Origin of the sequence: Streptomyces halobius, assembly GCF_023277745.1 — a bacterium.
Taxonomy (GTDB): domain Bacteria; phylum Actinomycetota; class Actinomycetes; order Streptomycetales; family Streptomycetaceae; genus Streptomyces; species Streptomyces halobius.
On record NZ_CP086322.1, the window covers coordinates 5,285,571 to 5,343,241 of the forward strand.

At 70.0% G+C, this 57,671-nt stretch carries 40 protein-coding genes, 5 tRNA genes, 1 rRNA gene, 2 pseudogenes and 1 riboswitch (1 of these 49 only partly in view); of the genes and pseudogenes, 26 read left to right on the forward strand and 22 right to left on the reverse strand.

The window, feature by feature from the left end:
- Positions 1 to 29: 29 nt before the first annotated feature.
- The 3 genes from K9S39_RS24025 to hrpA form a co-directional block, all read right to left on the reverse strand.
- Entirely contained in the window at positions 30 to 263 is a 234-nt protein-coding gene (locus K9S39_RS24025) for a DUF6274 family protein (protein WP_248865409.1), read from the reverse strand.
- A 300-nt stretch (positions 264 to 563) separates the two neighbouring features.
- Positions 564 to 638, reverse strand: a tRNA-Asp gene (locus K9S39_RS24030).
- Positions 639 to 735: 97 nt separating this feature from the next.
- On the reverse strand, positions 736 to 4,785 hold the full coding sequence (gene hrpA / locus K9S39_RS24035; protein WP_248865410.1) for an ATP-dependent RNA helicase HrpA: 4,050 nt from the start codon (positions 4,783 to 4,785) through the stop codon (positions 736 to 738).
- A 140-nt stretch (positions 4,786 to 4,925) separates the two neighbouring features.
- On the opposite strand from hrpA, the gene K9S39_RS24040 reads away from it, so the two are divergent.
- A complete protein-coding gene (locus tag K9S39_RS24040; RefSeq protein ID WP_248865411.1) occupies positions 4,926 to 6,002 on the forward strand; it encodes an ABC-2 transporter permease in 1,077 nt (358 codons plus the stop codon).
- Positions 6,003 to 6,066: 64 nt separating this feature from the next.
- Positions 6,067 to 6,291 (forward strand): hypothetical protein, encoded by a 225-nt coding sequence (locus K9S39_RS24045; RefSeq protein ID WP_248865412.1) that lies wholly within the window; start codon positions 6,067 to 6,069, stop codon positions 6,289 to 6,291.
- Positions 6,292 to 6,403: 112 nt separating this feature from the next.
- Here K9S39_RS24045 and K9S39_RS24050 read toward each other — a convergent pair.
- From K9S39_RS24050 to K9S39_RS24065, 4 genes are all read right to left on the reverse strand, one after another.
- A tRNA-Phe gene (locus K9S39_RS24050) sits at positions 6,404 to 6,477 on the reverse strand.
- Positions 6,478 to 6,481: 4 nt separating this feature from the next.
- Positions 6,482 to 6,556, reverse strand: a tRNA-Asp gene (locus tag K9S39_RS24055).
- Between the two features lie 48 nt (positions 6,557 to 6,604).
- Positions 6,605 to 6,677: transfer RNA gene (locus K9S39_RS24060), tRNA-Glu, on the reverse strand.
- 82 nt (positions 6,678 to 6,759) lie between these two features.
- Complete coding sequence (locus K9S39_RS24065) at positions 6,760 to 8,400, reverse strand: metallophosphoesterase family protein (RefSeq protein WP_248865413.1); 1,641 nt, start codon at positions 8,398 to 8,400, stop codon at positions 6,760 to 6,762.
- A 115-nt stretch (positions 8,401 to 8,515) separates the two neighbouring features.
- Here K9S39_RS24065 and K9S39_RS24070 point away from each other — a divergent pair, with 115 nt between their 5' ends.
- Positions 8,516 to 8,866: a metallopeptidase family protein gene (locus tag K9S39_RS24070; RefSeq protein ID WP_248865414.1), complete on the forward strand. Its 351-nt coding sequence runs from the start codon at positions 8,516 to 8,518 to the stop codon at positions 8,864 to 8,866.
- A gap of 282 nt (positions 8,867 to 9,148) precedes the next feature.
- Here the strand turns inward: K9S39_RS24070 and K9S39_RS24075 are convergent, their stop codons facing one another.
- Positions 9,149 to 9,787 (reverse strand): hypothetical protein, encoded by a 639-nt coding sequence (locus K9S39_RS24075; RefSeq protein WP_248865415.1) that lies wholly within the window; start codon positions 9,785 to 9,787, stop codon positions 9,149 to 9,151.
- A gap of 272 nt (positions 9,788 to 10,059) precedes the next feature.
- Here K9S39_RS24075 and K9S39_RS24080 point away from each other — a divergent pair, with 272 nt between their 5' ends.
- Together K9S39_RS24080 and K9S39_RS24085 are read left to right on the forward strand one after the other, a co-directional pair.
- A complete protein-coding gene (locus tag K9S39_RS24080; RefSeq protein ID WP_248865416.1) occupies positions 10,060 to 12,264 on the forward strand; it encodes a DEAD/DEAH box helicase in 2,205 nt (734 codons plus the stop codon).
- A 406-nt stretch (positions 12,265 to 12,670) separates the two neighbouring features.
- Positions 12,671 to 12,743 (forward strand) — tRNA-Lys (locus K9S39_RS24085).
- Between the two features lie 111 nt (positions 12,744 to 12,854).
- Here the strand turns inward: K9S39_RS24085 and K9S39_RS24090 are convergent.
- Both K9S39_RS24090 and K9S39_RS24095 read right to left on the reverse strand, forming a co-directional pair.
- The gene (locus K9S39_RS24090) at positions 12,855 to 14,357 is read right to left on the reverse strand and encodes a site-specific integrase (RefSeq protein ID WP_248865417.1); all 1,503 of its coding nucleotides are present in this window, start codon (positions 14,355 to 14,357) and stop codon (positions 12,855 to 12,857) included.
- Positions 14,354 to 15,043 carry a helix-turn-helix domain-containing protein gene (locus K9S39_RS24095; protein WP_248865418.1) on the reverse strand — a complete coding sequence of 230 codons (690 nt, stop codon included), beginning with the start codon at positions 15,041 to 15,043 and terminating at the stop codon, positions 14,354 to 14,356. Before K9S39_RS24095 ends, K9S39_RS24090 begins: the two co-directional genes overlap by 4 nt.
- Before the next feature lie 95 nt (positions 15,044 to 15,138).
- On the opposite strand from K9S39_RS24095, the gene K9S39_RS24100 reads away from it, so the two are divergent.
- From K9S39_RS24100 to K9S39_RS24120, 5 genes and pseudogenes are all read left to right on the forward strand, one after another.
- Complete coding sequence (locus K9S39_RS24100; protein WP_248865419.1) at positions 15,139 to 15,369, forward strand: hypothetical protein; 231 nt, start codon at positions 15,139 to 15,141, stop codon at positions 15,367 to 15,369.
- Positions 15,370 to 15,722: 353 nt separating this feature from the next.
- Positions 15,723 to 16,922 carry a DUF3631 domain-containing protein gene (locus K9S39_RS24105; RefSeq protein ID WP_248865420.1) on the forward strand — a complete coding sequence of 400 codons (1,200 nt, stop codon included), beginning with the start codon at positions 15,723 to 15,725 and terminating at the stop codon, positions 16,920 to 16,922.
- Positions 16,923 to 17,413: 491 nt separating this feature from the next.
- Positions 17,414 to 18,262, forward strand: coding sequence for a DUF2637 domain-containing protein (locus K9S39_RS24110; protein ID WP_248865421.1), 849 nt, complete (start codon positions 17,414 to 17,416; stop codon positions 18,260 to 18,262).
- A 213-nt stretch (positions 18,263 to 18,475) separates the two neighbouring features.
- On the forward strand, positions 18,476 to 19,210 hold the full coding sequence (locus K9S39_RS24115) for a MobC family plasmid mobilization relaxosome protein (protein ID WP_248865422.1): 735 nt from the start codon (positions 18,476 to 18,478) through the stop codon (positions 19,208 to 19,210).
- Positions 19,207 to 20,912: pseudogene (locus tag K9S39_RS24120) on the forward strand (relaxase/mobilization nuclease domain-containing protein). Before K9S39_RS24115 ends, K9S39_RS24120 begins: the two are co-directional and overlap by 4 nt.
- A gap of 286 nt (positions 20,913 to 21,198) precedes the next feature.
- Here the strand turns inward: K9S39_RS24120 and K9S39_RS24125 are convergent.
- From K9S39_RS24125 to K9S39_RS24140, 4 genes are all read right to left on the reverse strand, one after another.
- Positions 21,199 to 21,693, reverse strand: coding sequence for a glycine-rich domain-containing protein (locus K9S39_RS24125; protein ID WP_248865423.1), 495 nt, complete (start codon positions 21,691 to 21,693; stop codon positions 21,199 to 21,201).
- Positions 21,690 to 21,971, reverse strand: a complete 282-nt coding sequence (locus K9S39_RS24130; protein ID WP_248865424.1) for a hypothetical protein — start codon at positions 21,969 to 21,971, stop codon at positions 21,690 to 21,692. Before K9S39_RS24130 ends, K9S39_RS24125 begins: the two co-directional genes overlap by 4 nt.
- Before the next feature lie 60 nt (positions 21,972 to 22,031).
- Positions 22,032 to 22,727 (reverse strand): hypothetical protein, encoded by a 696-nt coding sequence (locus K9S39_RS24135; protein ID WP_248865425.1) that lies wholly within the window; start codon positions 22,725 to 22,727, stop codon positions 22,032 to 22,034.
- A 453-nt stretch (positions 22,728 to 23,180) separates the two neighbouring features.
- Positions 23,181 to 23,453, reverse strand: coding sequence for a hypothetical protein (locus K9S39_RS24140; RefSeq protein WP_248865426.1), 273 nt, complete (start codon positions 23,451 to 23,453; stop codon positions 23,181 to 23,183).
- A gap of 410 nt (positions 23,454 to 23,863) precedes the next feature.
- On the opposite strand from K9S39_RS24140, the gene K9S39_RS24145 reads away from it, so the two are divergent.
- The 9 genes and pseudogenes from K9S39_RS24145 to K9S39_RS24185 all read left to right on the forward strand — a co-directional run bounded on the left by K9S39_RS24145 (position 23,864) and on the right by K9S39_RS24185 (position 36,914).
- The gene (locus K9S39_RS24145) at positions 23,864 to 24,793 is read left to right on the forward strand and encodes an XRE family transcriptional regulator (RefSeq protein WP_248868932.1); all 930 of its coding nucleotides are present in this window, start codon (positions 23,864 to 23,866) and stop codon (positions 24,791 to 24,793) included.
- Between the two features lie 14 nt (positions 24,794 to 24,807).
- Positions 24,808 to 25,386 carry an HD domain-containing protein gene (locus K9S39_RS24150; protein ID WP_248865427.1) on the forward strand — a complete coding sequence of 193 codons (579 nt, stop codon included), beginning with the start codon at positions 24,808 to 24,810 and terminating at the stop codon, positions 25,384 to 25,386.
- Positions 25,387 to 25,883: 497 nt separating this feature from the next.
- Positions 25,884 to 26,951 carry a hypothetical protein gene (locus K9S39_RS24155; protein ID WP_248865428.1) on the forward strand — a complete coding sequence of 356 codons (1,068 nt, stop codon included), beginning with the start codon at positions 25,884 to 25,886 and terminating at the stop codon, positions 26,949 to 26,951.
- 989 nt (positions 26,952 to 27,940) lie between these two features.
- On the forward strand, positions 27,941 to 29,488 hold the full coding sequence (locus K9S39_RS24160; RefSeq protein ID WP_406708003.1) for an FAD-binding oxidoreductase: 1,548 nt from the start codon (positions 27,941 to 27,943) through the stop codon (positions 29,486 to 29,488).
- Between the two features lie 82 nt (positions 29,489 to 29,570).
- Positions 29,571 to 29,817: pseudogene (locus tag K9S39_RS24165) on the forward strand (IS630 family transposase); the annotation flags it as partial.
- Between the two features lie 245 nt (positions 29,818 to 30,062).
- A complete protein-coding gene (locus tag K9S39_RS24170; RefSeq protein WP_248865430.1) occupies positions 30,063 to 31,121 on the forward strand; it encodes an aldo/keto reductase in 1,059 nt (352 codons plus the stop codon).
- 1,255 nt (positions 31,122 to 32,376) lie between these two features.
- Positions 32,377 to 33,456, forward strand: a complete 1,080-nt coding sequence (locus K9S39_RS24175) for a PP2C family protein-serine/threonine phosphatase (protein WP_248865431.1) — start codon at positions 32,377 to 32,379, stop codon at positions 33,454 to 33,456.
- Between the two features lie 803 nt (positions 33,457 to 34,259).
- Positions 34,260 to 34,403, forward strand: a riboswitch (cyclic di-AMP (ydaO/yuaA leader).
- 11 nt (positions 34,404 to 34,414) lie between these two features.
- Entirely contained in the window at positions 34,415 to 35,668 is a 1,254-nt protein-coding gene (locus tag K9S39_RS24180) for a M23 family metallopeptidase (RefSeq protein ID WP_406708004.1), read from the forward strand.
- 304 nt (positions 35,669 to 35,972) lie between these two features.
- Complete coding sequence (locus K9S39_RS24185) at positions 35,973 to 36,914, forward strand: aldo/keto reductase (protein ID WP_248865432.1); 942 nt, start codon at positions 35,973 to 35,975, stop codon at positions 36,912 to 36,914.
- Between the two features lie 88 nt (positions 36,915 to 37,002).
- Here K9S39_RS24185 and K9S39_RS24190 read toward each other — a convergent pair whose 3' ends face one another.
- Positions 37,003 to 37,305 carry a hypothetical protein gene (locus tag K9S39_RS24190; RefSeq protein WP_248865433.1) on the reverse strand — a complete coding sequence of 101 codons (303 nt, stop codon included), beginning with the start codon at positions 37,303 to 37,305 and terminating at the stop codon, positions 37,003 to 37,005.
- 191 nt (positions 37,306 to 37,496) lie between these two features.
- Here K9S39_RS24190 and K9S39_RS43065 point away from each other — a divergent pair, with 191 nt between their 5' ends.
- Entirely contained in the window at positions 37,497 to 37,715 is a 219-nt protein-coding gene (locus tag K9S39_RS43065) for a YDG/SRA domain-containing protein (protein ID WP_406708156.1), read from the forward strand.
- A gap of 224 nt (positions 37,716 to 37,939) precedes the next feature.
- Positions 37,940 to 38,353, forward strand: a complete 414-nt coding sequence (locus K9S39_RS24195) for an HNH endonuclease (RefSeq protein WP_248865434.1) — start codon at positions 37,940 to 37,942, stop codon at positions 38,351 to 38,353.
- On the opposite strand, the gene K9S39_RS24200 is transcribed toward K9S39_RS24195, so the two are convergent.
- From K9S39_RS24200 to K9S39_RS24215, 4 genes are all read right to left on the reverse strand, one after another.
- The gene (locus tag K9S39_RS24200) at positions 38,323 to 39,465 is read right to left on the reverse strand and encodes a PrsW family intramembrane metalloprotease (RefSeq protein ID WP_319949580.1); all 1,143 of its coding nucleotides are present in this window, start codon (positions 39,463 to 39,465) and stop codon (positions 38,323 to 38,325) included. The two genes, K9S39_RS24195 and K9S39_RS24200, sit on opposite strands and share 31 nt — an antisense overlap.
- A 427-nt stretch (positions 39,466 to 39,892) precedes the next feature.
- Positions 39,893 to 40,783 carry a tRNA (guanosine(46)-N7)-methyltransferase TrmB gene (trmB, locus tag K9S39_RS24205; RefSeq protein ID WP_248868934.1) on the reverse strand — a complete coding sequence of 297 codons (891 nt, stop codon included), beginning with the start codon at positions 40,781 to 40,783 and terminating at the stop codon, positions 39,893 to 39,895.
- 424 nt (positions 40,784 to 41,207) lie between these two features.
- Entirely contained in the window at positions 41,208 to 42,428 is a 1,221-nt protein-coding gene (gene lhgO, locus K9S39_RS24210) for an L-2-hydroxyglutarate oxidase (protein WP_248865436.1), read from the reverse strand.
- A gap of 325 nt (positions 42,429 to 42,753) precedes the next feature.
- Positions 42,754 to 44,202 carry an MFS transporter gene (locus K9S39_RS24215; protein ID WP_248865437.1) on the reverse strand — a complete coding sequence of 483 codons (1,449 nt, stop codon included), beginning with the start codon at positions 44,200 to 44,202 and terminating at the stop codon, positions 42,754 to 42,756.
- A gap of 731 nt (positions 44,203 to 44,933) precedes the next feature.
- Between K9S39_RS24215 and K9S39_RS24220 the strand changes: the two genes are divergently transcribed.
- Positions 44,934 to 47,015, forward strand: a complete 2,082-nt coding sequence (locus tag K9S39_RS24220) for an asparagine synthase-related protein (protein WP_248865438.1) — start codon at positions 44,934 to 44,936, stop codon at positions 47,013 to 47,015.
- Positions 47,016 to 47,299: 284 nt separating this feature from the next.
- Here K9S39_RS24220 and K9S39_RS24225 read toward each other — a convergent pair whose 3' ends face one another.
- Positions 47,300 to 49,255 carry a sigma-70 family RNA polymerase sigma factor gene (locus tag K9S39_RS24225; RefSeq protein ID WP_248865439.1) on the reverse strand — a complete coding sequence of 652 codons (1,956 nt, stop codon included), beginning with the start codon at positions 49,253 to 49,255 and terminating at the stop codon, positions 47,300 to 47,302.
- 348 nt (positions 49,256 to 49,603) lie between these two features.
- The gene (locus tag K9S39_RS24230; RefSeq protein WP_248865440.1) at positions 49,604 to 50,506 is read right to left on the reverse strand and encodes a TetR/AcrR family transcriptional regulator; all 903 of its coding nucleotides are present in this window, start codon (positions 50,504 to 50,506) and stop codon (positions 49,604 to 49,606) included.
- A 323-nt stretch (positions 50,507 to 50,829) separates the two neighbouring features.
- On the opposite strand from K9S39_RS24230, the gene K9S39_RS24235 reads away from it, so the two are divergent.
- Together K9S39_RS24235 and K9S39_RS24240 are read left to right on the forward strand one after the other, a co-directional pair.
- Positions 50,830 to 52,332 (forward strand): NAD(P)/FAD-dependent oxidoreductase, encoded by a 1,503-nt coding sequence (locus tag K9S39_RS24235; RefSeq protein ID WP_406708005.1) that lies wholly within the window; start codon positions 50,830 to 50,832, stop codon positions 52,330 to 52,332.
- A gap of 353 nt (positions 52,333 to 52,685) precedes the next feature.
- On the forward strand, positions 52,686 to 54,503 hold the full coding sequence (locus K9S39_RS24240; RefSeq protein WP_248865441.1) for an ATP-binding SpoIIE family protein phosphatase: 1,818 nt from the start codon (positions 52,686 to 52,688) through the stop codon (positions 54,501 to 54,503).
- Positions 54,504 to 54,589: 86 nt separating this feature from the next.
- Here the strand turns inward: K9S39_RS24240 and K9S39_RS24245 are convergent, their stop codons facing one another.
- The gene (locus tag K9S39_RS24245; RefSeq protein ID WP_248868936.1) at positions 54,590 to 55,885 is read right to left on the reverse strand and encodes an MFS transporter; all 1,296 of its coding nucleotides are present in this window, start codon (positions 55,883 to 55,885) and stop codon (positions 54,590 to 54,592) included.
- 165 nt (positions 55,886 to 56,050) lie between these two features.
- Here K9S39_RS24245 and K9S39_RS24250 point away from each other — a divergent pair, with 165 nt between their 5' ends.
- The gene (locus K9S39_RS24250) at positions 56,051 to 56,611 is read left to right on the forward strand and encodes a MarR family winged helix-turn-helix transcriptional regulator (RefSeq protein ID WP_248865442.1); all 561 of its coding nucleotides are present in this window, start codon (positions 56,051 to 56,053) and stop codon (positions 56,609 to 56,611) included.
- Between the two features lie 758 nt (positions 56,612 to 57,369).
- Positions 57,370 to 57,671, forward strand: a 16S ribosomal RNA gene (locus K9S39_RS24255); it runs 1,227 nt beyond the window's last position.

The window sequence follows — 57,671 nt, forward strand, 5'->3', positions numbered from 1 at the left end:
CCGCACGGCGGGTGGGGGCGTGGCATCGGTCATCGGGTCGGGGGGCTTTCGTCCTCCGTCGCGGGCGGCCCGTAGACGGCCTGAGGGGAGTCCGTAGCGGCGGCGGGCGTCGCGGGCCCGGAGCGGGCCTTGTGCGGCTCCATGGCGAGGCGTAGCAGCTGATGGCAGATGGGGCAGTGCCGCGTCAGGTGGCGGTAGCCCGTGGCGGCCGCCAGATGGGCGCGCAAAAGCGCCCTGGTTTCGTGCCTTGCCGCTGTTGTCATTGCACGCACCTCCCCGGCCCCGCGCTTCCTCTGTGAGTACCGGCGGTACGTGCCGCCGTCAAGACGGCCGAAGCCCCCGGCCGTCACTGGATGCAGCCTTCGGGCCACGACGTGCAACGGCGCCCGCCCTGGTGAACGCGCCGGGCGGGACGGCGACCACCGTCGGCACCCCCTGGTGAGACCGGCCGGAAGTAGCCGCGGCCCTGACGGGATTGCGGTGCCCTTCGCGGCGTCCGGGCGCGGCCGTCCCGGAACAGCACAACGGCCCGCATCCACCGGGGATGCGGGCCGTAGAAAAAGCGGTCCTGACGGGATTTGAACCCGCGGCCTCCACCTTGACAGGGTGGCGAGCACTCCAAACTGCTCCACAGGACCTTGATCTTCGCTTCCCGCCGACGCGGCGGGCTGCGAAGCAAGACTCTACAGCAGGCCAGGGGGTGCGGTCGAACTCGATGCCGGTGACGGCCCCGCCCTAGGGGGCGGCCGCGTCCACGGCCTTCACGATGCGCTTGTCCGAGACCGGGTACGCCGTCCCGAGGGCATGCGCGAAGTAGCTCACCCGCAGCTCCTCGATCATCCAGCGGATCTCCCGGGCCGCGGCCGGGACCGGACGGCCCTGGGGGAATTGCTCCAGCAGCCAGGCGTATTCGTCCTGCATCTCCTTCACCTTCGCCATCCGGCTGCGGTCCCGCTCGGCGTGGGTGGGCATCTGCTGCAGCCGGCGGTCGGCGGCCACCAGATAGCGCATCAGGTCCGGCAGCCGCTTGGCGCCGTGCGCGGTGACGAAACCCGGCTTGATCAGGGCCGCCAGCTGCTCCCTGACGTCCGCCAGCGACGGCAGCAGCGAGGGGGACGTCGTCGCCTTCAGCCGGCGCTCGCACGCCTGCCAGGCGGCCAGCACCTCCTGGACCTGCTGGATGGTCTTCAGCGTCGCGTCCACCAGGTCGGCACGCACCCCGTCGAACAGCTTCCGGAAGGACTCCTCGTCCCACGCCGGGCCGCCCCGGGCCGCGATCAGCCGGTCGGCGGCGGCCGTCACACAGTCCTCGAAGAGTGCCCCGATGGAGCCGTGCGGATTGCGGGACAGCGCGAGCTTCTGCTGGTTGCTCAGCTTGTCCTGGGCGAACTTGGCGGGGTTGGTGGGGATGTTGAGCAGGATGAGGCGGCGGGTGCCGGCCCACATCGCCTGCAGCTGCTCCGCCTCCGTGTCGAAGAGCCGTACGGCGACGCTGCCGCCCTCGTCCACCAGCGCCGGGTACGCCTTCAGCGGCTGGCCCGCGCGCCGGGTCTCGAAGGTGCGCGGCAGCGCGCCGATCGTCCAGGACGTCAGGCCGGTGCGCTGCTCCAGGCCGGCCAGCTCCGGGCCGCCGCCCTTGGTGCCCCGGCCGCCCTTGCCGGGCCGCTCGGCGGCCTGCTCGAACGCCTTGGAGATGGCGGCCCGGGTCTTCGGCCTGAGCTGGAGGCGCAGCGCTTCGAGGTCCTTGGCCTCGGCGAGCTTGTGGCGTCGCTCGTCGACGACCCGGAACGTGATCTTGAGGTGGTCGGGGACCTTGCCGGTGTCAAAGTCGGCGGCCTCGACCGGAACGCCCACCATGCCCTGCAGTCCCGCCGCCAAAGCGGACGTCAGGGGGCCCTGCAGCGGCACCGTCGAGTCCAGGAAGCGGGCCGCGAAGTTCGGCGCGGGGACGTAGTTGCGGCGGACCGGTTTGGGCAGCGAGCGGATCAGCTCCGTCACCAGCTGCTCGCGCAGGCCCGGGATCTGCCAGTCGAAACCCTCGGACGAGACCTGGTTGAGGACCTGGAGGGGGATGTGGACGGTCACGCCGTCCGCGTCCGCGCCGGGCTCGAACTGATAGGTGACCTTGAACTTCAGCTTTCCCTGGCGCCAGGAATCCGGATAATCGTCCTTGGTGACGGCCTCGGCGGATTCGTTGATGAGCATGGACTGCTCGAAGTTCAGCAGCTCCGGCGCTTCGTGGCGCTTTTTCTTCCACCACGCGTCGAAATGCGCCCCCGAGACGATGTCCTCCGGAATGCGCTGGTCGTAGAAGTCGAAGAGCGTCTCGTCGTCCACCAGAATGTCGCGGCGCCGGGCGCGGTGCTCCAACTCCTCCACTTCACCGAGGAGTTTGCGATTGTCATGGAAGAACTGGTGGTGGGTGCGCCAGTCGCCCTCGACCAGCGCGTTGCGGATGAACAGGTCGCGCGAGGTCTCCGGATCGATCCGGCCGTAGTTCACCTTGCGCTGGGCGACCAGCGGCACGCCGTAGAGCGTCACCCGCTCGTACGCCATCACCGCGGCCATCTTCTGTTCCCAGTGCGGCTCGCTGTACGTCCGCTTCACCAGGTGCTGCGCCAGCGGCTCGACCCATTCCGGCTCGATCCTGGCGTTCACCCGGGCCCACAGGCGGGAGGTCTCCACCAGCTCCGCGGACATCACCCAGCGCGGCGGCTTCTTGAAGAGGGCGGAGCCGGGGAAGACCGCGAACTTGGCGCCGCGGGCGCCCAGATATTCGTTCTTGGCGGCCCCGTCTCTCCCGCCCTCGCCCTCGGCGTTCTTGAGCCCGATATGCGAAAGCAAACCGGAAAGCAGGGAGGTATGAATACGGTCGGGCGCTGCGTCCTCCTCGGAGAGGTGGACGCCCATGGTCTTCACGACCGTACGCAGCTGGGAATAGATGTCCTGCCACTCGCGTATCCGGAGATAGTTCAGGAACTCGGCCCGGCACATCCGGCGGAACGCCGACGACGACAGCGCCTTCTGCTGCTCGCGGACATAGCGCCACAGATTGAGGAAGGCCAGGAAATCGCTGGTCTCGTCCTTGAAGCGGGCGTGCTGCTGATCGGCCTGCTGCTGTTTGTCCGAGGGGCGCTCGCGCGGGTCCTGGATGGACAGCGCCGCCGCGATGACCATGACCTCGCGGACGCAGCCGTTGCGGTCGGCCTCCAGCACCATCCGGGCCAGCCGCGGGTCGACCGGCAGCTGGGAGAGCTTGCGGCCGACCGGGGTGAGCCGCTGCCTCTTCGGCCCCTGGGCGGTCTTCTGCCCGGTCTCCAGCGCGCCGAGCTCACGCAGCAGATCGATGCCGTCCTTGATGTTGCGGCGGTCCGGCGGATCGATGAACGGGAACTTCTCGATGTCGCCGAGGCCGGCCGCGGTCATCTGCAGGATGACGGAGGCGAGATTCGTACGCAGGATCTCCGCGTCGGTGAACTCCGGGCGGGCGAGGAAGTCGTCCTCGGAATACAGGCGGATGCAGATGCCGTCGCTGGTACGGCCGCAGCGGCCCTTGCGCTGATTGGCGCTGGCCTGCGAGACCGGCTCGATCGGCAGCCGCTGCACCTTGGTGCGGAAGCTGTAGCGGGAGATCCGGGCCATGCCCGGGTCGATGACGTACCGGATGCCCGGTACGGTCAGCGAGGTCTCCGCCACGTTGGTGGCGAGCACGATCCGGCGTCCGGTATGTCGCTGGAACACCCGGTGCTGCTCGGCGTGCGACAGCCGGGCGTACAGGGGGAGGACCTCGGTGGCGGGCAGCTGCTTCTTGTTGAGCGCGTCGGCGGTGTCACGGATCTCGCGCTCACCGGAGAGGAACACCAGGATGTCGCCGGGGCCTTCGGCCCGCAGCTCGTCCACCGCGTCACAGATCGCGGTGATCTGGTCCCGGTCGCCCTCCAGATTGTTCGCAGCCTGGCCGCCCTCCTCCAACAGCGGGCGGTAGCGCACCTCGACCGGATACGTACGCCCGGAGACCTCGACGATCGGGGCGTCCCCGAAGTGCCGCGAGAACCGCTCGGGGTCGATCGTCGCGGAGGTGATGACGACCTTCAGATCCGGGCGCCGGGGCAGCAGCTGCGCCAGATAGCCCAGGATGAAGTCGATGTTGAGGCTGCGTTCATGGGCCTCGTCGATGATGATCGTGTCGTACTGGCGCAGCTCGCGGTCCGTCTGGATCTCGGCGAGCAGAATGCCGTCCGTCATCAGCTTGACGAGGGTGTCGCCGCCGACCTGGTCGGTGAAGCGGACCTTCCAGCCGACCGCCTCGCCCAGCGGGGTCCGCAGCTCCTCGGCCACCCGCTCGGCGACCGTACGAGCCGCGATCCGGCGCGGCTGGGTGTGCCCGATCAGACCGCGCACGCCCCGGCCCAGCTCCAGGCAGATCTTGGGGATCTGGGTGGTCTTGCCGGAGCCGGTCTCGCCCGCGACGATCACGACTTGGTGGTCCCGGATCGCCGCGAGGATCTCGTCCTTCTTCTGGCTGACCGGGAGTTCTTCCGGATATGTGACCGCGGGCACGGCGGCGCGCCGCTGGGCGACCCGCAGCTCCGCCTCGTCGATGCCTTCGGAGATCTCGGCGAGCACGGCCGCGCGGGCCTCGGGCTTACGGATCCGGCGCGCGCCGTCGAGCCGGCGCCCCAGCCGCTGCTGGTCGCGCAGCGTCAGCTCGGGCAGGCGATCGAGCAGAGCGGGCAGCGCGGAAGCGGCGCCGTCGGGCAGGGCGGGGGCAGGCTGACTGGACATACGCCCCCCAGGGTCTCACCTGACGCAAATTACTGGCGAACGAATTCCCGACGGCGGGCGGCACCTCGGGGGCGAGCGCACCGCGCGCGGCTGGAGACCCTGCCCGGGAATGTCCGGCATCGGTGTCTTAGCGTGTTCACATGGATGATCAACACGGTGAATCTGTTCCGCATGGCGCACATGACCGGCAGTCGACCGCTACGGAGAAGTGGGCGGCTTTCAAGAGGTCGCCGTTCTTCCCCGCGACCGTGCTGGTGTTCATCCTCGCCGCGGCCGCCGGCCTGTTCGCCGGCTCGTACACCTACGCCATGGCGGATCCGACCCCGCGGCACCTCCCGACCGCCGTGGTCGGCCCCGAGGACAGCCCGCAGCGGCAGGCGTTCATCCAGGGAATGGAGAAGGAGCTGAACGTCGCGCTCCGGCCGACCGAGTACGCCACCTACGGCGCGGCCCGCGAGGCCGTCGAGGACCAGCGGGAGTTCGCCATCCTGCGGGCCCGCGGCCAGGGGGTGGAGCTGGAGGTGGCCGGTGCCTCGGGCGCGTCGGTGGCCGAGCTGCTGGCCGACGCGGGCGAGCAGGCCGCGAAGACGACCGGCGTGGACGTCCGGATCCGGGACATCAAGCCGCTGCAGGACGGCGATCCGCGCGGCCTCGCGCTCTTCTACGTCTCACTGGCCTCGGTGATCGTCGGCTTCGTCGGCGCGATCCAGCTGAACGTGAACGCCGGCTCCCTCAACCCGGCGGAGCGGATCGCGTTCACCGTGCTCTACGCGCTGCTGGGCGGCTTCGCCATCGCGGCGGTGGTGGACTGGTGGCTGGGCGCGCTGCGCCTGCCGTTCATCGAGTCCTGGGGAATCCTCTCGCTGACGATGTTCTCGTCCGGCATGGTCTTCTCCATGTTCAACGTCCTGATGGGGCGCTGGGCGATGATCCCCACCTGGGGGCTGATGGTGCTGCTGGGCAACCCCTCCTCGGGCGGTGCGGTCTCCTGGCCGCTGCTGCCGTCCGTTCTCGGCCACATCGGCCGCTGGCTGCCGCCGGGCGCCGCGGTCAACGCCCAGCACACCGCGGTCTACTTCGGCGGCCACCAGCACGCCTTCCCGTTCCTGGTGCTGGCCGGCTGGGCGGCGCTGTCCTGCACGGTCTTCTGGGTCTGGCGGCACCGCCATCCGGGTGGGCGCGAGACGGCCCGGGCGCACGCGGCGGAGGCCGGCTGAGCCGGGTGTCGCCGGCGCCCGTGATTCCGGCGCCCGTCATCCGGCGCGGTGCGACCATGGCCGCATGATCAATGGATTACGGCGTTTGGGTGGGGGCGTGGTCATGGCCGCGGGGATCGGCCTGGGGGTGTGGCTGGTCTTCGGGCCGGCGCACGACTGGGAGGGCAATATGCGGCTGGTGAAGCTGGTCTTGGGGCTGGCCGCTACCGGAGCGATCACCGGCGGAGCCCGGCTGATCTTCTGGGACCCGAAGGGCGAGGCGAGCCCGGCGGCCGTCGACCGGGCATGACGCTCCGGGGCTGAGGCGTGCCCGGCAGCGGCCCCCGGAGCCGGGACCGGACACGAATCCGGACACGTAGAAGGCCCCGATCCACCGGATCGGGGCCTTCTACCAAGAGGTGTGGCTGGGGCCGGGGTCGAACCGGCGACCTATCGCTTTTCAGGCGATCGCTCGTACCAACTGAGCTACCCAGCCAGAGCGGTCCTGACGGGATTTGAACCCGCGGCCTCCACCTTGACAGGGTGGCGAGCACTCCAAACTGCTCCACAGGACCTTGCATTGTGCGAGAGTGGCCGGAACCAGTCTCGCACACGGTGATGCGTGCCCCCAACGGGATTCGAACCCGTGCTACCGCCTTGAAAGGGCGGCGTCCTGGGCCACTAGACGATGAGGGCTGGTGGCCACCTTGGCGTCGTTACCGGCGCCGTCGGGGACGTGAGAAGCATATGGGATGGGAGGACCGTTCGCCAAAACGGTTTACCCAGGGCTGGGGGAGGGCGTCCCGGACCTTCCCGGAGCGGGGCCGGGCGAGCCACTCGGCGACGGGCCGGCCCCGGGCTGGTTCTCCTGGGGGAGGTGGCGGCTGACCTCGGCGCGGGACAGACCGAGGCCGTCGAGCGTGATCTCGTCCCATGCCTGCAGCAGCCTGGTCTTCCGGTCCAGATAGAGCACCGACGCCTGGACCTGCTCGGGCTCGGTGTTCTGCACGGCGCGCAGCCCGCCGCCGCCCGTCGATCCCTCGACCATCAGCCGGGTGCCCCGGGGGAGCGTGGCGCGTTCGCGGTGGTGGAGGTGCCCGGCCAGCGCCAGTGGGACCAGGCCGTCGGCCTCGGTCACGGCGACGGGGTTGTGAGCGATGGCGATGTCGACGGGCTTGCCGGCCAGCCGCTGGGTGCGCAGCGAGTCGGCGAGCCGGCCGCCCGCGGTGCGCTCGGCGGGGTCGCCGGCGGCCACCACGGAGCGGTCCGGGGTGAACTGCGGGTCGCCGACGCCCGCGATCCGCAGGCCGGCCACCTGGGCGACCCGCCCGTCGTCGAGGACGGTGACCCGGGGGCGGCCGGTCAGGTACTTCTGCGTGGTGCGCGAGTCGTGGTTGCCGCGCACCCATACGTACGGGGCGCCGAGGCGGGAGACCGGGGCCAGGAAGGGGTTCTCGGCGGCCGAGCCGTGGTCCATGGTGTCGCCGGTGTCGATGATCACGTTGATCCGGTACTGCTTGACGAGGGATTCGATGATCCGCCAGCTGGCCGGGTTGAGGTGGATGTCGGAGACGTGCAGGACGCGGATGGTGCTGGGGTCCGGCTGGTAGGCGGGCAGCGTCGAGGTGGCGTCGTAGAGCTTGCTGACGTTGGTGACCAGGCGCGCCAACTCCTTTTGGTAGACGTCGAATTCGCTGACGATGCTGCGGGCGTCGCCGACCACGGACGGGGCCGAGGAGAGCAGCCCGGAGAACTTCGGTTCCAGGACGGAGTCCGGGTTCCAGGTGGCGTACGCGGCGCCTCCGGAGGCGGCGAGGAGGGTGAGCGCGAGCCCGCCGGCGGCGAGGGCGCGGCGGGGCCGGCGGTAGACCGCCAGGCCCAGCGCGGTGGCGCCGGCGGCCACCGCGACGCAGGAGTGCAGGACGAGGTCGGCGGCGCTCCGGGTGACGTCGTCGGTGACCTGGGCCTGCAGGCCGGCGAACCGGGCGGGTTGATCGATCAGTGCCTGGAAGCGGCCCGGGTCCAGCCGGTCGACGTCGACATCGAGCCGTACGGGGGCATGGTGGCTGCGGAGTTCCAGGTCGCCCAGGGGGGAGACGTTGATCCTGGTGCCGCCGGTCAGGGAGGGGCGCAGCGCCATTCGGGTGTCCATCGGACCTACGGGGGCGTGGATGCCGCCGATCACCACCAGCCCGAGCCAGGCGCCGAGGACGGCGACGGCCGCCAGCACCAGGGCGCGGGCAGCCGGGTGCGGAGTCCGGCCGAGGGGAAGCGTGGGGGGCGTACGGCGGCTGCGGTAGGGGTGGCGGACGGTGTGGGGCGGGTTCCGTACGGCGGAGAGCGGGGCGCGGAACAGCCGGAGCAGACGGCTTTTCCGGTTGTCGCTGGTCGGTCTCCGGAAGCGCGGGACACGGGCCATTGTCCGGGTATGCCCAGCCGTGGCGGGTGTCAATCGGGGAGTGGGCGCCCCGGTCGGCCCGCCGGACGCGGCCGCTCGACGACCGGTTCCGGGGCGGGTGTCGGAGAATGGCTGCGTGCTGGAAATGACGCGTGAGGAGTTCGAGGAACTGGTCGCCGAGGCGCTGGACCGGATCCCGCCGGAACTGACCCGGCTCATGGACAACGTGGCGGTGTTCGTCGAGGACGAGCCCCCGGCCGACGCCCCCGACCTGCTCGGGCTCTACGAGGGCACCCCGCTGACCGATCGCGGCGAGTGGTACGCGGGCGTCCTGCCGGACCGCATCACCGTCTACCGGGGGCCGACGCTGCGGATGTGCGCGACACACGAGGACGTGGTCGCCGAGACCGAGGTGACGGTCGTTCACGAGGTGGCGCACCACTTCGGGATCGACGACGAGCGGCTGCACGCGCTCGGGTACGGCTGAACGCGGCCGGGTACGGCTGCACGCGCTCGGAGTCGGCTGACCGGACCACGTCCGACACCCCATCGACACCCCGTCGGCGCCCCGTCGACACCCCGTCGGCGGGCCGCCGTCCCACGGGCGAACCGCGGACTTCGGACATACGGGACCCGGGCCGGATCCGGGTCGCGGTGCGCGTGTCCTCCAGCGGGGGGCGGGAGTTGGGCAGGGCGTCCGCCGCTGCCGTCCCTGCGCTCCGGATCCGGAGGTCCCTCCCGTGCGCCCGAGCCCTTTCCGCCCGTCCCGTCACCCCCGCCGCTCCTCGCCGATGCCGTCGTCCCCGGCTCCGGCCGTGTCCGACGCTGCCGCGCCCGCGTCCCCGGTGCCCGCGTCCGGCGGACGCACGCTGGCCCGGGTCACCGCCGCGGCGATGGCCGTTTCGGCGCTGGTCGCGTCGCTGGCCGGGTGCGTGAGCGTGAGCGATCCGGGCGGCCGGCCCCAGCCGTCGGGCAGCGCCGCGCGGCAGGACGACGGGAAGGATGCGGAGCGGGAGCCCGACGGGGTGGCGGCGGACGGGCGCGGCGACGGGCCGCGGCGGATGGGGAACGAGGACGGGCGGGGCATGTCCGGCGGCAAGCGGCACAGGGAGCGGCCGGCGGGCGCGACGCCGACGGTTACCGCGCCGGAGACGCCCTCGCGGACGGTGGCGCCGTCCGGCCCGGTGCCCACCTCGGGATCGGGGCAGAGCGGCTCCACGGGCACGGGCGGCTCGTCCGGGAGCGGCGGGTCCGCGGAGCCGACGCCGTCGCGGCCCGACGAGCCGTCCTCGCCGCCGCCCTCGCCGGCGTCCCCCACGCCGACCCCGAAGCCGAGCCCGCCGCCGAGCGACTCCCCGTCGCCCACGTCACAGGCGTCCGGTCCGTCGCCCGAGTCGCCCTGGTACATCGAGTGGGAGGAGGACGCGTAGGGCTGCGCAGAGCGGGATCGGGCGGCCGCTCAGCCGCGATACCGGCTGGCCGCCGGGAAGGTCATTTGCCTTCCGGGGGGCAGGGTGCGTATGGTGGTAGATCGTTTGATCCCATTTGCCCGGCGCCAGAAAAGAAGCGCGCCGCGTGGCGCGTTCTCTCCCTTGCCGTGGCTGACCGCATTGAGGCGGTTCTTGTGAAACACACGGAGTTTGGGCGCGTGCCGAGACTCCGGAAGGTTTCGCATTTCGCATGTCCATTTCCATTGAGCAGTCCGTCATGCCCGCTGCCGACGAGCAGACGGCCCCCGAGGTGACCGAGTGGGTCGAGACGGCCCCCGCGGCCGAGAAGACCGAGGCCCCCGGGGTCCCCGCGGCGGAAGCCGCTGATGCCACCTTCGCCGACCTCGGACTGCCCGAGGGCGTCGTCCGCAAGCTCGCGCAGAACGGCGTCACCACCCCTTTCCCGATCCAGGCCGCGACCATCCCGGACGCCCTGGCCGGCAGGGACATCCTCGGCCGCGGCCGCACCGGCTCCGGCAAGACCCTCTCTTTCGGCCTGCCGACCCTGGCCAGGCTGGCCGGCGGCCGCACCGAGAAGAAGAAGCCGCGCGCCGTCCTCCTCACCCCCACCCGTGAGCTGGCGATGCAGGTCGCCGACGCCCTCCAGCCGTACGGCGACGTCCTCGGCCTGAAGATGAAGGTCGTCTGCGGCGGTACGTCGATGGGCAACCAGATCTACGCCCTGGAGCGCGGCGTCGACATCCTCGTCGCCACCCCGGGCCGGCTGCGCGACATCATCAACCGCGGCGCCTGCTCCCTGGAGGCCGTCGAGGTCGCCGTCCTCGACGAGGCCGACCAGATGTCCGACCTGGGCTTCCTGCCCGAGGTCACCGAGCTGCTCGACCAGGTGCCCGAGGGCGGCCAGCGGATGCTGTTCTCGGCCACGATGGAGAACGAGATCTCCACCCTGGTCAAGCGTTACCTGACCAACCCGGTCAGCCACGAGGTCGACAGCGCCCAGGGCAATGTCACGACCATGACCCACCACGTCCTCGTCGTGAAGCCGAAGGACAAGGCCCCGGTCACCGCCGCCATCGCCGCCCGCAAGGGCCGCACCATCATCTTCGTCCGCACCCAGCTGGGCGCCGACCGGATCGCCGAGCAGCTCGTCGAGGCGGGCGTGAAGGCGGACGCCCTGCACGGCGGCATGACCCAGGGCGCGCGCACCCGCGTCCTCGCCGACTTCAAGGACGGCTACGTCAACGCGCTGGTCGCCACCGACGTCGCCGCCCGCGGTATCCACGTCGACGGCATCGACCTGGTCCTGAACGTCGACCCGGCCGGTGACCACAAGGACTACCTGCACCGTTCCGGCCGTACGGCCCGCGCGGGCCAGTCCGGCACCGTCGTCTCCCTCTCCCTTCCGCACCAGCGCCGGCAGATCTTCCGCCTGATGGAGGACGCGGGCGTGGACGCCTCGCGGCACATCGTCGGCTCCGGCGCCTTCGACGACGACGTCGCCCGGATCACCGGTGCGCGGTCGCTCACCGAGGTCCAGGCCGAGTCGGCCAACAACGCCGCCAAGCAGGCGGAGCGCGAGGTGGCCGGACTCACCCGCGAGCTGGAGCGGCTGCAGCGCCGCGCCACCGAACTGCGCGAGGACGCGGACCGGCTGACCGCCCGTGCCGCGCGCGAGCGCGGCGAGGACCCGGCCGAGGCGCTCGCCGCCGCTGCCGCGACCACCGAGGCGGCCGAGACCGCCGCGGTGCCGGCGCAGGCCACCTCGGCGGACGAGGCGCCGCGCCGCTCCTCCTCGTACGAGCGGCGGGACGACCGTCGGGACGACCGGCGCGATGAGCGGGGCAACTTCGAGCGGCGGGAGCGTCGGGACGACCGGCCTGACGGGCGGCGGGACGACCGGCGCGATGAGCGGTCGGGTGGCCGTTCCTTCGACCGTCGTGATGACCGTGGTGGTTTCGGCCGGGAGCGGTCCGGTGGGCGTTCCTTCGACCGTCGTGATGACCGTGGCGGCTTCGGCCGGGACCGCGGTGACCGCCCGAACCGTCCGTTCAACCGCGATGACCGTCGTGACGACCGGCGTGACGACCGTTCCGGTGGCCGGTCGTTCGACCGTGACCGGCGGGACGACCGGCGCGATGAGCGGTCGGGTGGCCGTTCCTTCGACCGGCGCGGTGACCGTGGCGGCTTCGGCCGGGAGCGGTCCGGTGGGCGTTCCTTCGACCGTCGTGATGACCGTGGCGGCTTCGGCCGGGACCGCGGCGACCGCCCGAACCGTCCGTTCAACCGCGATGACCGCTCCGGCCGCCCGTCCTCCGGTGGCTACCGCTCCGCTGGCGACCGCCCGTACGGCCGCCGCGACCACCGCGACTCCGGCACCGCGACCGGCTCCTTCGGCCGTCGCGACGACAAGCCGCGCTGGAAGCGCAACGGCTGAGGGGGCGGAAGCCGCCCGGTCGGCCGGCAGCTGGACTGTCGGCTGACTGTTGGTCGGTGTACCGGCTGACCGATGGCCGGTCTGTCGACCGACCCACGGGCGGCCTGTCGGCGACTGACGGGCGACTGACGGGTGGTCTGTCGACTGGCTTCACCGCAGGGCCCGTACGTCACGCAAGTGCCGTACGGGCCCTGTGCGTTGTGTGCGGGGCGGGGGAGTGGCGCGTACGGAGACGCCCTGGCTGCGGCCCGGCTGCGGTGCCGACCGCCGGGCTTGCTCGCGCCGTCCGCAGAGCTTGTCGTGGGCCCCTCCGGGACGCCCACGGGCCCTGGGATGCGGCCGATGTGCCCATGGAGGGGTAATGGCTTCGGGCTTCGGCACGTGGTCGGGCTATGCTGCTCGGTGCGGGCCATTAGCTCAATTGGCAGAGCAGTGGACTTTTAATCCATTGGTTCAGGGTTCGAGCCCCTGATGGCCCACCGGTCCAGCCCTCTCGCGGGGCGCTGACCTGCAAGAACGCGCCCCGGCTACTTACCCTAGCCGGGGCGCTTCCTCTTGATCAGCGATTGCGTGAGCGATGCGTGAGCGCGTTACACGGCCGGGTTCCGAGGGACGAGCTTCGCTGCGGCTTCCGCGGCCTCCTTGGCCAGCTCAGGAAGGACGCTCGCATAGATGTCCATCGTGATCGTTATCGACGAGTGACCCAGCATCTCCTGAACCACCTTCATATCCGCCCCGGCAGCGAGCATCAGCGTGGCCGCGCCGTGCCGAAGGTCGTGGAGACGGACCGGCGGAAGACCTGACGCGGTGACAAGCCGCTCGAACAGGTCGGTGATCTTGCCGGGGTGGAGCCACGACCCGTCCTCACTGGTGAAGACGCGGCCGGTGTCCACCCACGCCGTCCCCCACTTCAGACGTTCCTTCGCCTGGCGGGCACGGTGGGCCTTGAGAGCGCGGACCGTCGCGTCGTCCAGGGGGACGGTACGGAAGCCGCTGGACGTCTTGGGCACCGACTCCGCGACCTCCCAGCCATCTTGGACGAGCTGGGCGGTCACGGCCAGCGAGCCGGCGTCCAGGTTCGTCTCCGACCACGGCTGTCCGCAGGCTTCGCCCCGCCGGAGGCCACGGAAGGCTATGAGGTGCCACATGGCGTAGAGGCGATCCTTGGCGACGAAGTCCAGGAACTGCCCGATCTGCTCGGGCGTCCAGACCATGACAGGCGACGGCTTGATGCCCGTCTCGCGCCACTGGGCGACACGCTCGGCGGTCCAGAGCAGGGCCTTGGGCCGCTCGGCCGCTTCGAGCTTGACGTGAGCCGCTGGGTTGAAGGTGATCAGCTGCTCGGCGATCGCGTCGTTGAGGGCCGCTCGCAGCGTGCTCCGGATGTGCCGACGGGCGGTGGGACCCGTGGTCTTCCGGAACGGCGGCATCTCGTCGATGGCCTCCTTGATCGCCTTGCGGCGGGCGCGGTTCTCCAGCCCCTTCCAGGGGATGGCAGCCAGCTCGTCCAGTGCTGCGCGACGCGACGCGTTCTGTTCGAGAACCTCGGCGTTGGCATCGATGATCGCCGTGAACATGTCGGCGACCGTCCGGACCCGCAAGCGATCGATCCGCACATGCCCGATGCGCGGCTTGAGATGGACCCGGACGTCGCTCTTGTACCGGTCCAGCGTCGACTTGCGGACGCGCTTGGAGGCGAGCCAGGTGTCGAGCCAATCGCCCACGGTGAGCCGGTGGGTGAGGTCTAGGCCGTGGTTCAGGCGCCGACGGGTCTCCTCGATGTCAGGGAGTGGAGCCTTCTCGTCGCCGACCTTCTCCAGCAGCGCGGCGATCTGGGACAGCCCCTCGGGGTCGTCGGATTCGGCGAGCCCGAGGAGCGTGCGTATGTGGTCGAGGTCGGCCTGTGCGGCCTTGAGGGTCTCGTAGCCGGCGCGGCTGAAGGAGCGGCGGGTGTCGTCCTCACGGGGCGGGAGCTCCTGGCGTATGGAGTAGGAGCCGTGCTTGCGGCTGGAGAGCTTGGGGCAGGACTTGCCGAGCGGTTTGCCGGTCTTGGGGTCGCGGCAGTAGCAGCGGCGGTGGGTGGAGCCCTTCAAAGGTCGTTCTCCTCGGTGGGGTTGGTGTCGGTGTCGGGTGGGTCGATTTCGGCGGCGAGATCCGGCCACAGGAAGGGCGGTGTACCGCCGTCTTCGCGGATGAATGCGCGGATGGTGCGCAGCTGGTGCTTGGCTTCCTCGGCCTCTTGGGTGTGATGGGCCTGTGCCCGAAGTGCCTCGGCCTTCGAGACGGTGCCGGAAGGGAGGTTCACTTCGAGCCGGGCGCGCATTTCGCCTTGCTGGGCCGCCATGACTTCTTTCTCGGCGGCGTGGTGGGCACGGAAGTAACGCAGCATGTCGTCGTCGGTGCCGAGTTCGAGGGCCTCGCCGGTGAACCAGCTCAGGCCGTCCCAGGTTGAGGCGGGGTGCTGAAGCGGGAGTCTCTGCATCTCCTCGACGTATCCGACGGGGTAGATGAGGCAGATCGGGGCCGTGTTGAGCGCCTGGGCCAGGACCATGACGTCGACCAGGGGCAGGTTGGCGCGGCGGCCGGATTCCATGTTGGCGATCACGTTGCGGGGGATCGGGTAGCCGATCTCCTCGCAGGCATCGGCCAGGTCCTGCGCGCTCATGCCCAGCTCCTTCCTTCGGCGTCGCACTTCGCGGGCCACGGTGGCCATGACCTGGTCCGCCCACTCGGGCACGTCGTCCGGGTCAGTTCCATCATCGAAACGGTGTTGTGTCATAAAGACACAGTAGCTCGGTCATCCTGGATTTAGTGACCTGGAGACGGGCGCGGTCGTCGCGTTCGCCGAGGGCTCAGTCATGGATGGAGCGCCGCATGCGCGAGAACGAGATCGCCGATAAGTCGTACGGGATGACCCGGGAGGAGCTGCTGGCCCTGCCCGCTGCCGTTGACCTGGACACCGGCAATCGGGCGCTGGGCCTGGGACGCAGCAAGGGCTATGCGCTGGCGAAGCAGGGCCAGTCCCCGTGCAAGGTCCTGCGGCTGGGCAAGGCGTACCGGGGTGTGACGGCCGACCTGCTGAGCCTGCTCGGCCTGGCCGCATGACCGCGCGTGCGCGTAGCACACGCTTCTGCGCTGAGCTGACACAGAAACGCTGGACTGTGGACAGGCGTGGACGTACTGTCCGTGTTCCCTCAGGGCACGCCCCGGGTGTTCCTCCAGGGAACAACCCGGGCGTTCCCCACGGGGAACAAGTGAGCCCCCGGCGAGGCAACGCCGGAGGCTCCGCACACTCCAATGCCCGCATTCCCACGAACGACCCGAGTGACCTGGGCCTGCATGCCTGAAGTCACCGGATAAGGAGCTGCCCTGTGAAATCTACGACACCCGAGCCCTCTTCCGTAGCCGGTAAAGCGGTGTGGCCTCCGGTCGCGGTGCCCGGCCAGCCTGACCGCCACATGCCCGAGGCTGCCCAGGCGACCGAGGAGGTGGCGCCGGATCCCGCGCAGGTCGTTCAGCCTGCCGAGGAGGCGATCCCGGATCCGGAGCCGACCGAGGGCTCTGAGCTGCTGGACGAACTGCGTGCGCAGATAGCCCGGTTCGTGATCCCGCCCACCCAGCAGGCGCTGGACGCCATCACGCTGTGGGTGGTGGCCACCCATCTCCAGCCCGCGTGGCAGCATGCCCCGCGCCTGGCGGTGGTGGGCCCCGCGAAGCGGTGCGGCAAGTCGCGGCTGCTGGACGTGCTGACTGAGACGGTGCACGAGCCGATGCTCACCATCAACACCACCCCGGCGGCGGTCTTCCGCTCGATCACCGAGGAGCCGCCCACGCTCCTGGTGGATGAGGCGGACACGATCTTCGGCACGCCCAAGGTGGCGGAGAAGAACGAGGAGATGCGCGGTCTTCTCAACGCCGGTCACCAGCGCAACCGCTACGTCACCCGTGTGGTCGGCAATGACCACACGCCCCGCAAGTTCGAGACCTTCGCCATGGCGGCTCTTGCGGGGATCGGTGACCTGCCGGACACGATCATGGACCGGTCGGTGGTCATCCGTATGCGCCGCCGAGCCAAGGGTGAGACCGTCCGGCCCTTCCGTTCCCGCCGCGACACCCCGGTCCTGCACAGGCTGCGCGACCGCATCGCCGCGTGGGCCCGGCCGCTGCTGGATGAGGCCGCTGACCTGGAGCCGGTCATGCCGGTCGAGGACCGCGCCGCCGATACCTGGGAGCCGCTGGTGATCGTCGCCGACCTGGCTGCCGGGCCTTGGCCACGCCTCGCACGGACCGCCTGTGCGCAGATGGTCGCTGCCGAAGCGGCGGCGGAGGAGGAGCACCCCAGCGGAGCGCGGATCCTCGCTGACATCCGCCGGGTCTTCGTCGCCCAGCGCGAGGTCGACAGCCTCTCCACCGAGGAGCTCCTCCACCACCTGCGCCAGGACGTGGAGAGCCCGTGGGCCGAGTGGGGGCGTAGTGGTCTGAGCGCACGTGACCTGGGTGCGATGCTGCGCGAGTTCGGGATCACGTCCGGCAACGTCCGCCTCGCTGACGGGACACAGCGCAAGGGGTACATGCGCCACAAGTTCCTCGACGCGTGGCGGCGCTACTGCCCCACCGTTCACCCGGTCGACGCCGGCCCCGCGCCCAGCGCGGGCTGAGAGCCCGCCCCACCCCCCGGTTGCCGTCCTTGCCGTCCCTGCCGTGATCCCGCAGGTCAAACGGCATGCAGGCAAGACGGCAGCCGGGGGCCAAGACGGCAACCCGATCTTGGTGCCGCGCTGTCCGCCCGTACGTCTCCCACATCCGTCTTGTGCCGTCCTACGCGTCCCTGCCGTATCGCCGCAAGTCACAACACCTGTGGCCAAGACGGGAGACGGCATCGATCCGTCCACATCACCCCCAGCCCTGGTCCACTCCGAACGGCGGCGGTGCCGCGATACGACGGCGCCGCCGCCAGGACGGAACGCCGACACCCCTGCCGTACCCGCTCTGACCTGCGGTTGCAACGGCCAAGACGGCCAAGACGGACCAGGCCACCACTACAGGAGCACCTCGTTTGACCACCCTTGCACCACCTGCCAACCGCACCCACCAGGAGACCGCGGAGGCCAGCGAGCGCCGCGCACCTCGCTCAGGAGGGCAGCTGGTGATGACTGAACAGACCGCCGAGCGGTATGCGCTCGTCGCGGCCGGAGCCGTCATCGTCGCCCTGACCGCCGGTGCATTCTGGCTCTCCTACGCGCACCTCGCCGAGGTCGCGGGGCAGCACGGACTCAAGAGTTCCCCCATACGCCAGTGGGCCTGGCCCGCGACGTTGGACGCGTTCATCGTCGCGGGAGAGCTGCTGATGCTCCGGGCGGGCCTGCGCCGGGTCACGGACGGTTGGGCGATCGGGCTGACCGCGACCGGGTCGATCGGCTCCATTGTGCTGAACGTCGCCGGGGTCAGCGGCAGGGGCACCGCGAGCACTGTGCCGCTGCTCGACTACGTGGTCGCCGCGGTTCCACCGACCGCAGCGCTGTTGGCCTTCGGTGTCCTGATGCGGCAGATCCACCAGCTCGTCGACCGCCCCACCGCCCGCTTGGACCCCGCGTCCATCCAGGCGCCGATCTCACCGGTCAACGCTGCCTTCCAGCAGCCTGCCCCTGTCAAAGACCGGCATCACGGTGACCGAGCAGCGGAGCATCCAGACCCCGACTGTCTAGCCGTTGTCCCAGTTCCTCGGAGCGCAGAGACCACCAGTGCCCCGGAACCAACCGGAGAACGGCCTCGGCGTGCCGGGCGCCCGCAGGACATCTCCGATGACGAGATACGGGCCATCGCCCGCGAGGTGATGGCCCGGAAGGGAACCGCCTCCCCCACAGAGGTCGGGGACGAGATCCGGAACAACCGGCGCCGCAAGGTCAGCAACGCCCGAGTGAAGAAGGTCTGCGACGAGCTGAGCGCCGAGAAGGCCGAGCCCGGCAACGGCCCCACCTCCGGGAGCAGCACCGGCTGACGAGCCCGGAACCACGCCTTTCGGTGGCGCCGGAAGCGCTTCCGGCGCCACCGAAACCCGAAGCCCACACCGAATCCATCACGGCCAGCGGCCCGCCGACTGGTCACCGCCCCGCCCAGTGCGGCTTATCCACGCCTGTGGACCGGCGGTGACTACCCGCACGCCACTCGGCCTTCCCCGCCCGAGCCGCCTGCCTCATCCGGAGAACCGACCATGACGCACGACCCGCACCACCCCGAGGACACCCCCGGCAAGCCGCTGCCACTGACGAAGTCCCCTACGCTGATGGACCGTCTGCGCCGCGCGTTCGGACGGAGGGCCCCTGGCGGAGCCAGTAGTACCCCGAGTCCGACTCAAGGCCGGTCTTCGGGGATCTCCGCCCCGGGGGTGGCGGAGACGGCCCAGCGCCAGGGGGCGCCGGGCCAGGAGGGCGGGACCGGGGGCGGCCCCGACCCGGATACCCTCTACGACGCCCAGCGCGAGACCCTCCGCCCCTCGCGTGCCGCCGAGACTGCCGCCGGCGAGCCCGCCGTCAAGAGCGCAGAGCCCACGATCCGCCGCTTCACCGGCACCAAACGCACCGTCCGTGTCGGCCCCATGCTCTTCACCGATGACGAGGACACCCGCCTCCAGGAGACGGCCACCGAGCACGGCTACAAGGGCAAGTCCGGCTTCGCCGCCGACGTCGTCCTCGCCTTCATCACCGGCCGGTTCACCGCCAACCTGCCCCTCTCCGAGGACCGCCGCCGCACCCACATGTTCCGCGCCCAGGTCCTGCGCCAGCTCAACCGCATCGGCGTCAACGTCAACCAGATCGCCCGCGCCCTCAACAGCGACCGCACCCCACCCGACCTACGCCACCGCCTCGACGAACTCCACCGCCTACTGGAACTGATAGCCGAGGCCCTGCGCCAGCCCGCCGACCCGGAAGAAGAGGTCTCCGCGTGATCGCCGCCACCAAGCGGCCCGGGTCCAAGACCCGCGGTCTGCTCGCCTACCTCTACGGCCCGGGCACCCGCGACGAACACTTCGACCCGCACATCGTCGCCGGCTTCGCCATGCTCGGCATGCCCGACCCAGGCCGCGACGAGAACGCCACCCTCACCGAACTCGCCCGACACCTCGACGAACCCCTCCGCCTGCGCAACAGCGAGTTCGACAAGAAGATCACCGACCACGTCTGGCACTGCCCCGTCCGCGCTGCACCCGAGGACCGCTACCTCTCCGACACCGAATGGGGCGAGATCGCCCAGCGCATCGTGGCCGCCGCCGGCATCGCGCCCGAAGGCGACGACCTGGCCTGCCGCTGGATCGCCGTACGCCACGCCGACGACCACATCCACATCCTTGCCACCACCGTCCGCGAAGACGGCCGCCGACCCAAACTCCACGACAGCGGCATCCGCGTCGGCGACGCGTGCCGCCAGATCGAGAAGGACTACGGCCTGCGCCGACTGAAGAAGGGCGACCGCACCGGCACACGCCGGCCCACCCAGGCCGAGATGCACAAGGCCGAACGCCTCGGCTGGGAACAGCCCGCCCAGGAGTGGCTCGAAGAACGCATCCGCGCCGCCATCCCGCACGCCGCCAACGCCGAGGAACTCCTCGCCTACCTAGAAGCCGACGGCGTCCCGATCAAGATCAAGCGCGGCCCGTCCGGCGACCCCCTCGGCTACGCCGTCGGCCGTCCCGGCGACCTCAACAAGGACGGCGAGCAGATCTTCCACCCCGGCGGGGGAATTGCTCCCGATCTGTCCCTGCCCAAACTCCAAGCCCGCCTCGAATCCACGCACCCGGAGGAACACCCCACCGCCCGCCGCAGCTGCCCCAGCACCCCCTGGCACAAGGCCACCGACGCTCTCGACGCTGTCCACACCGACCTCGCGGACGACGCGCGAGCCCAGGCGCACATCACCGCCCTCGGCGAGCTGATCGAAGCCACCGTCCAGAAAGCCCCCACCGAACTGCGCGCCGAACTCCGAGCCGCTTCAAAGGCGTTCGCTCGCGCCCAGCGTTCCCAGATCCGGGCGGAAGACCGAGCCGCCCACGCCCTGCGGACCGCGGCCCGCGACATCGCCGACACTGCCACTGGCCCCGACGGCAGCAGCCTCGCCGCCCTGGTCGCGGCACTCGTCTGGGCCGCGATCATCGCCGGACGGTGGCACGAGGCCAAGGGCCACGCCCACCAGGCGGACGCCGCCCGCCAAGCCCTCCAGCACCTTCAGACCGCCACCGACCACGCCCTGGCCCCGGAACTCGCAGACCTCACGCAACGCCAGCCGAAGGAGGAGACCCGCTGTACCCTGGCCAGCGACGTACGCGCCGCGATCCCCGAGCACGCTGAGCGGATCCTCAACGACACCGGCTGGCCGGCCCTCGCACCGTCCTCGCCGACGCCGAAGCCCGCGGCCACCAACCCCACCAACTGCTCAAGGAAGCCGCGGCCCAGCGTGAACTGACCACCGCCCGTCAGCCAGCCCGCGTCCTGATCACACGTATCCAGCGCACCGGCCGCAACCCCATCCCCAACCGCAGTGCCGCAGCAGCTCGCCTCCGCACCACCACCGCCGCAACAAGCAGCCAAACCCACGCCACGACGACCGCAGCGGCCACCCCACCCGTCAACCAGCAGCACCGCCGGAGCCGGTAGGTGGGCGGGGATGTCCGCTTACGAGGGCTGGCTCGGACAGACGCAGGGCAGCATGTACGGCTTGCCGGTCGCTGGGTCCATGACCATCACGCATCCGGCACACCTGAGTCGCCGGGGACGACCCCAGCGGCTGCGTGGTGGCCGGGGATGGCTACCGGCGTCCACGGCTGTTCTGTAGGCGGACACGACAGCCGCGTGCCGTGGGTTGGTCCACTCGGTCATGTTGTCTCCTCCGCTCCCCCAACGACGGTACGGGTGTTGGGGGAGCGGGCGCAGAGGGGACGGCTCAGTTGGGTCCGGTGTTTGAGCAGTCGGCACCGCACCCGGCGGGCGGCGGTTCGGAGTGCTCACAGGTCGCCGCTACGGCAATCGTGCCGTCGGTCGGGGCGGCCCACAGTTCCGGATCGGGAACGTACCCGGCGGCCCGGATGGCGTCCTGCGTCCGCACAAGTGCGTCGGGGTCGTGGCGCTCAGGTCCCGGAGGTTCCGGCACGTGGTGCACGAACAGGCCGATCTTGCGCGCCAGCTCTGCCTTGACGCGGGTGTGGAGGATCAGGGCGTGCCACCCTTCGTCGACCACGCGGGACGGCTTGAGGCGCAGGCGGCTCTGGGCGCAGGCCGCTTCGAACTTGATCGCCTCGGCGACGATGCGCTCGGCGGTGGTGCGGTCCATGTCCGGGTTGTTGGTCAGCACCGTCTCCGTGATGCCGGCGAATGCAGCCGGAGAGACCAGTGCGCGGGGGTCGGGCGGCGCCTGCACGTTCTCCTGGGCGACGGTCACTTCTTCTTCCCCTCGATCATGGCCTTCATCTTCTCGACGAGGGCTTGTTTTTGACTCTGATGCCGGGTCGCGTCGTCCTTGCGGTCACTCGCGTTCGCGTCCCTGACGTTCTTCGCGCTTCCCTTGGAAATCGGAATGCTCTCTTTCTGGTGGGTGTGGCGTTCCCGGCCCGTACCGGGTCGGGAGGTATGGGATGGTGCGGAGGTGGAGCCCTTCGTGACGGACCCGGACCACCCGGCGTGTGGGATCTGTCCCTCCAAGCGGATGCCGAGGGACAAGTTCGTGGTGTACGACCGGCCGACGCGGGAAGCGCCCTTCGATCCGGCCGACGGCTACCGCTACGGGCCGGACGGGACTCCGGCGTGCGTGCACCCGGACAAGGTCGGCCTGAAACCGGACCGGATCGCACCACCACCGGAGCCCCAGCCGCTCGACGAGCCGGCGCCTACGCCTGTGCTGAGGCGAGGTCGATGGAGATCCGTTTTCCGCGCTCGGTGACACCGATGCCGGCGTACAGGCCGTCGAGCAGCCTTCCGGCGGCGCTCGGTCTCGTCCTTGCCGATCCAGAAGCGGATGTTCACCGGCCCGAAGGCCGCCCGGTAGCACTGGTGGGTGAAGTCGTCGAAGTCCCAGGTGCCGCCGCTCTGGCCTTCCTCCATGTCCGTCATGTGCACGAACTTGATGCCGGTGCGGTCCTGCATCCGCGACAGCAGCGTGAACTGCGCCATGAGCGCGTGCGACATGACGTCCACGGGGACGGGGAGCGGCAGTTCGGCGGCCTTCTCGTCCCCGTCGGTCAGCTCGTACATCGCGGACTTGAGCGCCATGGCCCGCGTCGTCTCCTTGAACAGCACAGGGGCGTCGCCGACAGCGTCGTAGTTCTCGACGATGGGGTAGCCGTAAAAGTCGTCCCAGTCGCTCGAATACTTCGCACAGCCTTCCCACAGGCGTCCGAACTCCTCGTCGGCCTGCCACGCTTCGAGGATCTCCCTCGCCCGCTCGGCGACCGTCTCCGGTTCGATGACGGTGCTCATCCTTACCTCCTTGGTGTTGACCAGTTCGGTGGTGGCCGCCCGCCCGCAGGGTGAGGTCCGGGCGGGCGGCCGGGGCAGGCCCGTGCTGCGGGAGACGGGGGCTCCCGACCTGCCCGATGCGCCGCCGGGTGGCGCTCGACCCAAGCGATTCCGGCGACGTGGTACGCCCTGCGGCAGGGGCTCGGCTTGGCTGGGGCCGCGAGGCCTGCACCCTGCCGCAGGGCAGTCATGGGGCGGTAATGGCGTGGTGCTGTGGACCTATGTGCGCCGCCGTGGCGTCTTCAGAAGCCTGGTCGGGGACCGATGCCGGCATGGGGACGCTGTGAGCGTCGACTGCGCCACTGACGACCACTGCGGGAGCCCCTGCACCGATCAGCGCCAGAGCTGCGACGGGGCGCCACACCGATACCCCGATCAAGGGCGCCGGGCGCGGCCGGGTGTGTGTACCAGCACTCATTGAGCTGCCTCGATCGCGTCCGGGTCTGTCGTCCATTCCTGGCCGCCGCCCTCCGGTCGCAGCCACGCGACGGGCGGTGTGTTCGGAACCATCAGGACCAGGCCGAAGTCGTTGTCTTTCGAATCCGGGGCAAGGGCTCGCAGGGCGCCGATTCGATCGTCGTGGGCGTGGTCGACGACCAGGCGGTTGAGTAGGGGGTGATCGATGTGCCCCAAACCAAGGTCACGGGGCTGCGCGGTCTGTGTCACCTTCGTCTTCGTCGTTGTCATCGTCAGCGCCTCGGGTCGGTGAGGAGGAATACCCCGCCCGTCCCTCTGAGGGAACGACGTGGACGGGGCCTTACGCCGATCGGGGTGCTTGCGATCACAGCCCGACCCGGCGCAGGTCAACTCCCGGCGTTGCAAGAGCCCTTGGAGTTGGCACATCTCGAACGTAGGGTCACCGTCAGTGCGGCAGGACTGACTGCGGGTACGTGTTAGGTGGCAGAGCGCACTCGGGGGCTCTCATGACTGCCAGACCATCCGCGCGACATCGCGCGGCTACGGGCACCATTGCGGGCTTTGTGCTGCGTCTGACCAGGGAATCGATTCCCCTCACACAAGCGGGGCTGGCCGAAGCCCTGGACGTAGACCTGGGAACCGTCCAAGGAAGGGAATCCGGACGTCGGCCCTTGGCCAACATGAAAGCCGGAGACTTCCTCGATCTGCGGCGCCGATTACTGGCCCTTGGCGCGGACAAGACCGCTCTCGGCCTGCTCGACGCCGCCATGGACGCCGACCGCATCGTCGGCGCGGCACTCGATCCGCCGCAGCGACCCGAACTCCACCCGCTCGCTGGATGGGTGCACACCCGCGATACCGCCCACATGATCGCCTGGGCAGTGAACGGCGCCGCGCCCCCGGCATTGCGGCGTCCGTCCCCTTCCCGCCGTGGCCCGGTCGCTTCGGCTCCCCTGATGGGCGCACAGGAACGCGGCGCCTTCTTCGCGAACCTGCGGGAGGCGGTCGACAAGGCGGCCGGAGCAGGCGAGAACCACGTCCTGCTGCGCCGCCAGGCGCTGTACCTCACCTCTTACGACCGCAGCCCAGAGGCCAACTCATGGACCGCGCACGCCCTCCACGCCCGCCGGGGACTCGTCGCCGGCCCAGGAGGGTCCCCGCGCTGGGCCGAGGCTCGCTCCACCGCTACCGCCCTCGCACGCCGTAGCGACCCTGTGCCGCTGCTGGACTTCATCGACCGGTCGATCGCCGACGACGACGCGGCGGAGGCCGCGAACCTGAATTACTGGGCGTACTGGGTGGGCGCCCTCAGAGAGCCCCAGCCCGACGACGCGTTCATGGCCGACCGCCAACTGACCGGATGGGACCCGGCAACCCTTCTCCGAGGACTGGCTCAGGGCTTCCACGAGTCGCCCGGTTACGTCGACCTGTACGCGCACTCACTATGGGCACTGCTGACGGCTCACCGGTGGCTGCCCCAGTCGTCACCCGCTATCGCCCACGCGCTCGCCGGCCGTGTCGTGCGGATACTCGACGACGGCTCGATCTCTCCACGATCCCGGCGCGAACTCGGCGCCGTGCATTACGTTCTACGCGATCACCAGCACTGACACTGGAGGGCACCATGGCGGACGAGACGACCAACGCGCGGGGCACGGCCGGGTACCTCCTGGAGATGGGGATGCTCAAGCGGGCCAAGCGGTCCGGCTGGTGGATCGCCGGCGTCAAAGATCCGGAGAGCATCGCCGAGCACTCGTTCCGCGTCGGCATCATCGGCGCCGTGCTCGCCATGATGGAAGGCGCCGACCCCGCGAAGGTCGCTCTCATGTGCCTTTTCCACGACACCCAGGAGACCCGCGTCGGCGATATCCCGCACATTGGCCGCCGCTACCTGGAAGCGGCCTCGAACGAGAAGGTCACCGCAGACCAGGTCTCTGCCGCTCACCCCGCTGTGGTTTCCGGGGTTCAGCGTGTCGTCGACGAGTACGAGAACGGCGATTCCCTTGAGGTCGTCGTGGCCCATGACGCCGACAAGCTGGAATGCCTGGTGCAGGCCGTCGAGTACCGCGAACAGGGCTGCAGCATCGTTCAGAACTGGATCGACACCAGCCTGGCCAGCCTCAAGACCGCCTCGGCGCAGGCCCTAGCGGAAGCCGCCCTGAACATGTCGTCGATCGAATGGCAGCAGACTTACCTGCGCTGACGGTTTCGCTGCGCTTTGCCGCTGCACAAGGATAACGGTGTAGACCTTTCACAAGCGGAATTCTTACAATTAGGGTTAGGGGTTATGATCCGATTTAGCCGGATATGAAGGCTATCGACCACCACACGGGTGGTAGCGGCACTTGCGCTGGTTGCTGCACTTACGCCGGTCGCCGCAACGACCGCTTCGGTCACCCATCACGCCAGCTCGGCGAACGGGGACCCCGTCATACGTCTGAAACTGATTACCGACAACACCGTCTATGGCTACGCATACGACCCGGATGACCCTACCTTTCCTGTTGAAAACGCGGCACGTGCTGAGGGGGCAATCGTGGTGTTGTAGCTGTTGCCGGGAATAAATGCCGGTGGGCTGTCTGCGCGAAAGACCCGAAATCGCGCGGCCATGCTTTCTATATCCAGTACCGGCGACCGGTACACAGCGCCGCACGTCTTAAGGTCGTTGCTCACAACAAGCCCGGCACATCCGGACGAAACGTGGTCGCCAGCAAAAAGGGCGTTCCGGTTGAGGTCGGATATGGCACCTCGGCACGGTTTCTATACCAGAACAGCAAGTACAAGGTTGGCATCAGCAAGCGCTTCGGCGCTGCCATTACCGAGTATTACAACAAGCGAGTCGATTCGACTATGAATCTCGTGACGTCGGATAATGGCGCGGCACTTCAGACGGCTCTCTTCGGCGCAAAAGACGTCCCCAACTCGGGAGGTTCCGACTGCCAAGGTGGAAGGCGCCTCCGTTGGAACCCCACGCAGGCTGGTTCGCATTGCCGGGCGGCGGATGGAGGCAGAGCCGGCTCGGTCATCGACTCGTGCACCTCGTCGAGCAACCTGTGCAACCGGGACAGCTTCACGGAGTCCGTAGGCAGTGGCGAGTGGATCCAGTGGCGGGTGTCCTACCGCAACTTCTTCTACGAAAAGAATCCGCACGGTGTATATAAGTACAAACCGTTCGATGATGTGCGAGCCTTGATTCGATACACGTTCCACGCCGACCATGTGCAGGCTGACTACCAAATCTGGCGTACTCGTGACACAAATTATGGCGCGTATTTCCAGGCGCTTCCAACAGGTTTTTTCACGCAGATGACGCGGTATACGTACTCGCCATCGGGAACTCCGAAAACAACAACACGATCGGAGAGTCCGACCGATGATGCCCAAAGCGTAGCCAACTACTCCGTTGGCCCCTCAACTGGGCGCTGGGTAACCGCCGAGTCGGTAAACCGGCCGGGCAGCCCACCTGTGATGACACCTGGGAACCACCTTACGGCCGCTTACTATAACTCGATCCCCGGCTGTCCTGCCCGGAAGTTTTTGATTTCATTCTTTGGTGATAATTACCAGCAATCATCACATGCAAAGAACTATCTCAAGTCCTATGCGCCCACCAAGGGGACGTACATGAACGTACGTGGCCTCATCTTCCCGTATCGATATAACGAGACGCTTCCTGGAAAAACAGCTCAGCTGGGAAAGCTAATCGATACGCCCGGCGATGGTTCTGGATCGCAAGGCTATATGCCCGTCAATGAGCTGTTCCTGTAAGGTCAGAAATTTACGGAGTGCAACAGGTGATATTCATCCAGACGGAAAGGGGATTGGTGTAAAGTCCATTGCTGCATACGCGGCGTCTTCGGGAACTCTGCGCAGACCCTTTACTGAGCATTTCCGATCCCCTGTCGAGTGATGCCTTCTTGCGGGTGACGGTGGGGAGTGCGTGGAGCAGGTGGTGATTCGGTTGGGGCTGATGCGGACGGTGTCGAGGATGCGCCATCTGTTGGGGACGGCGAAGGCGCGTCAGCGCCGCCAGAAGGCGTAGACCCGGTCCCAGGCGGGGAAATCGGCCGGCATCGCCCGCGGGAACCCTCGTTCGACCGCCAAGCGAACCTGGCGTACGACGACGGCTCCGGCTGTCGTCGTCGCCAGCATCACCGACGCCGTCCACCACTTCGCCCATCACACCAACTCCTGGTGGCTCGGCTGCGGAACCGCGATCTTCCTCCTCGGCCACGCCGCCCACCGGGCCCTGCTCGGCACCGGCCGCACCACCGAACGCCTCATCGGAGCTGCCGTCGCCGTACCCCTGGGCTGGGCCACCAGCTTCGCCGGATGGGCCGCAACCGCCGCCATGGCCCTCCTGTCAGCCATCGCCACAGCCGACCACTTCCACATGAGGCCCGGCATACACAGCCAGCACATTGAGCAGGGTCCGAAGCAGCCATGCGCCAACTGCCATCAGCAGGCGTGGTCTCACCCATCCACTCGCAGACGGCCCTGTCCTCGGCGCAAGGTCGCTGTCGACGGATACGCGACGACCGCAGTGCTCGGCGCCGCAACAGGCTGTCGGTCAAGGCTCATGCTGTGTACAGGTATCGACTATGGCGTGTCACCCTCAGATCACGCGTTCGTGTCGGCTATTAGCGACTCTGGCACGCTTTACATGAGATGCGTGAGTTGGTGGCATATATCACTGTATGTGAAAGTTGGTCACAAGTGATCTGTGGGGCGCCCACTCCTTGGATGGGAGAAGCTTTATGTCGGTGATCGAGAGGACCGGCGGCGCCGCCGCGCCGGAGCCGGCCGCGTTCGGGCCGGTGACGGTCCGGCCGGGTGATCTTCGGTATGACAGCTTGCAGCGTGGCAACAACCATCGGTTTGTGGGCCGGCCGGAAGAGATCCGCGTGGTCGGGTCGACCGAGCAGGTGGTGCGGGCGGTGGCGGATGCGGTGCGGTCGAAGTGGCGGGTCGCGCCGCGCAGCGGCGGGCATTGCTTTGAGAACTTCACCACCGACCCCGCGGGTGGGATGCTGTTGGACCTGTCGCCGATGGACGCGGTCGGCTACGACGCCGAGCGGCGCGCGTTCGCCGTGCAGCCGGGAGCCACACTCGGGCACGTGTGCCGAACCTTGTTCACGGGGTGGGGTGTGACGATCCCGGCAGGCGGTTGCCCGGAGGTGGGCGCCGGCGGGCATCTGGCCGGTGGCGGGTACGGGCCGTTGTCGCGCCTGTACGGCTCGGTAGTGGATTACCTGTACGGCGTGGAGGTGGTGGTGGCCGACGCCGACGGCACCGCCCGCGCGGTGGTGGCCACCCGCGAGCCCGATGACCCGCATCACGACCTGTGGTGGGCGCACACCGGCGGTGGGGGCGGGAACTTCGGCGTGGTCACCCGGTACTGGCTGCGCACGCCGGATGCCGCAGGTACCGACCCCTCCCGCCTGCTGCCGCCCGCCCCGCGCCGGCGACTGGACTGCCAGCTCGTCTGGGCATGGGACCAGCAGGTGACCGAGCAGGCGTTCACTACGCTGCTGCGCAACTTCGGCACCTGGCACGAGCGCAACAGCAAACCCGGCTCGCCGTATGCGCCCCTGTTCGCGGTCCTCCAGCTGATGAACCGCGGCGCGGGCAGCTTCATGATGCAAGTGTGGGTCGACGCCGACCTTCCAGGCGCCGATGGCCTGGTGAACGACCTGGTGACCGCGGTGACCGCGGGCACCGGCACCACGCCGGCCGACACCCGGCGCACGATGCCGTGGCTGCACCCGACGACCTGGCCGGGCACCGGTCAGACCGGCGACGCGATCACCCGTCGGTTCAAGAACAAGGCCGGTTACCTGCGCCGCTCCTACACCGACAGCCAGCTCACCACGGTCTACCGGCACCTGACCGACCCCACCGCCAGCCCGACCGGCCTCATGATGCTCGCCGGGTACGGCGGCCAGGTCAACGCGGTGGCGCCGGAGGCCACCGCCGTCGCCCAGCGGGACGCGGTCATGAAGGTCATCTTCCTGACGACCTGGACCGAGGAATCCGACGACGCAGCCCAACTGGCCTGGATCCGCGACTTCTACCGTGACGTGTACGCCGACACCGGCGGCGTTCCGGTGCCCGGCGAGGTCAGCGACGGTTCCTACATCAACTACCCCGACACCGACCTGGCCGACCCGGAATGGAACACCTCCGGCGTGCCCTGGCACACCCTCTACTACAAGGACAACTACCCACGCCTCCAACAGATCAAGGCCCGCTGGGATCCAGACAACGTGTTCCACCACTCCCTGGCAATCCAGCCACCTGCCTGAACAGACGCTCGTCACGTGGCGCAGCACTGACAGCGATCGTGCCGCTGACGTTGATTCGACGCGCAGCACCGACGGCATGGGACGCCGCGGCCACACCCCGGTGGTCCAGGTCCGCGGCCGGTCCCGCCGGCCGATCTCGATCGCCGCCATGACCTGCTACAAACCCGGCCAGCGGTCTCGACTGATCTAGCGGCCCGCCTCGACGGCAGGGCCGACGGGCGCAAAAGCTTCGCTTGGACCGACTACCGGGTCTACTCATCGCAGCTCACCAGCAGCTCGGCGGCCCAATGGTCCTGATCTGGACATCCCCAAGTCCGCCACGAAGCGCGACGGAATCGAGCCGGTTTTTTAGGTCCGGTGACGAGGCCATACCGAATGTCTGCGGCGTAGGCATGGATTCAGATGGTCCAGCCGTGTTCCGACGTGGGTGAGGGCGAGTGCGGCGAGAATGATGGAGCCGATCTTGTGGGGGAACTGATGGTGAAGTGGCGCAGGGCGCGTCAGCGTCCCGTCAGCAGGGCGTGAACATCGAGAATTGATGTCCGACGTACGGAATGCGGCATAGGAGGATGCGATGTCTCTTACCCTCGACTCTTACCGGCTGCTGGGCCGCTCCGGTCTGCGGGTCTCGCCGCTGGCGCTGGGCACCATGACCTTCGGTGCCGACTGGGGTTGGGGTGCCGACACCGACGAGGCGCGCAAGCTGTTCGAGATCTACGTCGAGCGCGGCGGCAACTTCATCGACACTGCCAGCATGTACACCAACGGCAGCTCCGAGCGGCTGCTGGGCGAATTCACCTGCGACAACCGCGAAAGCCTGGTGCTGGCAACGAAATACACGAGCCTGCGTCGACCGGGCGACCCGAACTCCGGTGGCAATCACCGCAAGAGCATGTTCGCCTCGGTGGAATCGAGTCTGCGACAGCTGAATACGGATTACCTCGATCTGCTGTACCTGCATGTGTGGGACTTTCTGACCCCGGTCGAGGAGATCCTGCGCGGCCTCGACGACCTGGTCCGCCAGGGCAAGGTGCTGTACGTGGCGATCTCGGACGCGCCGGCCTGGCAGGTCTCGCGCATGCAGACCATTGCCGATCTGCGCGGGTGGTCGCCGCTGGTGGCGCTGCAGATCGAATACAGCCTGATCGAGCGGACCGTGGAGCGCGACCTGGTTCCGATGGCGCGCGAGATGGGGCTGGGCGTGATCGCGTGGTCGCCGCTGGCCGGCGGGGTGCTCACTGGCAAATATGGCCGCGCCGACCTGTCCGAGCAGCCCGTCGCCGCCTCGCGCGAGGGCACCCGCAAGGACCTCGCTCTCGCCCAGGGCCACCTCTCCGAGCGCGGTCTGGCGATCGCCGATGTGGTGAAAGAGATCGCGGCCCAACTGGGCAAGACCCCGTCGCAGGTCGCCCTCGCCTGGACCCTGCAGAACCCCGACGTGACGGCACCAATCGTCGGCGCCCGGACCTCGGCGCAGTTGGCGGACAACCTCGGTGCCCTGGACGTCGAATTCGATGCCGCTCACCTCGCCCGCCTGGACGAGGCCAGCGCCATCGACCTCGGCTTCCCCCACGAGTTCCTGGCCCGCAACCGCAGCGCCATGTTCGGCGGCCTGAAGGTCGAAACCCGCTGAGCCGCGAGTATGTGCCCAAGGGCACCGAGATCACCACTGATCGCGGCTACCTGGCCAGCATCGCCATCGAGATTGATCGTTTTCCTTTGCCGCCCTCGGCGGACGGGCCTGGTACAGGGACCGGTGTGCCGGGGTGGTATCGCCGCAGGCCGGGGGCTGGTCGGGGGGTGCTGTGGGGCTACCGCAGAACGCTTCAGGTGGGGTGGGTGATGTGGGCGAGGAGGCTGGCGGTCTGGGGGTGGCGGGTGTGGGGGCGGAGGTTTTGTTGCATGGCGGTGAGGCGGTGTTGGGCGTGGGCGGAGGGGAGTGTGGGGTAGGCGGTGAGGAACGTCTGCCAGTGGGCGAGGACTTGGTCGAGGTGCCTTGGCGGAGGAGGGTTTCGGAGGCGGGCGCGGGTGAGGACGGCGGCGCGGTGTTCGGCGGCCGGGCCGGCGACGGACCACTATGGAGCGCGGCGCCCGCCGCCGGGCTGTACGGCCGGCGGCGGGCAGCTAGTGGCCGCTGCAGGTGAGAGTCCAGTTCGACACTGGCCCTCCAGCAGGGTGACGCCAGGGCCTGCCCGGCCGGGGCGGACCAGCCGGCCCCTTCCGCGATGACAACACACGTGCCCAGCCCCCGCCTTGCGCGGGCTGCGGTCAACGCTGCAGACCACTGTTCTGCCCGACAAGCTGGTCGCCGGTTCCGCCGCCGCCGGGGCTGCTCAGTTCGGAGAACGTAGCCCGGTCACCATTAACCGGTGGCGCAGACCCAATCTGCGTGAGCGATGCGTGAGCGGACGCCCCCGGAAGAGGCGTCCCCAGATGGATCACGGAGCATGACCGCCTCTGCCTAATCGGTGGAAACCGGGCGACGAAGCAGCAGTCATCACCACCTGTCATGTTCTGCCCAGGTCTTTTAATCCATTGGTTCAGGGTTCGAGCCCCTGATGGCCCACCGTTCTCACCCCGCTGTGCGGGGTCTGACCTGCAGATATGCGCCCTGGCTGGGATGACCGGCCGGGGCGTTTCTGTGTGTGTGGGGCGGGTGGTCGAGGGAGCTCGGGGTTCGGCTGTGGCCCAACTGCTGTGTGGTGGGCAGAGCGTTGGCCCAACCGGCCCAGGACGATTCGCCGCCTGGTCCCGTTCCGGAAAGCCTTGGGAGATGGCCGACGGCGGTGTTCGTACAGATGGGCGGGAGTGGGAAGAGGCCGGTGCGGATGCTTCGAGGCGGCAGGAGCCAGGCGGGTGAGTGGGAGCGGAAGGCGCGGCGTGAACAGATGTCCCCGTTCGCCCGGCGGGTGGCGCGCTGGCTCCCCGCCGTCCTGGTGATCGGCGGCCTCGTCTTCGATCTCCTGACGCCGGCCCGCTACACCGCCGCCCCCTTCTTCTCCGCCGCCCCGCTCGTCGCGGCGCCCCTCTACACGCCGCTCGGCACCGCCGTCACGGCCGTGGCCGCCCTCGCGGGCGAGCTCTGGACCGCCATGTTCCACGGCATGCAGGACTACACCGAGTCGGCCACCGAAACCGTCACCGTCTTCGTCGTCGCCCTGTTGGCGCTCGGCATCAACCGGATCGTACGGATACACGACGCCCAGCTCGCCTCCGTACGGGGCGTTTCGGAGGCCGCTCAGCGGGCCCTGCTGCCCATGCCGCCCGAACGGATCGCCGGTCTCGGGGTCGCCGCGCGCTATGTAGGGGCGCGGGTGGACGCACGGATCGGCGGCGATCTCTACGCGGTGCAGGACACCCCGAACGGCGTACGGATGATCGTCGGCGACGTACGGGGCAAGGGGCTGGGAGCGGTGGAGGCCGCGGTGATCGTCATCGGCGCGTTCCGGGAGGCGGCGGAACAGGAGGCCACGCTGGAGGCGGTCGCCGGCCGGCTGGAGCGGGCGCTGCAGCGCGAGGGGCAACGGCGCGAAGCGCTCGACGAGTACGAGGGGTTCACCACCGCCCTCCTCGCGGAGATCCCCACCAAGGAGCAGTCCGTGCTGCGCGTCCTCAACCGTGGGCATCCACCGCCCCTGCTGCTCGCCCCGGACGGGGGGCTGCGCGAGCTGGCACCCACCTCGCCCGCGCTGCCGCTGGGGCTCACGGAGGTGGCGGGGTGGCCGGACCGGACGGACGAGTCGTTCTTCCCGGCCGGCTCCTTGCTGCTGTTGTTCACGGACGGGGTGACCGAGGCCCGGGACCGGGCCGGCCGGTTCTACGACCCGACGGTGCGGCTGCGCGGCCGCCACTTCCTCGGACCCGACGACCTTCTGGACACGGTGGTCGAGGAGGTCTCACGGCATGCGGGCGGGGCGCCGGCGGACGATATGGCGCTGCTGGCGGTGCAGCGGCCGTTGGGGGCTTAGGGCTGGTTCAGGACCTGTCGGGTGGGGGATGGGCCGGGGGCAGGGGCGGAGAGGCCCTCCGCCGGGCGGTTCCTCTCCTTTTCTCTCCTCTCCCCTCCCCTCGCCCGTTCAGCCCTACGTGCGGGAGCCTCTCGCTCGTTCAGCCCTACGCCCGGGAGGCCCTCGGCCAGACGAGGGCTTGCAGCCAGCGGAGGGCTTCGGGGGCGGCGACCGGGTCGAGGGCGGAGGATTCCCGGTGCCGATCCGCCGCTGTCTGGGCGCTGTTGACGACGTTTCCGACGCTGGCGACCGTGATCCGAGGTCACTGTGCTCACTTTCCGTAATCGTCGCGCACCCCTCCGCATAACAACTGGTGCACAATCGCCGCGAGGCCGTTTGGCGATGCGTGGTCAACTTGCCCGTATTACTGCCGTAATGAACGAAAAGTGCACGCCAGTGCCGGTGCGGAGCACATACGGATTCTCGGGAAGGCTTGGAAAACGACCTCGGTCTCTATTACTGTCCGATAACGCAGCGCGGTCGTCCCAGCCGTCGCAGAGGCGGCACCGCGCGCCAACGCCGAATCCCGCAAGCGCATTTCACGCACGTCCAGCATTTCCAGCAACGCCGGCACTTCACGCAAACGATCCGCCCTCTCCGTATCGAACCGACTCAACCGCATCAACTGCACTGAGCGCACTGAAATGCACTGCACGGCACGCACTTACTGCACGCACTGTGTATGTGCCGCATGCACCGCACGCACTCCATGTGCTCAACCGCAGGTGAATGCACTGAACTGCTCGACGGCACGCATGGATCTGCACGGATTTGCGCTGAACTGCGCCAACGGAACCGGGGAACCACCACCTTGGGGTGAGTCGGACGCCTCCGCCAGAAGGCGCCCGTAGGAGACCTTCCTGCTCCGAACCCGTCAGCTAACCCGGTAGGCGAGAAGGAAGGAAAGGAGTGCGCCCCCGTGGCGTCCAACAGGTCTGCCCCAGAGGCTGCGTCCGCCAACGACCTCTACGAACGAGGTCCGTCCGAGGGGAGCGATCTTCCCGGTCCTTCCGTTGGTGCCGACCATGCTCCGGCCTTCGCTTACGGCGGCGGTGGACAGGACGGTATGCGCGGCGGTGAACCGGACGGCAGCCACGACGCCGACGGCCCGTGGGAGGAGTGGAACCCCACCGAGGAATCCATCCGTCCGGTCCGCGGCAGGCACCGGGTGGCCAAGCAGCGCGGCGGCGGACTCGCCCGCAGCGGTACGGTCCTGGGCGTCGGCGTCATCGCGGCGGTCGGCGCAGGCGGGATGGCCACGGCCGAGGACCGTCCGCCGCTGCCGATCTCGATGCCGGACATCGGCGGTATGGCCGAGGATCTCTCGGACAAGCTGCCGGACGCCAAGTCCTTCCCCGGCATAGGCGGCCTCATATCCGACTCCGGCTCGGACTCGGGTGCCGGCTCGGGTTCTGGTGCAGGCTCCGATGCAGGTTCTGATTCCTCCCTTTCCGCCGCCCCGGCCTCCGGTAACGCCGCCCCTCTCTCTCAGGCCGGCCTGAGCCAGACCGAGGCCGCACAGGGCCGCGACGCGGGCGAGGCGCTGCGCAACCGCATCCTGCAGCAGGCCGACGCGCAGCAGGGCGCCGCCGAGCAGGAGGCACGCGACGCCGCGGAGGCCGCAGCCATCGAGCAGGCGTCGAAGGACGCGGCCGCGCAGCAGCAGGAGGCCGAAAAAGCCGCGGCGGCCAAGAAGGCGGCGGAGTCGGAGGCCAAGCGCAAGGCCGAGGAGGAGGCCCGCCGGAAGGCGGAGGCCGAGCGCCTCGCCAAGCTGGCGCGCAGCTTCACCAGCCCCCTCACCTCGTACACCCTCACCGCCAGCTTCGGCCAGGCCGGCGACCGCTGGGCCGCGGACCACACCGGGCAGGACTTCGCCGCCCCAACCGGCACTCCCGTCAAGGCGGTTCACTCCGGCACCATCACACAGGCCGGATGGGCCGGCTCGTACGGCTACCGCATCGTCCTCACCCTCGACGACGGCACGGAACTCTGGTTCTGCCATCTGTCCTCCATGGTGAAGACCTCCGGCAAGGTCAACACCGGCGACGTCATCGGCCGCGTCGGCGCCACCGGCAATGTCACCGGCCCCCACCTCCACCTGGAGGTCCGCCCGGGTTCCGGCGACCCGATCAACCCGCTGACCTGGCTGCGGGAGCATGGGGTGAGTGCCTGAGGGGTCTGGCGAGGCAGTCCGACGGGCGTGGGCCGAAGGGTGTCGTTAGGGGGAGGGGCTGACGGAGTAGGTCCGGGAGGGGCTGGCGGAGTTGGTCGGGAGGGGCTATCGGGGTCGTCCTGTGAGGCGGTCTGACGGAGTGGATCCCGGGACGGCCTCAAACCATTCCGGAACGACCCAAGAAATCCCCAACACAACCCCCAACACAACCCCCAACACCCCCAGCAACTCCCATCGAACCCAAAACTCCCCAACTCAACCAACCCGGGGAATAACTCCCCCTCCCCCAACGCTGTAACAACGCATGACCGCGACACACAAACCCCTTGGCTCGCTCTCCGTCTCCCCGCTCGCTCTCGGCGGCAATGTCTTCGGCTGGACGGCCGACGAGGCGGAATCCTTCGCCGTACTCGACGCGTACGTGGCCGGCGGCGGCAACTTCATCGACACCGCCGACGTCTACTCGGCCTGGGTCCCCGGCAACAAGGGCGGCGAATCCGAGACCGTCATCGGCAACTGGCTGGCCTCCCGGGGCAATCGCTCCGACGTCGTCATCGCCACGAAGGTCGGCGCCCACCCCGACTACAAGGGTCTCTCCTCCGCCACCATCAAATCCGCGGTCGACGCATCCCTCGCCCGTCTTCGCACCGACTACATCGACCTCTACTACACCCACTACGACGACGAGTCGGTCGAGGTCTCGGAGTTCCTCGGCGCCCTCAGCGACCTCGTACAGGCCGGCAAGGTCCGCGAGATCGCCGCCTCCAACATCTCCGCGCTGCGCCTGGAGGAGTCCCTGGCCTTCTCCGACCGCGAGGGCCTGGCCCGCTACGTCGCCCTCCAGCCGCACTACAACCTGGTCTCCCGTGACACGTACGAAGGCGAACTCGCCGATGTGGCCGCCCGCAACGGCGTGGCCGCGGTGCCGTACTACGCTCTCGCCTCCGGCTTCCTGACCGGCAAGTACCGTCCGGACACGTCCGTCGACAGCGCCCGCTCCGAGAAGGCGGCCCAGTACCTCTCAACGGACCGCGGCGTCCGCGTCCTCCAGGCCCTCGATACGGTCGCCGCGGCCCATCAGGCCGAAGTCGCCACCGTCGCCCTCGCTTGGCTCGCCGCCCAGCCCACCGTCGCGGCCCCCATCGCCAGCGCCCGCACGGTGGCCCAGCTCCCGGCGCTGCTGGCGGTCGCGGACGTCACCCTCACGGAAGCCGAACTGGCCCTCCTGAACGAGGCTTCGGCCTGAGCGAGGCTTCGGCCTGAACGAGGGGCATACGGGAGTGGGGCGGGGCGACGAACACCCCACCCCACTCCACACGCTCCGCATGACACCTCTACTGCCGACGATCGACCGCCAGCCACGACGCCAGCGCAACCCCACCCGCCACCGCAAACACCGAAGGCCAGGCCCCGACCTTCTTCGCCAACGGATGCGACCCGGCAAACGCCGCCACATAAGCCCCGCTCAACGCAGCAGCCGTCGCATTCCCGGCCTTCCGCTGCCACCCCCGCGCCGCCACAGCACCGGCCGCCGCCAAGACCGCACCCCCCAGGGGCCTCTTCTCGGTCCAGCGGGCTACGCCGTAACCACCGACGATCCCGCTTGCGGCCACCATTGCTGTCGAAATTCCGGCCATTGTCATTACCTCCTCATAGCAGTCACTCCCGAGCTTACGTCGCCAGTGCGTGTGGCACTGGCCACCTTCCCTGACAGTTGGTGCGGAGTGCGCGCCGTAAGAAGGGGATGGTTGCCAAGATTCATCTATGACAAAGGCGCAGTCATCAAAGATTCCCGTTCGCTTCGGTGCTCCTTTGGGTGTCGAGGAAGGTGCATGTTCAGGGGTCATGCGGAACTGCACAAGCGGGTATCCATCGTGGGTACGGGCAGGGAATCTCGGGCACTGCCCACGAAGGTGTGGCCTCAATCGTTCTCTCCGGCGGCTACGTCGATGACGTGTACGGCGATAGCAAAATCATCTACGGGCGAGGGCACCCGCGACAGGACACTGGTGCCTCTATGGCGACCAGAGCTGTCCTCACCCGGTAACGCGGGCCTGGTGCTTAATCAAGTTCCTGGCCATCCAGTTCGTGTGGTGCGTGGCCTGAGGATCAGGGGGAAGAAGCGGCGTCGCGCGACTGGGGCTACGAATATCGCGGGTCTTTTTTCGGGTCGCTGACCATGGACGACTGCTGGGAAGGAAGAAGACCTGGTATGCCGGTTCAAGGTCCAGAAGCTGGCTCCGGGTGACGCCAAAGCCGCAACCTCTCTCTTTGGATGATGGTGAAGACACCGCTTTTGAGGAAAAGGTGTGCCGCACCGTTGCGTATGAGCGTCGAATTCGAGACTCAAGCGTTGTGCGCAAAGTGAAGGAGATGTACGACAACGCCTGTCAGATCTGTAACCTTCGCCTTGAGGTGTCGCCTGGATGCGAGGGACACAGGGAGGCGGCCCATATTCAGGCATTGGGCAAGCCGCATGGCGGCCCAGACAGGATAGGGAACGTCCTCTGCCTCTGCCCAACCTGCCATGTGTTGTTCGACCGCGGAGCCCTCCAACTCACCGATGATCTCAAGGTTGTGAACGGGCTGACGCAGCGATTCGAGACGGCCCTGACCGTGGTGGAAGAGCGCCGGATCAAGGTGGAATGCGTGCGTCAGCATCGCGCGCGCTGGGCTGATCGGTGAGTGGTCTCCCACGCTTGGATCAACGCCGGCTGCCCCCAGGCCTGGTACTGCCGTAGGTGTTGCAACAAATGCCGTTCCTGTGTCGTGAAGTCCGGTGTGGTGCCCGTGAGGTGGGCGCGCCTGCGGTGGAAGGAGAGGGCGGTGGCGAGGGCTGTGTATTCGGTTACGGCTCGGGCGGCGGCGGGGCCATGGGTTTTGTGGGCCAGGTCGCGGGCCAGGGCTCGGGTTTTGAGGGAGGAGAGGGCGGTCGGTTCGGCGGGGGTGAGCCAGCCGGTGGCCGTGTACGGGGCGAGGTAGCCGCGTAGGGAGAGAAGTTCCTGGTGGCGGGCCCAGATGGCGAGTCCGGCGAGGGTGAGGAAGAGCGGGACCATGAAGAGGCCGTAGATGGTGAGGAAGCCGAGGTCGCCGAGGTATGAGGCGGCGTTCCAGATGGCGTGCGTGAGGACGGCGGTGAGCAGGCCGAGGGCGGCGAGCGCGGTCCGGGTGGCGCGGCGGCGGGGGTAGCGGGTGGCGGCGATGCCGAATGCCAGGCCGGTGAGGATGGTGAAAAGGGGGTGGGCGAAGGGGGAGACGATGATGCGGATGAAGAAGGTGCCGGCGGTGAGGGAGTTCAGTCCGGTGTGCCCCATGGACTGGTCATGGCCGAAGGCGCTGCCCAGGTAGAGGACGTTTTCGGTGAAGGCGAAGCCGGTGGCGGTGATGCCGGCGATGACGATGCCGTCCGTGATGCCGTCGAAGTCGCGGCGGCGGAAGCGGTAGAGGAGGAGGACGGCGGCGGCCTTGACCGATTCCTCGACGATGGGGGCGATGACCCTCGCGCCCCAGGCTTCGGCGTCGGAAGGCCTGGCGGAGGCGATGTTGGCGGCCAGCCAGTCGGTGGCGAAGCCGTTGGCCGGGACCGCGACCAGGGTGACGGCGCAGGCGCCCCACGCGAAGGCGAAGGCGAGGTTGCGCCAGGGCTCGGGTTCTATGCGGTCCAGCCAGCAGAAGGCCGCGAGGAGGAGGGGGACGGGGAAGATCGCCAGGCCCAGTCCTACCAGGAAGCCTTCCGTTCCGGTCTCGCGGCGGACCATGCCGATGATGAGCACGCCGGAGAGGGCGAGCAGGGACACCAGGGCGATGGCGCGGAGGGTGTGGTTGCGCCAGAGCGCTGCCCTGTGGCGGCGTGTGCATCGGGAGTCGGCTGGTGGATCTGGGGGCGTGGTGGTGTGCGGGGTGGGTGCGTACGCCGGGAGGGGTGGTTGGGACGGGAACGAGGAGGGGGAGGACCAGGAGGAGGGGGATGAAGGGGACGGCGGGTACGACTCGTGCACCCATCGACCCTAGCGAGGGGCGAGACGGCGGGGCGAGACGGCGGGGGGTAGGTAGGCCCTCGGGGGATTCGGCCGGGGGCGTGGGCACGGAAAGCGGCTTGCCTGAGCCGGGCGGGTTTCGGGCGGCACGCCTGATCCGGGCGCTTGATCCGGGCAGGTCGCGGAGCAGCCTGCCTATGCCGGGGCGGGGCCTGGAGCGACCGCCGATGGCAGTCCCGCCGTCTGTCTACGCGGCGCGGCGGCGGAAGAGCAGGTCGTGGACGACGTGCCCCTTGTCCAGCCCCTGGCCCTCGAACTTGGTCAGCGGCCGGAAGTCCGGCCGGGGCGCGAAGGACGGGTAGAGGTTCTCCAGCGTCGGTTCGGCGGAGAGGACCTCCAGCATCTGCTCGGCGTACGGCTCCCAGTCGGTCGCGCAGTGGACGAGGGCGCCGGGCGCGAGCCGTGAGCCGGCCAGGGAGACGAACTCCGGCTGGATCAGACGGCGCTTGTGGTGGCGCTTCTTAGGCCAGGGGTCGGGGAAGTAGACGCGCAGGCCGGCGAGGGAGCCCGGGGCGAGCATCTCGCGGAGGAGGATGATCGCGTCGCCGTTGGCCACCCGGATGTTGGACAGGCCGTTCCGCTCCGCGAGACCGAGCAGATTGCCCTGGCCGGGAGTGTGGACGTCGCAGGCGAGGATGCCGGTCCCGGGGTCGGCGGCGGCCATCTGTGCGGTGGCCTCGCCCATGCCGAAGCCGATCTCCAGGACGACCGGCAGCCCGTCGAAGAAGGTGTCGAGGTCGATACGGGCGAGACCGTCGATGTCCAGGCCCCACTTCGGCCACAGGCGGCGCAGCGCGTCGGCCTGGCTGGGCGAGACACGGCTGCGGCGGGGCTGGAAGGAGCGGATCCGGCGCTCGTGGTGCGAGCCGGCGGGGTCGGCGGCGGGGCCGGTCCCGTCGGGGAACATCGGTGAGCCGCGGCGGGGAGTGGGGGAGCCGTCGGCGCCAACGAAGTCGCCGGAGCCCGCAGGGGCAGCTGAGGCGGCGGAAGCAGTGGAGGCAGCAGAGGCGGCAGACGCCGCGGAGGCAGCCTGGACGGCCGGAGCGTCGGCTGTCACGGCGTCGGCTTCGGGGGACATGGGTGCGGGAGTCACGGTTGCGGCGGTCGTGGTCGCGGCGGTGACGGGGTTCTCGGACACAGTATTTCGATTCTACGGATGGCGGGGCGGGGGTGGTTCGCCTGTGGAGGGCGGTACCTGTGCGGAGGGCGTGTGCCAGCGTGGCAGGTGGCCGGCGGGCCGCGGGCCCCAGCGCCCCACTCCGGCGTCAGCCCCAGCACAGCACTGCGCAGCCCCGCCCGCGCCAGCACTGCGCAACCCCGCCCGCCCCAGCCCTACGCGTCCCCCGCCCGCCCCGGGACCACGCAGCCCCGTCGGCCCTACAACCCCGAGCTCAGCTCCCGGACCTCACCCCCAGACCTCAGCCCGGCCCTCCTCTGCCCCGGCCCTCCTCACCCCCTGCCCTCCTTAGACCCCGGCCCTCAGCCTGCAGCCCCCACACCCCTCACCTCCAAGAAGCCCCAAGCACCCCCAACACCCGCGCCGCCACCTCGCGCCCGATCGGGAGGGATGCCGTGGCCGCCGGGGACGGGGCGTTGAGGACATGGACGATGCCGGGGGATTCGGCGAACAGGAAGTCGTCGACGAGGGTCCCGTCGGGGAGGACTGCCTGGGCGCGGACACCGGACGGGGACGGGAGGAGATCTTCGTCGCGGGCGGACGGGAGCAGGCGGCGGACCGCGTCGGCGAAAGCGCGCCGGGAGAGGGAGCGGCGCAGCTCGCCGGCGCCGTAGCGCCAATGGCGCCGGGCTATCCGCCAGGCGCCGGGGAAGGCGAGGGTGCCGACCAGCTCGGTGGGGCGGATGGTGCGCCAGCCGTAGCCCTCGCGGGCCAGTGCGGGGACGGCGTTCGGGCCGATGTGGACGGCGCCGTCGATGCCGCGGGTGAGGTGTACGCCGAGGAACGGGAAGGCCGGGTCGGGGACGGGATAGACCAGGCCGCGGACGAGGGAGGCGCGCTCCGGGGCGAGGGTGAAGTACTCGCCGCGGAACGGGACGATCCGCATGCCCGGAGGGTCGCCCGCCAAGCGGGCGATTCGGTCGCACTGCAGGCCGGCGCAGTTGACCAGGGCACGGGCGCGGTAGACCGTGCCGGCGGCCGTACGGACCGCGACCCGGCCGGGGCGGCGGCCGATGGCGGTGACCTCCTCGCCGTACGCGATCCGGGCGCCGGCGTCCATGGCGAGGCGGGCCAGCTGCCGGGCGACGGCACCGAAGTCGCAGACGCCGGTCGTGCCGACATGGATGGCGGCCAGGCCGCGCACCTCCGGTTCGTACTCGGCTATCTGGGCGGGGCCCAGCTCGCGCACCGGCAGGCCGTGCTCTCGGCCACGCTGGATCAGGCTGTGCAGCCGGGGCAGCTCGGCGCGGTCCGTGGCGACGATCAGTTTGCCGGTGACCTCATGGGGGATGTCGTGTTCCGCGCAGAACTTGACCATTTCCGCCGAGCCCTGGAGGGCGAAGCGGGCCTTGAGCGAGCCGGGCGGGTAGTAGATGCCGCTGTGGATCACGCCGCTGTTGCGCCCGGTCTGATGGCGAGCCGGTCCCGGCTCCTTCTCCAGGACCACGACCCGCGTGCCGGGCGCGGCATGCGTGATCGCATCGGCCGTGGACAGTCCGACGATGCCGGCACCGATCACCAGCACATCGCAGTCGTACGCCGCCACTGCACCTCCCCAACCGCATGACCACGGAACCGCCCATGGCCGCGGACCCGCGCGTCATCGCCCCTGACGTACTCCATCATGACGGTCACCACTGACAATGCGGCAATGACAAGCGGTGAGCGGGGTGCCGAACGACGGAACGTGCGAGCGATGCCCCGACGGAACGGTGATCGCGACGCGACGCGGGCGGGTGGCCACTGCGGCGCTGTTGCCGCACCCCACACCGCACGGGCCGCACCCCACACCGCACGGACAGCACCCCACACCGAACCGACCTGACCCCCGGCCGCCCCGCATCCACCCAGCCCAGCCCAGCCCGCCCCGCCTAAGCCGGCGCCGCCAGCAGCGGCCGGGCGCGTTCGCGCAGTTCCACGACCCGGGGCTCGTCCCCGTACGGCTCCAGGCGGTGCAGCAGATCGCGGACGTATTCGGTGGTGCGGGCGGAGGAGATCCGGCCCGCGACCTCGACCGCGCGGGTGCCCGCCGCGCAGGCCGCGTCCAGGTTGCCGGACTCCAGTTCGGCGACAGCCGAAACGACGAGGCGCAGCCCGTGGGAGCGGACGAACTCCTCGGTGGGACGGGAGAGCGCCTGCTCCGTGAAGCGGCGGACCTGGCGCGGCAGGCGCAGATCGCGGTAGCACTCGGCGGCGTCCGCGGCGAAGCGCTCGTACGAGTAGAAGTCCAGCCAGGACGGGTCGGGGTCGCCGTCGCGTGAGCGCTCCAGCCAGCCCTCGGCGGCCTTCAGCGCCACCTCACAGGCGCGCGCCTCCCCGGCCTTCGCCTGCGCCCGCGCCTCCACCAGCCGGAAGAAGCTCATCGTGCGGGCCGTCGCCAGACCGCGGTTGCGTTCCAGGGCGGCCTGCGCCAGGTCCACGCCCTCGTCGGCGAAACCGCGGTAGGTCGCCTGGAGTGACATGGAGGCCAGAACATATCCCCCCAGCGGAACATCGGCGGCAGCGCGCGCGAGCCGCAGCGCCTGGATGTAGTACCGCTGCGCGGCCTCCTGCTGGCCCGTGTCGAAGGCCATCCAGCCCGCCAGTCGGGTCAGTTCGGAGGTCGCCCCGAAGAGCGCACGGCCCACCTCGTCGCTGTACGAGGCGAGAAGCAACGGCGCCGCGTCCACCCGGAGGCACTCCGGCACCATCGAGGAACGCCAGTCCCCGCCACCGTACTTGGAGTCCCAGCGGCGCGCGTCCTCCGCCGCCTCGCGCAGCTTGGTGACATCGCTGTGGCCGACGTGCTGCGGGATCCCGGCGTCCCCGGCGGCCGCGGCGTCCTTGTCACGCGCCTCGGCCGCCTCCCGTGCCACCGAACTGTCCGCCGGGGATATCAGCCAGCGCGAGGCGGGCGTGGCGTACGCGGTGACCGCGAAGGAACCGGCCAGGCTCTGCCAGATGCCGCCGCCACCGGCCCGTCGCCCGGCCAGATCCAGTCGGTACAGCTCGGTCGCGGAGCGCACCGCCGCGCCCACGTCGCGGGGGAAGGCCAGGCCGACCTCGGGCGCCGGGTCCGCGTCGGCCAGGCCGATCTCGTGCAGCGGCACCGGCCGCCCGAGCTTGCTGCCGATCGCGGACGCGATCAGGTGGGGCGCGGCGCCCTGGGGCACCATGCCCTTGGAAACCCATCGCGCCACCGACGTCTTGTCATAACGAAGCGTCAGTCCACGCTGCGCACCGAGGTCGTTGACCCGGCGCGCCAGTCCGGCATTGCTGATCCCCGCGAGGGCGAGAACGGTGCCGAGCTTCTCGTTCGGCCCGCGTATATCCCTGGACATGCGCACCCCTCGACACAGCGACAGCCTCCCCGGTGCCCCGGGGCATGCGTCCACCCAGAGTAGTTCGCCGGATCCCGACCGTTAAGAGCCGGTGTCCCGGATGGCGAGATTCATCTTCAAACAGGGGTACGGGAATTGGCATGTGCTCCGGGTACGTGTGCCCGTGCGCCCGTCCGTGCGCGCTGGCCGCGCCCCCCCCGGGAGCGCTTCCATGGGTGCTGCGTGGGTCGGCCCGCTGCACTGGATCCAGTGGGCTGGGGGACACCGCCACCTCATTCCCCGCGGGTGGCGGTCCGGTCCGGGAGGCGAAGCCCGTCTCCCGGACTGTCGCGCGGACCGGTCACCGGCCGGTCGCCTCATCGGTTGACGTGACACCCGAACGCGTCAACTGCTCAGTACGGAACGGACTTTGGCTGAAAAGCGGTGGGTGGTGTTTTCGCGCCGCCGCCAGCTAGGGGCGCCCCGGGGGCCACACGGGGGGCCTCCCGGGGCCGTCGCGACCGGCGCGCACCGGCCCGGTTTCCCGGCTGTCGCGCGTGCGCCCCCGGTCGTGTCCACCGTTCCGCTCCGTCGCCGCCGGGCGCACGCGACGTGAACAGCCCGCATACGGGCTCCCTTTGGCCCCTCGTGCGCCCCCGCCATGGCAGCATGGTCCGCACAACAGCTTGGCAATCCGCTGTACGAGGAGGCCATGTGCCCCTCGGCGGACGGGGATTCGGGTGGAGGCGGCGATGCGCTGGTTGGTGGGGTGGAGCAGTACCGCCACGGGACCGGCTTCCACAGGGGAGAGCCGCACGGTCCACCCCGTAGGCGCCCAACTCCTTTGGGGAGACCCGGATCCGCTCTGGGCCGTCGGCGACTGGCGGCCGGACGAGGTCCGGGTGGTGCAGGCCGATCCCGAGACCCGGCTCGCCGTGTTCGGGGTCTGCGGCGCCACCGACGACCAGTTGCGCGTGGGCCTGTTCGCGGCCCGGGGCGGCGCGCTGCGCCACCTCACCGCCTGGCCGGGCAGCTACACCGCCGTCGTCCAGGTGGGGCGGCGGATCACGATCACCGGTGATCTGGCCGGTGCCCGTCCCGTCTTCCACACCCCGTGGGCGGGCGGTACGGCGTACGCGACCGCCGCTCTCCCGCTCGCCGACCTCATAGAGGCCAGCCTCGACGTCGGCCACCTGGCGGCGCTGCTGGCCTGCCCGGACGCCCCCGAGGCTCTCGGCGTCGGCACCCCGTACGAAGGGGTCCGCCGGATCCCGCCCGGCCACGCGCTGGTGCTGCGCGGCGGCGTCAGCGAGATCGCCTCCTTCGAGCCGCCCTCCTCGCTCGCCGTCGCCGCACCCCAACTCGCCCCGGAACAAGCCGTGGACGGGGTCCGTGAGGCCCTGATCGACGCCGTCCGTACCCGGCTGACGAGCCCGCGGCACACGCCCGACCCGGACGGGCCGGTTGGCCTCGACCCCGGCCCGGTGCCCGGCATGGGACCGGCCGAGCGGCGCGCCGCGCGCGGCGGACCGGCCCCCGGCATCGGCGCCGACCTCTCCGGAGGCAGCGCCTCCGGAACCCTCGCCCTCTTGGCCGCCGGTCTGCCCGGCCGGCCCGGAAGGCTCAACGGGCACGGCGAACGGCTGCTCGCCGTCACCTTCAACGACCGTGCCACAAACGGCGGTCGGCCCTACCGGGAGGCCGAACTGGAGCGTGCTCGCAGTATCGCCGACAACCCGCGGCTGCACCACGTCGTCGTCGCGGCCGGCGAAGAGGCCCTCCCGTACGCGGACCTCGACAGCGGCCCGCTCACCGACGAGCCCGCCCCCTCCCTCGTCATGGCCGGACGCCACCGGCGGCGGCTGCTGGCGGGCAGCGCGGACCACTTCGTCGGGCAGGGCGCCCGCCAGGTCCTGGACGCCCACCCCGCCCGCCTCGCCGACCTCCTCATGGACCGCCGCCGACGCCATCTGCTGCGTCCGGTCACCGCGCTCGCCAAGGCCGACGGCCCGTCCGCGCAGTCCGTCCTGGTCCCCTTCACCGTCTACCGGGCCGCCCGCAAGCTCGCCCGTACGCCCTACGGAGCCGGCATCGCCGACACGGCGCGCCGCCTCATGGAGCGACAGTTCGCCGACGCACCGGTGACCGGCGGAGCCGTCGACGCCTCGCTGGCCGCCCTCGCCTGGTGCCGCCCGGGGCCCGCGGTGCGCTGGCTCACGGGAGAGGCATTGGCCGAAGTATCGGTTCGCCTCGGCGACGCGGCGCACCGCTCGCCCGCCGTGAGCCGCCCCGGGGAGCTGCGCGCCCGCGCGGCACTGGCCCGCCAGGCCGCCGACCACCGCGTCTTCGAACAGGCCGCGGAGATCCGTGACCAGCGGCTGCACGCACCCTTCCTCGACAACCAGGTGGTGCTCGCCTGCCGCGCGCTCCCGGACACCCTGCGCGTGCAGCCCGGGGCCCGCGCGGCGGTGCTGCGCTCGGTGCTCTCCGGCGCCGGCGTACGGGACCTGCCACCCGGATGGGGCGCCACTTCGCACGTCACCCACGGGGCCGCGGTACGCGCCGGGCTGCGCGGCGCCGTCGGCGAACTGGTGACGCTCTTCGACGCGCCGCTGCTTGCCGACGCGGGGCTGGTGGAGGCACGGGTGGTGCGCAAGGCGCTCCGCTCGGCGTCCGAAGGCGCCGCGCTGCCGCTGGACGGCCTGGCGCAGCTGGTCTCCACGGAGCTGTGGCTGCGACGGCTGACGGCCCGACGGGGGACGTGCTGGACGGGCGCCTCGGCGCCCCGCCAGCGGGCGCTCGCGGGGGGAGTGGTTCCCCGCGCCCGTCTTTGAGGCGGGTTCTGTTTCGTCGCCGGGTTGGGAGGACGGAAAAGCAGTAAGGCATCTGGGGGCAGAGGAGGTCGGCCCTCTCTTCGCACCGTCACCCCACCGGGGCGGGGCGCCCACTGGGCGGGGGGCGCCCCGCAGGACGGAGTCCGGAGGATCGACCCCGCACCCACCACGACAGACCCCACGCCCCCCGCCGCCGGAACCACCCCCTCCCGCCGGTGCCGCGACCACCTCTATGGGGGGAGAAAAGCGGTGGGTTGCGCGTCGAGCAGCACCCGACGGTCGTGTCAGCGGCAACTGATCTGCGACTCCGCCCAGTCCCCCGGCCCCAGCCCACCCAGCGGCGTCTCCGGCTCGACCACCAGCCGCAGTGTCTTACGGCCCGTCAGCGGGACATGCACCGGCACCGCCGGATCCCCGCCGCGCACCACGTCCGACCGCCACAGCCGTTCCCCGTCCCCGTAGACGGAGAAGCGCAGCGCGCCCAGCCCCAGGCTCAGATCGTCGACGCCCACGAGAGCGTCGTAGGCGGTGCACGTCCGGTTGAGGTCGATGAGCACCGAGGACGACGGGTGCACGCTCACGCCGTGCCGGTATGCCGTGCCGTCGATGCGCGGCCGCTGCCGCTGCCACATCCAGCTGCTGCCCACCGCGCGCACCTCCGGCTTCGTGCCGTCGCCCGCGAAGTCGTAGTCCAGCGCGTTGACCCGGTACGGGGTCGGGGCCGGCGGGGGAGGCGGCTTCGGGGTGGGCCTGGGCGAGGAGGGCGTCGGTGTGGGGGTCGGCGTCGGCGTGGGCGGGGGCGGCTTCGGGGTCGGCGTGGGTGTCGGCTTCGGCTCCGGCTGGTGCGCGGCCGCCGCTGGCGCCGACGGTTTCGGCGTGGGCGGCGGGGGTTTGGGCGACGGCTTCCGGGGCGCCGACGGGGCCGAGGGGGCCGGCCGGTGCGGCTGGGCCTCCGTATGCGGTGCCGGTTTGGGGGTGCCGATCAGCACCAGCGTGAGCGCCACACCCGCCGCCGCCACCATCCCGACCCCGACACCGACCTTGACCGGCGCGCCGAGACCCTCGCTCGCGGCGGCCCCGCCCGCGCTCCCGGCCGCACCGGAACCGGAACCTCCGGCGGCCGCGGCCGCCCCGGCCCCCGTCGCCGCCCCCACGCCCGCGGCGCCGACCGCGGCAACCTTGACGGCGTACCCGGCGGCGAACCAGCCGATGACAGCGACCGGCAGCACCGCACCGATCCGCTGGTTGACGTCCGCGACCTCCAGCGCGGCCGTACGGCACCGGCCGCATGCGTCGAGATGCTTGCGCAGCCCCCGCTCGGCCCGCATCCGCAGCCCGCCGCGGGCATACGCGCCGAGCCGGTCGGCGTACCGTGCGCAGTCGCCGCCGGCGGTCAGCGACTGGCTCACATGCGCTTGCAGATACGCCTGCTTGAGACCCTCACGGGCGCGGTGCGCCAGGACGGCGGTGGCGTTGGCGGTCAGCCCGAGCAACGGGGCGACCTCGCTCGGCGACTCGTCCTCGATGGTGGTGTGCCACAGCACCGTCTGATAGCGCTCGGGCAGGCTGCGGAAGGCCTGCACGGCCATGGACTGCTCGGCCTCGTGCATGGCGCGGACATCCGCGCCCAGGCCCAGCGTGTCGTCGTCCATCGACGCACCGGCCGCCGACACCGCGAACACCGCGAAGTCCTCGACCAGCTGCTCCCGTTTCGTGGTTTGCGCCCAGGCCGCGGCGACCCGGCGGACCGTGGTCAGGAGGTAGGCGCGGACCGCGGAATCGGGCCCCGCGCCGCCGCGTACCGCCTGCAGCGTACGGGCGAAGACCTCGCCGGTCAGGTCCTCCGCGGTGTGCGTGTCCCGGCAGCAGCTGCGTGCGTAGCGCCGTACGGCCGCGGCGTGCCTGCGGTACATCTCCTCGTACGCGCTGTCGTCGCCGGCCCGCATGGCGGCGATCAACTGGCCGTCGGAGGGCGGGGGTTTTGCGGGCTCGGCGTCGGTGTGCAGTACGGGACCGACTGCTGCCGGCCCGGCCTCGCCGGAGCGCGTGCGCTGGGGCGGCACACTGTGGCTCTCCGGGGCCTCGGCTCGGTCGTGCCGCTCGGCGGCACCGCTCACCGGGGGAGTCGCCCCCAACGGTCCGGTCTGGCCGGGAACCTGCTCCGGCGGCGCGCCCTCGGGCCGCCCCGCGCCGGCACCGGTCTCGCCGCCGCGCTGCTCGTCCCGCCCGTCAACACCCATCGCCGAGCCCCCCGAACGCGCTGTCACACAGGAACACCGCCAAGCGTGCCACATCGACGGACCGGGCTTGAGCGCGCCTCCCGGCATCCACTTGTCCGAAGGAGCGCGCGTGCACAGCGGTCCTGACGTTCACCCGTACGGGGCGTTGTCGCGCCCTTGCGGAGCGCACTGTCACTCGTACGGAGCGAGATATCGCCCGTCCGGGGGATGCTCCGCGGGGCCGCGGAACCGTACGGCGTGCGGACCACCGGGTCCCCCAAGTTCTCGGCTTCGCTCGAACAGAGGGGACCCCCCTCGCCCGGGGCGCCCACCCACGGGGCCCGCCCGGACGTATCCGGCCGCCGGAACTCACCCGACGGGGCGCGAGCGCAGCCCCTCCAGGAGAATCTCCAACAGGCGCGCGGACGCGGCCTGCTGATGACCGGGGTCGGGCAGCGACGGCGCGCCCGTGGCGATCACCAGCAGCACATCGGCGACCGTGACATCGGAGCGCAGCTCACCGGCCTTCCTGGCACGCTCGACGAGCCGCCCGACGACCTCCAGCAGCGCCTGCGCCCCGGCGGACTCCTCGGTCTCCTGTCCGGCCTCCGGCGCCGCCGCGCCCCGCTCGTCCTCCGGCACACCCCGCTGGGCGACCACCCGCAGATCGGCGGACGGGCCTTCCGCCCCCGGCGCCATCCGCTGCTGCGGCACCCGCGTCTCGACGTCCCCCAGCTGCCCCCGGCCGGGGGCACCCCCCTCGTCCGCCGGCCTCCCGACGCTCGCACTCACCCGCAGGATGCCCGGCGGCAGCAGCCGGCCGGCACCCGAGGCGACCGACGTCCGCAGAAAGCGGGACAGCGCCGACCACGGGTCGTCCTCCTGGCCGAGCGCCGACCGCGCCTGGTCGGTCAGCCGTGCGGTCTCCTCCTCGGCTATCCGCCGGACCAGTACGTCCTTGCTCGGGAACCTGCGGTAGACCGTCCCGACACCGACCCGGGCCCGCCGGGCCACGTCCTCCATGGGCGCGCCGTACCCCAGCTCGCCGAAGACCTCGCGCGCGGCGCGCAGCACATGCTCCAGATTGCGCTGGGCGTCCACCCGCAGTGGCGTGCTCCGGCCGCCGCTGCCGCGACCGGCTGTCCCGACGCCGCCGTTTCCGCCGCTCCGCCCGTTTCCGCTGCCATGGCCATGGGTGCCGTTGTCGTTACCGCCGCCGGATGTATGTGCGGTCGCGACGGCTGTCGGCCATTGAGAGCCCTGAATATGCATATTGATCCCCCGGTAATGAACGTCTCCCCCCGGAGACTCCCCGCCCTGACGGTCGGGGTGTACCGACGAGAGGGTGCACCCCAACGACATACGAACATAGTTGAGCCCGGGTCAAGAATGAAGGGGGTGTTCCGCACACTGCGCCCCCGAACGGCGTAACAGGGCCGATCCGCCCGGAATGCACACCCGCGCTCTTCCCGCCACCAGCCCTCTGACCTGCGCACCTTTCGCCACACCGGCGGAACGGGAGACTCCGTCCCCAGAACCGCGCCGGGTCATACATTTCGTCGGGCCTGTGGACAAAGGCGCGCCGGGGGTGCGTCATGGAGACAGTGCTGCGCTTTCCCGGGGGCGCAGCGCCCCAGGTGACCGTGCCGTCGGCCGGCCACCGGATCGGTGCCGCCCCGGGCCCGGTCGACCTCGCGAGGAGAACGTCTGTGAAGGCTGTGGCTGCGAACGACGTGGCGCGCATTCTCGTTGTCGGCGGTGGCTACGTGGGCATGTATACCGCCCTGGGCCTGCAGCGGAACCTGAAGCGGGAACTGCGGCAGGGCACGGTCGAGGTCGTCGTGGTCGACCCCGAGCCGTATATGACCTATCAGCCGTTCCTGCCCGAGGCCGCGGCCGGCTCCATCTCGCCGCGCCATGTCGTCGTCCCGCTGCGCCGGGTGCTGCCGCAGTGCAAGGTCGTGATCGGCGAGGTCACCGCCATCGACCACGACGAGCGGAAGGCCACCGTCAAGACCCTGGCCGCCGAGGAGCTCGAAGACGGCGCGCTCACCATGGCGTACGACGAACTGGTCCTCGCGCCGGGCTCGGTCTCCCGCACCCTCCCCGTCCCGGGCCTGGCCGACTTCGGCATCGGCTTCAAGACCGTCGAAGAGGCCATCGGGCTGCGCAACCACGTCCTCGAACAGCTCGACATCGCGTCCTCCACCCGCGACCCGGCGGTCCGCGACGCGGCGCTGACCTTCGTCTTCGTGGGCGGCGGTTACGCGGGCGTGGAAGCGCTGGCCGAACTGGAGGACATGGCCCGCTACGCCTCCCGCTACTACCACAACGTCAAGCCCGACGACATGAAGTGGATCCTGGTCGAGGCGACCGGCCGGATCCTGCCGGAAGTGGGCCCGGACATGGGCCGGTACGCCGTACGCGAGCTGCGGGGACGCAATATCGACGTACGGCTCGACACCCGGCTGGACTCCTGCGAGGACCGGGTCGCCCAGCTCAGCGACGGCGCCCGCTTCCCGACCAGAACCCTGGTGTGGACCGCCGGCGTCAAACCGAGCCCCATCCTGGCCGCGACCCAACTGCCGCTGAACGACCGCGGCCGCCTCAAGTGCACCGCCGCACTCCAGGTGGAGGGCGTCGAACACACCTGGTCCGCCGGTGACGCGGCCGCGGTCCCGGACCTGACGGCCGAACCGCCCGCGAAACCCGACGAGCCGCCCGCGCAGTGCGCGCCCAACGCACAGCACGCCCTCCGGCAGGCGAAGGTGCTCGCCGAGAACGTCGCCGCCGCGGTGCGCGGCGGGCCGATCAAGAACTACGAGCACAAATACGCCGGATCGGTGGCCTCGCTCGGCCTCCACAAGGGCGTCGCGCATGTCTACGGGCGCAAACTCAAGGGCTATCCGGCGTGGCTGATGCACCGCGCCTATCACCTCAGCCGGGTGCCCACCTTCAACCGCAAGGCGCGGGTGCTCGCCGAATGGACCCTCGCCAGCCTGTTCAAGCGCGAGATCGTCTCGCTCGGCTCGCTGGAGAACCCGCGCGCCGAGTTCGAACTCGCCGCGGGCACCGGACGCCACAACGAAGCCAGCTGACCGGCACGCCCAACCGGCCGACCGACCTCCGGTTGACGTTCCGTCACCTACCGGGTCACCCGAATGGACCGCGGCGTGGAACTTCCCCCGCGGTCCCCGGCGTCTGACGGATGCCAGTCCGGTCGGCCACACTGGACGTGTGACCATGGGTGGGCTCGTATCTGCAAAGAGTGACAATCACGAGGATTCTGGACGTTTGCTGCATTCCACCAGAGGGCGCCGAGAGTGCCCCCAGCCGACAGTTCCCTTGGGGGCACCCCCACCCGGCGTCAGCCGGGGGACTTCGGCCGGGCGGTACCCCCAAGCCGACGGCCCGACCCCGCGCGACGACGCGAACTAAGAGGTACACCTCCGTGATCTTCACGCGCTGGAGCGCCAAGTTCCCCGGCACACAGCGGCGCGCCGCCGCCCGGTCCGACCGCGCCGCGCCGCGCCCCGCGTCCGCCGCGCCGGTCACCCCGTCCGCCGAGGCACCGGCGGACGGGGTGCACGCGGCGGACACCACCCCCGACGCCCCGACCGCCGGCTCCGGCGCCGTCCCCGTGGCCCGCGCCGCGCGCCCCGACCACCCCGAAACGGCCGCCTCCGAAGACGTCGTCCCCCGCGGTCTGCCGCCCACCGTCGACGCCCTGTCCGTCCACGACATCCTCGGCACCATCCCCGCCCTGGTGGCCGTCGTCTACGGCCCCGAGCACCGCATCGCGTACGTCAACGGCGCCTACGCCACCGTCTTCGGCCCCCGCCCGGCCGGCCACACCGCGCGCGAAGCCCTCCCCGAACTCGACGAACTCGGCCTGCTCCCGCTGATGGACCAGGTCCTGCGCAGCGGCAAGCCCCGTACGGTCAAGTCCCGCAAGGTCCCCGGCGCCGCGGGATCCGACCGCTCCCGGGACGGCTACTACACCTTCACCTGCACCCCCATCGAGGTCGCCGCCAGCGGCCCGGCCCCCGACCCGGAAGTCGCCTGCGTCGCCCCGCACAAGGGCGTCCTCGTCTTCGGCGCGGACGTCACCGACCAGATCGAGTCCGCCGAGCGGCTGCGCGCCAGCGAAGCCCGCCAGCGCGAGGCCGCCGTCACCCTCCAACGCTCCCTGCTCCCCCAGGAACTGGAGCAGCCCGACGACCTCCGGGTGGCCGCCACCTACCAGCCCGGCGGCACGGACGCCGCGGTCGGCGGCGACTGGTACGACGTCATCACCCTCGGCGCCGGCCGTACCGCCCTGGTCATCGGCGACGTCATGGGCCGCGGCGTCCGCGCCGCCGCCGTCATGGGCCAGCTGCGCACCGCCGTCCGCGCCTACGCCCGCCTCGACCTCCCGCCCCACGAAGTCCTGCAGCTCCTGGACGGTCTGGCCGCCGAGATCGACGCCAGCCAGATCGCCACCTGCGTCTACGCCGTCCACGACCCCAACGAAGGCCGCCTGGTCTACGCCTCGGCCGGCCACCTCCCCATCCTGGTCCGCGACCCGGACGGCACCGTCCGCCGTGCCGCCGAACCGACCGGACCACCCCTGGGCACCGGCGGCTGGCTGCACACCTCGGGCTCGGTGCCCCTGGGGCCCGGATCCAGCGCCGTCCTCTACACCGACGGCCTCGTGGAGCGCCGCGACAAGGACATCGACCATGGCGTCGAGGACCTGGAACGCGCCTTCGCGGGAGCCACCGGCGCTCCCGACATCGTCTGCGACCGCCTGCTGCGCTCCCTCGGCATCACCGCAACCCACGACGACGACGTCGCCATCCTCGTCCTCCAGCACCCCGAGCGGACCGGCCACGACGCCGAGCTCTTCCACAACGCCGCCCTCGAACTCCACGGCGGCACGGAAGCGGCCCCGCGCGCCCGCGCCTTCGCCTCCGGCGTCCTCGCGTCCTGGCGCTTCTCCCCGGAGCTCCACGACCTCGGCGTCCTGGCCGCCAGCGAACTGGTCGCCAACTCCCTCCAGCACGGCACGCCCCCCATGCGTCTCCGCCTCCGCCGCACCGACCGCCGCCTGATCGTCGAAGTCACCGACGGCGACGACCACCTCCCCCGCCGCCGCCGAGCCGAACCGGCCGACGAAGCCGGCCGGGGCATCTCCATCGTCGCGACCATCGCCTCGTCCTGGGGCTCCCGCAGAACCCCGGGCGGCGGCAAAGCAGTCTGGTGCGAATTCGCACTGCCCCGGGGCTAGTCGTCCAGCCCCGCTCGGCCCGAGCCCTGGCTCTCCCCCCTCGGGGGGGCAGAGCTCCGGTTTCGGGAAGGGGCGGCCGGGGCACCTCACATGGTTGCGGCCACCCGCTCCGGCGCCTCGGCCCGAGGCGCGGGAACCGACGCCATCGCCCGACGAGGATCGTCCTGCGCCGGGCTGAGCATCCTGCCCAACCGCAGCGCCAGCCCCGAGATCCCCAGCGCGCACAGCACCAGCATCCCGATGTACGCCACGTACATTCCATGCCCCACCATCAACGCGCCCACTGCCGGCCCCACGGCCAACGCCAACTGCTTGACCAACGCGAACGCCGAGTTGTACTGACCGATCAGCGACGCCGGCGCCAGATCCGCCACCAGCGGCGCCACCGTCGGCGACAGCATCGACTCACCTATACCGAACAGCGCGTACGTCGAGATCAGCAGTGTCGTCGCCACCACCTGCGCACCATGCACCAGCCCGGACAGTCCGGCCGCTATCCACGCCACGGTCCATATGAGCCCGACCAGCGCCATGACCCGGCTGCGCCGCCGCCGCTCGACCAGTTTGAGCACCACGAACTGCGCCGCCACGATCGCCGCCGTGTTCGCCGCGAGCGCGATGCCCAGCGTGGCCGGCGGAATCCGGGTGACCTCGGTGGCGTACGCCGCGAGGCCCGACTCGAACTGCCCGTAGCAGGCGAAGAACAGCACAAAGCCCAGCACACACAGCCACACCATCCGCCGGTCGGCGAACAGCGCCCGCCAGGCACCCTTGGCGCGCTCTCCGGTCGGCACCGCGTCCTCGACCTTCGGCGTCCGCGGCAGCCGTACGCTCGCGATCGCCGCACCGAGCACCAGGAACATCGTGGCCTCGATGGCGAACAGCCGCACAAAGCTCGTCGCATGCGACTCGTCGACCAGCAGCCCGCCGACCAGCCCGCCGACCCCCAGGCCGAGGTTGTTCAGAAAGAACTGGGTGGCGAACGCCCGCGACCTGGTCACCGTCGTCGAGCACCACACAATCATCGTCGCGAGGGCCGGCTGGATCACCGCTATACCCGCACCGAGCGCGATGGCGGACACGATGACCAGCGGCTCCGAGGCGGACAGCCCGAGGCCCAGCGCGCCGGCGGCGGCGGAGACCGTACCGACGATGGCCACCGGCAGCGGGCCACGCCGGTCGATGGCCCGACCGGTCACCGGCAGAACGACCAGGGCGGACACCGCCAGCATCGCCAGCACCACACCGGCCGTACTCGCACCGAGGTCACGCACCTTCGCCACATAGACGTACAGATACGGAACCGTGAAGCCGTTGCCGAACGCGCTCAGCGCGTTCCCCAGCTGGATTCGGCGCAGAGCGGCGCCCATCGCGGTGGTCACACTCACCTACCTAGGTCATGTCGTAAGACGGATTGGAGGACGAACTCACGCGCCGCAGCCGTCACAGAGAGTCTCACTCTGAAGACTTCAACACTAAAGTTCAGAGCTAAAGAGTACATGCAGAAGGTCTTCAAGGCCAATGTCTTTCGTGTCATACTGCGCCGCATGCCAGAGCCCTCAGATGCGGCCGCCGACGCAGCCGAGCCGAGCCTTGAGGAACAGATCGCGGCCTACCAGCGTGAGTTCCAAGACCTCGACCCCCAGGTGGAACAGGTCGTCTCCGCACTTCAGCGCCTCAACCGTCGGATGAACGTCGCCTACGGACGACAGACGGCCACCCTCGGCCTGAGCAACGCCGAATGGGAGGTCCTCAAAGCCCTGGTCCTGTCCGGCGCCCCCTACCGCTTGGGGCCCGGCGAACTCGCCAAACGACTCGGCCTCACGCCGGCCGCCATGACCCACCGCATCGACCGCATGGCGAGCGAGGGCCTGGTCACACGAGAGCGCGACGAGAACAACCGGGTCCGCGTCATCGTCGGGCTGACCAATGAGGGACACCAGAAGTGGCACGAGGCGATGCGCCTGGCCACGGTGTTCGAGGGGGACCTCCTCCAGGACCTCTCCGGCGAAGAACGCACCCTCCTCGGCGAGGTGCTGACCCGCCTGCTGCGCCGTGTGGAGGAAACCCAACCGGACGCCGGCGGACGACTGAACGACCTCGACTGACTCAAGTTGACACGGGGATGGCCCATCCGTAGTGTTCTCCGAGTTGCCATGGAGCCGTAACGGTTCTGCGGTAGCCATCCCGCCGCAACAGCGGCACACCACTACTGCACGGCCCCTCATCGGGATCGTTTTCGCATGCCGAAATTCGATTCCACTGACTCAAATCGAATCAATCGCTCGATCGACTCGATTTGAATCACCGAGGAATTCCGCTAAAGTAGTGACCACGCCGAAAGGTGCGGCAGTAAAAAGCCGCTCCACGGCAGCCCGACGGGATCGGAACTGAATTCGAACCGTGCGACTTTCGAGAAGCACCGGCCGAAATCAGCTCTGATACAGTCGGAGCAAGATCGAAAGGCGAAAGCCGGACGGTCGACCCCGCTCCAACAGGGGCCGGATACGGAAACGGATCTGGTAGGTTGGAAACCGTGAGGAAGCCGAGAGGCGGAATCGCACCGGCGGAAATCAGGACCGCGAGGATCTGGTAGAGTCGGAAACGCAAGACCGAAGGGAAGCGCCCGGAGGGCCTGGTGAAACAGGCGCGAAGGAAGCGTCCGTTCCTTGAGAACTCAACAGCGTGCCAAAAGTCAACGCCAGATATGTTGATACCCCGTCTCCTCTTGTGGAGATGAGGTTCCTTTGAAAGCCCACTCCGCTTTTGTCGGGGTGGCACACACAGCGAGGATGCTGTGAACCACCGGATTATTCCTCTGGTGGTTCCGCTCAACGCGAGTGTTCGGCCGGATATCCGGTACACATTCACGGAGAGTTTGATCCTGGCTCAGGACGAACGCTGGCGGCGTGCTTAACACATGCAAGTCGAACGATGAAGCCGCTTCGGTGGTGGATTAGTGGCGAACGGGTGAGTAACACGTGGGCAATCTGCCCTTCACTCTGGGACAAGCCCTGGAAACGGGGTCTAATACCGGATATGACACACGGCCGCATGGTCTGTGTGTGGAAAGCTCCGGCGGTGAAGGATGAGCCCGCGGCCTATCAGCTTGTTGGTGGGGTGATGGCCTACCAAGGCGACGACGGGTAGCCGGCCTGAGAGGGCGAC

Bases quoted from the DNA above. Each gene is read 5' to 3' on its own strand.
- K9S39_RS24025 (WP_248865409.1), bottom strand. From the start codon at position 263: ATGACAACAGCGGCAAGGCACGAAACCAGGGCGCTTTTGCGCGCCCAT.
- hrpA (WP_248865410.1), bottom strand. From the start codon at position 4,785: ATGTCCAGTCAGCCTGCCCCCGCCCTGCCCGACGGCGCCGCTTCCGCG.
- K9S39_RS24040 (WP_248865411.1), top strand. From the start codon at position 4,926: ATGGATGATCAACACGGTGAATCTGTTCCGCATGGCGCACATGACCGG.
- K9S39_RS24045 (WP_248865412.1), top strand. From the start codon at position 6,067: ATGATCAATGGATTACGGCGTTTGGGTGGGGGCGTGGTCATGGCCGCG.
- K9S39_RS24065 (WP_248865413.1), bottom strand. From the start codon at position 8,400: ATGGCCCGTGTCCCGCGCTTCCGGAGACCGACCAGCGACAACCGGAAA.
- K9S39_RS24075 (WP_248865415.1), bottom strand. From the start codon at position 9,787: ATGTACCAGGGCGACTCGGGCGACGGACCGGACGCCTGTGACGTGGGC.
- K9S39_RS24080 (WP_248865416.1), top strand. From the start codon at position 10,060: ATGTCCATTTCCATTGAGCAGTCCGTCATGCCCGCTGCCGACGAGCAG.
- K9S39_RS24095 (WP_248865418.1), bottom strand. From the start codon at position 15,043: ATGACACAACACCGTTTCGATGATGGAACTGACCCGGACGACGTGCCC.
- K9S39_RS24100 (WP_248865419.1), top strand. From the start codon at position 15,139: ATGCGCGAGAACGAGATCGCCGATAAGTCGTACGGGATGACCCGGGAG.
- K9S39_RS24105 (WP_248865420.1), top strand. From the start codon at position 15,723: ATGCCCGAGGCTGCCCAGGCGACCGAGGAGGTGGCGCCGGATCCCGCG.
- K9S39_RS24110 (WP_248865421.1), top strand. From the start codon at position 17,414: ATGACTGAACAGACCGCCGAGCGGTATGCGCTCGTCGCGGCCGGAGCC.
- K9S39_RS24115 (WP_248865422.1), top strand. From the start codon at position 18,476: ATGACGCACGACCCGCACCACCCCGAGGACACCCCCGGCAAGCCGCTG.
- K9S39_RS24135 (WP_248865425.1), bottom strand. From the start codon at position 22,727: ATGAGCACCGTCATCGAACCGGAGACGGTCGCCGAGCGGGCGAGGGAG.
- K9S39_RS24140 (WP_248865426.1), bottom strand. From the start codon at position 23,453: ATGACAACGACGAAGACGAAGGTGACACAGACCGCGCAGCCCCGTGAC.
- K9S39_RS24145 (WP_248868932.1), top strand. From the start codon at position 23,864: ATGAAAGCCGGAGACTTCCTCGATCTGCGGCGCCGATTACTGGCCCTT.
- K9S39_RS24150 (WP_248865427.1), top strand. From the start codon at position 24,808: ATGGCGGACGAGACGACCAACGCGCGGGGCACGGCCGGGTACCTCCTG.
- K9S39_RS24160 (WP_406708003.1), top strand. From the start codon at position 27,941: ATGTCGGTGATCGAGAGGACCGGCGGCGCCGCCGCGCCGGAGCCGGCC.
- K9S39_RS24170 (WP_248865430.1), top strand. From the start codon at position 30,063: ATGTCTCTTACCCTCGACTCTTACCGGCTGCTGGGCCGCTCCGGTCTG.
- K9S39_RS24175 (WP_248865431.1), top strand. From the start codon at position 32,377: ATGTCCCCGTTCGCCCGGCGGGTGGCGCGCTGGCTCCCCGCCGTCCTG.
- K9S39_RS24185 (WP_248865432.1), top strand. From the start codon at position 35,973: ATGACCGCGACACACAAACCCCTTGGCTCGCTCTCCGTCTCCCCGCTC.
- K9S39_RS24190 (WP_248865433.1), bottom strand. From the start codon at position 37,305: ATGGCCGGAATTTCGACAGCAATGGTGGCCGCAAGCGGGATCGTCGGT.
- trmB (WP_248868934.1), bottom strand. From the start codon at position 40,783: ATGTCCCCCGAAGCCGACGCCGTGACAGCCGACGCTCCGGCCGTCCAG.
- K9S39_RS24215 (WP_248865437.1), bottom strand. From the start codon at position 44,202: ATGTCCAGGGATATACGCGGGCCGAACGAGAAGCTCGGCACCGTTCTC.
- K9S39_RS24220 (WP_248865438.1), top strand. From the start codon at position 44,934: ATGCGCTGGTTGGTGGGGTGGAGCAGTACCGCCACGGGACCGGCTTCC.
- K9S39_RS24225 (WP_248865439.1), bottom strand. From the start codon at position 49,255: ATGGGTGTTGACGGGCGGGACGAGCAGCGCGGCGGCGAGACCGGTGCC.
- K9S39_RS24230 (WP_248865440.1), bottom strand. From the start codon at position 50,506: ATGCATATTCAGGGCTCTCAATGGCCGACAGCCGTCGCGACCGCACAT.
- K9S39_RS24235 (WP_406708005.1), top strand. From the start codon at position 50,830: ATGGAGACAGTGCTGCGCTTTCCCGGGGGCGCAGCGCCCCAGGTGACC.
- K9S39_RS24250 (WP_248865442.1), top strand. From the start codon at position 56,051: ATGCCAGAGCCCTCAGATGCGGCCGCCGACGCAGCCGAGCCGAGCCTT.